This is a genomic window from Pseudomonas sp. SJZ074 (genome assembly GCF_007828215.1).
Classification (GTDB): Bacteria; Pseudomonadota; Gammaproteobacteria; order Pseudomonadales; family Pseudomonadaceae; genus Aquipseudomonas.
Genome location: NZ_VIUE01000034.1, coordinates 1 through 57,671, shown reverse-complemented (window position 1 = coordinate 57,671; position 57,671 = coordinate 1). Strand labels below are relative to the sequence as shown.

At 61.2% G+C, this 57,671-nt stretch carries 46 protein-coding genes (1 of these 46 running past the window's edge); 30 read left to right on the top strand and 16 right to left on the bottom strand.

All coding sequences use genetic code 11. The annotated features are described in order from the left end of the window. The 3 genes in view from mfd to FBX99_RS25475 are tightly spaced (at most 11 nt apart) and all read left to right on the top strand, a layout consistent with a single transcriptional unit that may run on beyond the window. A protein-coding gene (gene mfd, locus FBX99_RS25485) for a transcription-repair coupling factor (RefSeq protein ID WP_145133288.1) crosses the window boundary here: on the top strand, positions 1-1,609 show its end. The gene continues 1,841 nt to the left of window position 1, outside the view; only the last 1,609 of its 3,450 coding nucleotides appear in the window; its start codon lies beyond the left edge, outside the window; the stop codon is at positions 1,607-1,609. A 10-nt stretch (positions 1,610-1,619) separates the two neighbouring features. Then, the gene (locus tag FBX99_RS25480; protein WP_144924144.1) at positions 1,620-2,186 is read left to right on the top strand and encodes a CsiV family protein; all 567 of its coding nucleotides are present in this window, start codon (positions 1,620-1,622) and stop codon (positions 2,184-2,186) included. Positions 2,187-2,197: 11 nt separating this feature from the next. Continuing rightward, the gene (locus FBX99_RS25475; protein ID WP_145133286.1) at positions 2,198-4,888 is read left to right on the top strand and encodes a DEAD/DEAH box helicase; all 2,691 of its coding nucleotides are present in this window, start codon (positions 2,198-2,200) and stop codon (positions 4,886-4,888) included. A gap of 54 nt (positions 4,889-4,942) precedes the next feature. On the opposite strand, the gene FBX99_RS25470 is transcribed toward FBX99_RS25475, so the two are convergent. The 3 genes from FBX99_RS25470 to FBX99_RS25460 form a co-directional block, all read right to left on the bottom strand. Next, positions 4,943-5,677, bottom strand: coding sequence for an S-methyl-5'-thioinosine phosphorylase (locus FBX99_RS25470; RefSeq protein WP_144924150.1), 735 nt, complete (start codon positions 5,675-5,677; stop codon positions 4,943-4,945). A gap of 12 nt (positions 5,678-5,689) precedes the next feature. After that, a complete protein-coding gene (gene nagZ / locus FBX99_RS25465) occupies positions 5,690-6,688 on the bottom strand; it encodes a beta-N-acetylhexosaminidase (protein WP_178112067.1) in 999 nt (332 codons plus the stop codon). Between the two features lie 180 nt (positions 6,689-6,868). Next, complete coding sequence (locus FBX99_RS25460; protein ID WP_047703815.1) at positions 6,869-7,576, bottom strand: TetR/AcrR family transcriptional regulator; 708 nt, start codon at positions 7,574-7,576, stop codon at positions 6,869-6,871. Between the two features lie 239 nt (positions 7,577-7,815). Between FBX99_RS25460 and lexA the strand changes: the two genes are divergently transcribed. After that, positions 7,816-8,424, top strand: coding sequence for a transcriptional repressor LexA (gene lexA / locus FBX99_RS25455; protein WP_024777918.1), 609 nt, complete (start codon positions 7,816-7,818; stop codon positions 8,422-8,424). 10 nt (positions 8,425-8,434) lie between these two features. Then, a complete protein-coding gene (gene sulA, locus FBX99_RS25450) occupies positions 8,435-8,908 on the top strand; it encodes an SOS-induced cell division inhibitor SulA (RefSeq protein WP_047703816.1) in 474 nt (157 codons plus the stop codon). Between the two features lie 73 nt (positions 8,909-8,981). Here the strand turns inward: sulA and FBX99_RS25445 are convergent, their stop codons facing one another. The 7 genes from FBX99_RS25445 to FBX99_RS25415 all read right to left on the bottom strand — a co-directional run bounded on the left by FBX99_RS25445 (position 8,982) and on the right by FBX99_RS25415 (position 17,435). Beyond that, positions 8,982-9,221, bottom strand: a complete 240-nt coding sequence (locus FBX99_RS25445) for a hypothetical protein (RefSeq protein ID WP_024777916.1) — start codon at positions 9,219-9,221, stop codon at positions 8,982-8,984. A gap of 106 nt (positions 9,222-9,327) precedes the next feature. Continuing rightward, positions 9,328-9,852, bottom strand: coding sequence for a DUF6586 family protein (locus tag FBX99_RS25440; RefSeq protein ID WP_144924156.1), 525 nt, complete (start codon positions 9,850-9,852; stop codon positions 9,328-9,330). Between the two features lie 233 nt (positions 9,853-10,085). Next, positions 10,086-12,698 (bottom strand): type I DNA topoisomerase, encoded by a 2,613-nt coding sequence (gene topA, locus FBX99_RS25435; RefSeq protein ID WP_144924159.1) that lies wholly within the window; start codon positions 12,696-12,698, stop codon positions 10,086-10,088. A gap of 115 nt (positions 12,699-12,813) precedes the next feature. Then, on the bottom strand, positions 12,814-13,050 hold the full coding sequence (locus tag FBX99_RS25430; RefSeq protein WP_047703819.1) for a DUF1653 domain-containing protein: 237 nt from the start codon (positions 13,048-13,050) through the stop codon (positions 12,814-12,816). A 106-nt stretch (positions 13,051-13,156) separates the two neighbouring features. Next, positions 13,157-14,332 (bottom strand): acetyl-CoA C-acyltransferase FadA, encoded by a 1,176-nt coding sequence (gene fadA / locus FBX99_RS25425; RefSeq protein WP_144924162.1) that lies wholly within the window; start codon positions 14,330-14,332, stop codon positions 13,157-13,159. Positions 14,333-14,362: 30 nt separating this feature from the next. Next, positions 14,363-16,510: a fatty acid oxidation complex subunit alpha FadB gene (gene fadB / locus FBX99_RS25420; RefSeq protein WP_144924165.1), complete on the bottom strand. Its 2,148-nt coding sequence runs from the start codon at positions 16,508-16,510 to the stop codon at positions 14,363-14,365. Between the two features lie 487 nt (positions 16,511-16,997). After that, positions 16,998-17,435: a hypothetical protein gene (locus FBX99_RS25415; RefSeq protein WP_144924168.1), complete on the bottom strand. Its 438-nt coding sequence runs from the start codon at positions 17,433-17,435 to the stop codon at positions 16,998-17,000. Positions 17,436-17,537: 102 nt separating this feature from the next. Here FBX99_RS25415 and FBX99_RS25410 point away from each other — a divergent pair, with 102 nt between their 5' ends. After that, complete coding sequence (locus FBX99_RS25410; protein WP_145133282.1) at positions 17,538-17,978, top strand: universal stress protein; 441 nt, start codon at positions 17,538-17,540, stop codon at positions 17,976-17,978. A 147-nt stretch (positions 17,979-18,125) separates the two neighbouring features. Here FBX99_RS25410 and FBX99_RS25405 read toward each other — a convergent pair whose 3' ends face one another. Next, positions 18,126-20,042: an ATP-binding cassette domain-containing protein gene (locus FBX99_RS25405; RefSeq protein ID WP_144924171.1), complete on the bottom strand. Its 1,917-nt coding sequence runs from the start codon at positions 20,040-20,042 to the stop codon at positions 18,126-18,128. A gap of 214 nt (positions 20,043-20,256) precedes the next feature. On the opposite strand from FBX99_RS25405, the gene FBX99_RS25400 reads away from it, so the two are divergent. Then, complete coding sequence (locus FBX99_RS25400; RefSeq protein ID WP_144924174.1) at positions 20,257-22,185, top strand: transglycosylase SLT domain-containing protein; 1,929 nt, start codon at positions 20,257-20,259, stop codon at positions 22,183-22,185. Positions 22,186-22,606: 421 nt separating this feature from the next. Here FBX99_RS25400 and FBX99_RS25395 read toward each other — a convergent pair whose 3' ends face one another. Continuing rightward, complete coding sequence (locus FBX99_RS25395; protein ID WP_178112065.1) at positions 22,607-24,385, bottom strand: ABC transporter transmembrane domain-containing protein; 1,779 nt, start codon at positions 24,383-24,385, stop codon at positions 22,607-22,609. Between the two features lie 249 nt (positions 24,386-24,634). Here FBX99_RS25395 and FBX99_RS25390 point away from each other — a divergent pair, with 249 nt between their 5' ends. Next, positions 24,635-24,814, top strand: a complete 180-nt coding sequence (locus FBX99_RS25390) for a PA1571 family protein (protein ID WP_041023262.1) — start codon at positions 24,635-24,637, stop codon at positions 24,812-24,814. A 229-nt stretch (positions 24,815-25,043) separates the two neighbouring features. Here FBX99_RS25390 and pdxB read toward each other — a convergent pair whose 3' ends face one another. Beyond that, positions 25,044-26,186 carry a 4-phosphoerythronate dehydrogenase PdxB gene (pdxB, locus tag FBX99_RS25385; protein WP_145133279.1) on the bottom strand — a complete coding sequence of 381 codons (1,143 nt, stop codon included), beginning with the start codon at positions 26,184-26,186 and terminating at the stop codon, positions 25,044-25,046. 283 nt (positions 26,187-26,469) lie between these two features. On the opposite strand from pdxB, the gene FBX99_RS25380 reads away from it, so the two are divergent. Beyond that, complete coding sequence (locus tag FBX99_RS25380) at positions 26,470-27,873, top strand: MATE family efflux transporter (RefSeq protein ID WP_144924183.1); 1,404 nt, start codon at positions 26,470-26,472, stop codon at positions 27,871-27,873. On the opposite strand, the gene tusA is transcribed toward FBX99_RS25380, so the two are convergent. Next, positions 27,870-28,121, bottom strand: a complete 252-nt coding sequence (tusA, locus tag FBX99_RS25375; protein ID WP_047703829.1) for a sulfurtransferase TusA — start codon at positions 28,119-28,121, stop codon at positions 27,870-27,872. The genes FBX99_RS25380 and tusA overlap by 4 nt on opposite strands. Positions 28,122-28,294: 173 nt before the next feature. After that, positions 28,295-29,368 (bottom strand): 23S rRNA (cytidine(2498)-2'-O)-methyltransferase RlmM, encoded by a 1,074-nt coding sequence (gene rlmM / locus FBX99_RS25370; protein WP_145133277.1) that lies wholly within the window; start codon positions 29,366-29,368, stop codon positions 28,295-28,297. A 172-nt stretch (positions 29,369-29,540) separates the two neighbouring features. Between rlmM and acnA the strand changes: the two genes are divergently transcribed. The 3 genes from acnA to FBX99_RS25355 all read left to right on the top strand — a co-directional run bounded on the left by acnA (position 29,541) and on the right by FBX99_RS25355 (position 35,044). Then, a complete protein-coding gene (gene acnA / locus FBX99_RS25365) occupies positions 29,541-32,282 on the top strand; it encodes an aconitate hydratase AcnA (RefSeq protein WP_145133275.1) in 2,742 nt (913 codons plus the stop codon). Positions 32,283-32,612: 330 nt separating this feature from the next. Then, positions 32,613-33,401, top strand: a complete 789-nt coding sequence (locus tag FBX99_RS25360) for a CPBP family intramembrane glutamic endopeptidase (RefSeq protein WP_144924191.1) — start codon at positions 32,613-32,615, stop codon at positions 33,399-33,401. A 77-nt stretch (positions 33,402-33,478) separates the two neighbouring features. Further along, a complete protein-coding gene (locus tag FBX99_RS25355; protein WP_145133274.1) occupies positions 33,479-35,044 on the top strand; it encodes a PAS domain-containing methyl-accepting chemotaxis protein in 1,566 nt (521 codons plus the stop codon). A gap of 171 nt (positions 35,045-35,215) precedes the next feature. Here the strand turns inward: FBX99_RS25355 and FBX99_RS25350 are convergent, their stop codons facing one another. Next, positions 35,216-35,908, bottom strand: a complete 693-nt coding sequence (locus tag FBX99_RS25350; RefSeq protein WP_145133272.1) for an alpha/beta family hydrolase — start codon at positions 35,906-35,908, stop codon at positions 35,216-35,218. Between the two features lie 95 nt (positions 35,909-36,003). Between FBX99_RS25350 and ccoN (FBX99_RS25345) the strand changes: the two genes are divergently transcribed. The 18 genes from ccoN (FBX99_RS25345) to FBX99_RS25260 all read left to right on the top strand — a co-directional run bounded on the left by ccoN (FBX99_RS25345) (position 36,004) and on the right by FBX99_RS25260 (position 57,480). Beyond that, entirely contained in the window at positions 36,004-37,428 is a 1,425-nt protein-coding gene (gene ccoN, locus FBX99_RS25345; protein WP_047703835.1) for a cytochrome-c oxidase, cbb3-type subunit I, read from the top strand. A gap of 10 nt (positions 37,429-37,438) precedes the next feature. Continuing rightward, positions 37,439-38,047, top strand: coding sequence for a cytochrome-c oxidase, cbb3-type subunit II (gene ccoO, locus FBX99_RS25340; protein ID WP_024777895.1), 609 nt, complete (start codon positions 37,439-37,441; stop codon positions 38,045-38,047). 5 nt (positions 38,048-38,052) lie between these two features. Beyond that, positions 38,053-38,256, top strand: coding sequence for a cbb3-type cytochrome c oxidase subunit 3 (locus FBX99_RS25335; RefSeq protein ID WP_144924200.1), 204 nt, complete (start codon positions 38,053-38,055; stop codon positions 38,254-38,256). Next, entirely contained in the window at positions 38,253-39,209 is a 957-nt protein-coding gene (gene ccoP / locus FBX99_RS25330; protein WP_144924203.1) for a cytochrome-c oxidase, cbb3-type subunit III, read from the top strand. The genes FBX99_RS25335 and ccoP (FBX99_RS25330) overlap by 4 nt, the downstream gene beginning before the upstream one ends. A 480-nt stretch (positions 39,210-39,689) precedes the next feature. Further along, on the top strand, positions 39,690-41,132 hold the full coding sequence (gene ccoN, locus FBX99_RS25325; RefSeq protein ID WP_047703838.1) for a cytochrome-c oxidase, cbb3-type subunit I: 1,443 nt from the start codon (positions 39,690-39,692) through the stop codon (positions 41,130-41,132). Next, positions 41,132-41,740 (top strand): cytochrome-c oxidase, cbb3-type subunit II, encoded by a 609-nt coding sequence (ccoO, locus tag FBX99_RS25320; protein ID WP_003199605.1) that lies wholly within the window; start codon positions 41,132-41,134, stop codon positions 41,738-41,740. Before ccoN (FBX99_RS25325) ends, ccoO (FBX99_RS25320) begins: the two co-directional genes overlap by 1 nt. A 6-nt stretch (positions 41,741-41,746) precedes the next feature. Beyond that, on the top strand, positions 41,747-41,932 hold the full coding sequence (locus FBX99_RS25315; RefSeq protein ID WP_003183474.1) for a CcoQ/FixQ family Cbb3-type cytochrome c oxidase assembly chaperone: 186 nt from the start codon (positions 41,747-41,749) through the stop codon (positions 41,930-41,932). Beyond that, positions 41,929-42,912, top strand: coding sequence for a cytochrome-c oxidase, cbb3-type subunit III (gene ccoP, locus FBX99_RS25310; protein WP_144924206.1), 984 nt, complete (start codon positions 41,929-41,931; stop codon positions 42,910-42,912). The genes FBX99_RS25315 and ccoP (FBX99_RS25310) overlap by 4 nt, the downstream gene beginning before the upstream one ends. 285 nt (positions 42,913-43,197) lie before the next feature. Continuing rightward, positions 43,198-47,583 (top strand): RHS repeat-associated core domain-containing protein, encoded by a 4,386-nt coding sequence (locus tag FBX99_RS25305; RefSeq protein WP_256664125.1) that lies wholly within the window; start codon positions 43,198-43,200, stop codon positions 47,581-47,583. A gap of 6 nt (positions 47,584-47,589) precedes the next feature. Continuing rightward, positions 47,590-48,600, top strand: coding sequence for a hypothetical protein (locus FBX99_RS25300; protein ID WP_144924209.1), 1,011 nt, complete (start codon positions 47,590-47,592; stop codon positions 48,598-48,600). Positions 48,601-48,943: 343 nt separating this feature from the next. Next, positions 48,944-50,359, top strand: a complete 1,416-nt coding sequence (gene ccoG / locus FBX99_RS25295) for a cytochrome c oxidase accessory protein CcoG (RefSeq protein ID WP_144924212.1) — start codon at positions 48,944-48,946, stop codon at positions 50,357-50,359. 11 nt (positions 50,360-50,370) lie between these two features. Further along, the gene (locus tag FBX99_RS25290) at positions 50,371-50,910 is read left to right on the top strand and encodes a FixH family protein (RefSeq protein ID WP_144924215.1); all 540 of its coding nucleotides are present in this window, start codon (positions 50,371-50,373) and stop codon (positions 50,908-50,910) included. A gap of 146 nt (positions 50,911-51,056) precedes the next feature. After that, complete coding sequence (locus tag FBX99_RS25285; protein WP_145133270.1) at positions 51,057-53,507, top strand: heavy metal translocating P-type ATPase; 2,451 nt, start codon at positions 51,057-51,059, stop codon at positions 53,505-53,507. A gap of 25 nt (positions 53,508-53,532) precedes the next feature. Next, a complete protein-coding gene (gene ccoS, locus FBX99_RS25280) occupies positions 53,533-53,751 on the top strand; it encodes a cbb3-type cytochrome oxidase assembly protein CcoS (RefSeq protein WP_041020485.1) in 219 nt (72 codons plus the stop codon). After that, on the top strand, positions 53,744-54,427 hold the full coding sequence (locus FBX99_RS25275) for a sulfite exporter TauE/SafE family protein (RefSeq protein WP_145133268.1): 684 nt from the start codon (positions 53,744-53,746) through the stop codon (positions 54,425-54,427). The genes ccoS and FBX99_RS25275 overlap by 8 nt, the downstream gene beginning before the upstream one ends. 216 nt (positions 54,428-54,643) lie before the next feature. Further along, the gene (hemN, locus tag FBX99_RS25270) at positions 54,644-56,026 is read left to right on the top strand and encodes an oxygen-independent coproporphyrinogen III oxidase (protein ID WP_145133266.1); all 1,383 of its coding nucleotides are present in this window, start codon (positions 54,644-54,646) and stop codon (positions 56,024-56,026) included. Positions 56,027-56,120: 94 nt separating this feature from the next. Then, entirely contained in the window at positions 56,121-56,855 is a 735-nt protein-coding gene (gene fnr, locus FBX99_RS25265; RefSeq protein WP_144924230.1) for a fumarate/nitrate reduction transcriptional regulator Fnr, read from the top strand. Between the two features lie 76 nt (positions 56,856-56,931). After that, positions 56,932-57,480, top strand: a complete 549-nt coding sequence (locus tag FBX99_RS25260) for an adenine phosphoribosyltransferase (RefSeq protein WP_144924233.1) — start codon at positions 56,932-56,934, stop codon at positions 57,478-57,480. Positions 57,481-57,671 lie beyond the last annotated feature (191 nt).

Here is a 57,671-nt window from a genome sequence, read left to right as displayed (position 1 = left end):
GCGCGCCGACATGCTCGCGCCCAAGCCAATGGACCGGCTGGTATGCGGCGATGTCGGCTTCGGCAAGACCGAGGTGGCGATGCGCGCCGCGTTCATTGCCGTGCACAGCGGCAAGCAGGTCGCCATCCTGGTGCCGACCACCCTGCTCGCCCAACAGCACTACAACAGCTTCCGCGACCGCTTCGCCGACTGGCCGGTGACTGTGGAGGTGATGAGCCGCTTCAAGTCCGCCAAAGACGTGAACGCCGCCGTGGCCGACCTGGCCGAGGGCAAGATCGACATCGTCATCGGCACGCACAAGCTGCTGCAGGACGATGTGAAGATCAAGAACCTCGGGCTGGTGATCATCGACGAAGAACACCGCTTCGGTGTGCGCCAGAAAGAACAGCTCAAGGCCCTGCGCAGCGAGGTCGACATCCTGACCCTGACCGCCACGCCGATTCCGCGCACGCTGAACATGGCGGTGTCGGGCATGCGCGACCTGTCGATCATCGCCACGCCGCCGGCCCGTCGCCTGTCGGTGCGCACCTTCGTCATGGAGCAGAACAAGAGCACGGTCAAGGAAGCCCTGCTGCGCGAGCTGCTGCGCGGCGGCCAGGTCTATTACCTGCACAACGACGTCAAGACCATCGAGAAGTGCGCCGCCGACCTGGCCGAACTGGTGCCGGAAGCACGGATCGGCATCGGCCACGGGCAGATGCGCGAACGCGAACTCGAACAGGTAATGAGCGACTTCTACCACAAGCGCTTCAACGTACTGATCGCCTCGACCATCATCGAGACCGGTATCGACGTGCCGAGCGCCAACACCATCATCATCGAGCGCGCCGACAAGTTCGGCCTGGCCCAGTTGCACCAGTTGCGCGGCCGGGTCGGGCGCAGTCATCACCAGGCCTACGCCTACCTGCTGACACCGCCGCGCCAGCAGATCACCCCCGACGCTGAAAAACGCCTGGAGGCCATCGCCAATACCCAGGACCTGGGGGCCGGTTTCGTGCTCGCCACCAACGACCTGGAAATCCGCGGTGCCGGCGAACTGCTGGGGGACGGCCAGAGCGGGCAGATCCAGGCCGTGGGTTTCACTCTCTATATGGAAATGCTGGAACGGGCGGTCAAGTCGATCCGCAAGGGCGAACAGCCGAACCTCGACCAGCCCCTGGGCGGCGGGCCGGAAATCAACCTGCGGGTGCCGGCGTTGATCCCGGAGGATTACCTGCCGGATGTCCATGCACGGCTGATTCTCTACAAGCGCATTGCCTCAGCCAGCAACGAGGAGGACCTCAAGGACCTGCAAGTGGAGATGATCGACCGCTTCGGCCTGCTGCCGGAACCGACCAAGAACCTGGTGCGAATGACGCTGCTCAAGCTCCAGGCCGAACAACTTGGCATCAAGAAAGTCGACGGTGGCCCCAATGGCGGCCGGATCGAGTTCGCAGCCCAGACCCCGGTCGATCCGTTGGTGCTGATCAAGCTGATCCAGGGCCAGCCCAAGCGCTACAAGTTCGAAGGCGCCACGATGTTCAAGTTCATGGTGCCCATGGAGCGCCCGGAAGAACGTTTCAATACCGTAGAAGCGCTGTTCGAGCGCCTCACCCCGACCACTGCTTGAAGGACGCCCCATGCGCCTGTTTCGTTCACTGACCTTGCTGCTGACCCTGGTCGCTCCCCTGGCGTCTGCCGACGACCTGTATCAGGTTGAAATGATTCTGCTGCGCCAGAACGCCGAACCGGTGATTATCAGCCGTGCCGCTCCGGAAGACTGGGACGCCGGCGCGCAACGCCTGCCCGCCGACAGCCAGCGCACCCCGGCGCTGGGGAACATCGTGGATAAACTCAACGCCAGCGGCCAATACACTGTGTTGATGCACAAGGCCTGGCAGCAGAACCTCGGTGAACAGGGCAGCAAAGTCGCCATCAGCGACGGCGTCGAGCAGTTCGGCCAATTTCCCATCGAAGGCACCCTGGGGCTGAAATTGGGGCGCTTCACCGATGTGGATGCCGACTTCTGGATCAACCGGATCGATGCCAATGGCCTGGTCACCGCGAGTGAACGCCTGAAGCAGAACAGCCACACCAAGAACGGCCAACTCAACTACCTCGACAACGGCCAGCTGGCCCTGCTGATCAAGATCACCTCACTGACCGCGCCCGCTCCACGGCAGGCACCTGACGTCATTCCGGACTGATCGGCGCGCCTATGCCCTCGCCCCTGAGCAAACCGCTGGCACCTTCCTGGGTCAATCGATTCAAGGAACAGAGCCTGGAGCGCGGGCGCCGCTACGCACTGGAGAACCGCGTCAGGATCGTCGAGGCCGGAGAAAGCACCATCACCGCCAGTTGTGAAGGCTCTGGCGGCAGTGTTTATCGCCAGACCATACGCCTTAAAGAGTCAGCCAAGGGCACGCTGATCCTGCTCGAAGCCGCGTGCTCCTGTCCGGTGCGTATCAACTGCAAGCATTGCGCGGCGGTGTTGCTGCAAGTTCAGGAAACCCTGGCTTATCCGGCGGCCGAGAAAGACGCCCAGTTGTTGGAGAAACTCCAGGCAGTGCTGGACAATCGCAATCCCAAGGCCCCGCCGCAGGTGCTGGTGGACAACGTTCAACCGCTGCCGCGCCTATGGCTGGCGAGCATTGAGTTCAGCGCTTTCGAGCCGCGTAATGGCAAGATGCAGCGCTACATCCAGCACCGCGCCGCGCTATCGTTCAGCTACCTGGACGAGTACGTCAGCGGCCAACGCAACACCGACGTGCTGATTCGCCAGGAAACCCAAACGCTGCGGATAAAACGCCACACCGATGTGGAGCAGTCCTACCGCGAGCAGCTACGAATCCTCGGTTTCAAGATCGCGACCCGGCAAAGCAAGGCCCTGCCGGAAAGTGCCGGCGAACTGTACGAGATGGTCAACGACAGCGCCTGGCTGACGTTCACCCTCAATGATCTGCCGAAACTGCGCAACCAGGGCTGGGAGCTGCAGATCGACGAGGATTTCGGCTTCGACCTGACCGCCGTGGACGACTGGTATGCCACTGTCGAGGAAACGCCGGAGCGGGACTGGTTCGACCTGGAGCTGGGAATCATCGTCAACGGTGAGCGATTGAGCCTGTTGCCGATCCTGTTGAACCTGATGCGCTCGCACATCGAACTGTTCAACCCGGAACGCCTGGCAAGGCGTCGCGATGACGAACTTATCCTGGTCAACTTACCGAACCGTCCGAATTCGGAGTTCGGCCCGCAACAAGTGGCCCTGCCCTACGGCCGGCTGAAACCGGTGCTGGCCACCCTGGGCGAGTTTTACCTGAACGAACCCGGCACCACCAAGCTGCGCCTGAACAGCGCCGACGCCTTGCGCCTCAATCCGCTGCAAGACGTGCCCCTACGCTGGGAAGGCGGCGAACACATTCGCGGCCTGGCCCAACGCCTGCGGGACATCAAGGACTACACCGCCACCGTGCCGGAGGGCCTGAACGCGACGCTGCGGCCTTATCAACTCGAAGGCTTGAGCTGGATGCAGTCGCTGCGGCAACTGGAAGTCGGCGGCATCCTCGCGGACGACATGGGGCTGGGCAAGACCCTGCAGACCCTGGCGCACATTCTCAGCGAAAAGAACGCCGGTCGCCTCGACCGTCCCTGCATGGTGGTGATGCCCACCAGCCTGATTCCCAACTGGCTCGACGAAGCGGCTCACTTCACGCCGCAATTGAAAGTGCTGGCCCTGTATGGCGCCGGGCGCAAGAAACACTTCGAACGGCTGGCCGACTACGACCTGGTGCTCACCACCTATGCCTTGCTGCCCAAGGACGTCGAACGCCTGAAGATGCAGCCATTGCATGTGCTGATCCTCGATGAAGCCCAGTACATCAAGAACCCTACCAGCAAGGCCGCCCAAGCCGCCCGTGAACTCGATGCCCGGCAACGGTTGTGCCTGTCCGGCACGCCCCTGGAAAATCACCTGGGCGAGCTGTGGTCACTGTTTCACTTTCTCTTGCCCGGATGGCTCGGGGACGTGAAGAGTTTCAATCGCGATTACCGCGTACCCATCGAAAAGCGCGGCAGCGACGCCAGGCTGCAACACCTCAATGGCCGGGTAAAACCCTTCCTGCTGCGCAGGACCAAGGAGCAAGTGGCGACGGAATTGCCACCCAAGACCGAGATCGTCCATTGGGTCGAACTCAGCGATGCCCAGCGGGATGTCTACGAAACCATGCGCCTGGCCATGGACAAGAAAGTGCGCGACGAAATCACCCGCAAGGGCGTCGCCCGCAGCCAGATCATCATTCTTGAAGCGCTGCTCAAGCTGCGCCAGGTGTGTTGTGACCTGCGGCTGATCAGCGACGCCCCGCCCGTTCGAGGCAGCACTTCAGGCAAGCTCGACAGCCTGATGGAGATGTTGGAGGAGCTGTTTGAAGAAGGTCGGCGGGTGCTGCTGTTTTCCCAGTTCACGTCCATGTTGACGCTCATCGAGGATGAGCTGAAAAAACGCGGTGTGGACTACGCCATCCTGACTGGCCAGACCCGGGACCGACGGACTCCCGTCAAGGAATTCCAGAGCGGCAAGCGTAAGATCTTTCTGATCAGCCTGAAGGCGGGTGGTGTAGGCCTGAACCTGACCGAAGCCGACACGGTGATCCACTACGACCCCTGGTGGAATCCGGCAACGGAGAACCAGGCAACCGACCGGGCTTATCGCATCGGCCAGGAGAAGCCGGTGTTCGTCTACAAGCTGATCGCGCGGGGCACCGTGGAAGAAAAAATCCAGCTGCTGCAGAAGGAGAAATCCGATCTCGCCGCCGGCGTGCTCGACGGGCGCGTAACCGGCGACTGGAAACTGCAGAGCGATGATATCGAGGCGTTGTTCGCGCCTTTGCCGGATAAGCTGGCGAAGCGCTGAGGCCCGTTGGTGGCGGCCTGATACCTGTGGGAGCCGAGTTTACTCGCGATGGCGTTACATCAACACCCTCGCCAAGGTCGACTTCACCTTCCCCATCCCGTCATGCAATGCCTGCTCGATCTCCGCCATGGTGATCACCGCAGTGGACTTGCCCGCCGCCGGATTCACCACCAGGGCCAGACACGCGTAGTCCAGCTCCAGTTCGCGAGCCAGCGCCGCCTCCGGCATGCCGGTCATGCCGACGATGTCGCAGCCGTCACGTTCCAGGCGGGCGATTTCGGCCACGGTTTCCAGGCGTGGCCCCTGGGTGCAGGCGTATACGCCATGACTACTGTAGCTGCAGCCTTCGGCCGCGAGGGCGGCGATCAGTTTCTGACGCAGCGATTCGCTGTAGGGGTAGCTGAAATCGATGTGGGTGACCGCTTCCAGATCATCAGCGAAATAGGTGTGCTGGCGACCGCTGGTGTAATCGATCAATTGATGCGGCACGCAGAAGTGCCCGGTGCCCATCGCCGCATGGATCCCACCCACGGCATTGACCGCCAGAATCGCCTCGGCGCCAGCCTGCTTCAGCGCCCAGAGATTGGCGCGATAGTTCACCTGATGGGGGGGCAGCCGGTGGGGATGACCATGGCGAGCCAGGAACAACACTTCGCGTCCGGCGTAGTCGCCGATCTGAATGTCGGCCGACGGTGGGCCATAAGGCGTATCTACCGCCAGGGACCGGCGAATGGTCAGGCCTTCGAGCTGGGTCAGGCCAGTGCCGCCGATAATTGCGTAAACGGTCATGACAAAACGTCCTTAATCAATCAATTGGGCGGCTTTCAGCGCGCCGATTGCCGTCAGCCAGCGTGGATCCTGGCGGTATTCGGTGGTGGCGAAGGCCTGGCCGCGCATGCGTGAGATCCGCGCCGATGGCTTGACCTTCAGGCGCTGGGCGGCGCTCAAGGCCAGCTCCGCGGCAGCACGGTCGTTGCACACCAGCCCCATGTCGCAACCGGCCGACAATGCGGCCTCGATACGGCTGGCGGCATCGCCGACCACGTGGGCGCCCGCCATCGACAGGTCATCACTGAAAATCACGCCATCGAATTGCAGTTCCCCGCGCAGGATGTCCTGCAGCCAGCGTCGGGAAAAACCTGCCGGGTTGGCATCGACCTGGGGATAGATCACATGGGCTGGCATCACCGCGGCCAGTTGCTTGCTCAATCGGGCAAAGGGCATCAGGTCATTGGCGCGGATCTGCTCAAGGCTGCGTTCATCGTTGGGAATCGCCACGTGAGAGTCAGCCTCGGCCCAGCCATGGCCAGGAAAATGCTTGCCGGTCGCGGCCATGCCGGCCGCTCGCATGCCGCGAATGAATGCACCGGCCAACAACACGACGCGCTCCGGATCGCCCTCGAAGGCCCGACTGCCAACCACCGCGCTGCGCTGATAATCGAGATCCAGCACGGGGGCAAAGCTCAGGTCGAGCCCCACCGCCAGCACTTCGGTCGCCATGATCCAGCCGCACTGCTCAGCCAGGTATTCGGCATTCGGGTTATCGGCAATCGCCCGCATCGCCGGCAATCGCACAAACCCCTGGCGCAGACGCTGAACACGCCCGCCCTCCTGATCGACCGCCAGCAACAGGTCAGGACGAACGGCGCGGATCGACGCACTCAGTTCCCGCACCTGGCGTGGATGCTCGATATTACGCGCAAAAATAATCAGCCCACCCACTTCCGGCTGACGCAACAGGTGGCGATCTTCGGCCGTCAGCCAGGTACCGGCGACGTCCACCATCAACGAGCCTTGCAGGCCAGCAGTCATAGCATTTCCTTAGTTACGATGAACCCGCATGGCAGTAACGACACGACCGCGCCACCAAGTACCAGGCCCGGTAGGTCGCGGTCGTGCGATGACCATTTGAAACGGGTTCGAAACGAGAGTCGGCATGGGCGGCTAGCTTAGCGGATGTGGGCAGCCGCGCCCACCCGTTCACGCCTTGGCGAGGGTCGGCGTGGATTTGTTGCGTGGACGCAACTGAGCGGCCGCCATGGCGTCATCGGTGACGCCGCTTTCGGCGCGCATGCCGGCCGCCAGGAAGGGTACCATCAGGCGCATCACCTGCTCGATGGAAGTATTCACACCGAAGTCGGTCTCGGCGATTGCCCTCAGGGCCTTGATGCCGGACATGCTGAACGCGGCGGCGCCAAGCATGAAATGCACGCGCCAAAACAGCTCGATCGGCGGGATCCGGGGCGCAGCTTCGTTGACCAGGAGCATATAGCGGCGGAACACCTTGCCGTACATGTCTTCCAGGTAACGCCGCAGGTGCCCCTGACTCTGACTGAATGCCAGGCCCAACAGGCGCATGAAAATGGACAGATCGTTACCGCTGCGCGGCTGCACGGCGAGCGCCTGCTCGACCAGCATTTCCAGCAGCTCTTCCAGTGAGGGCTTGACGTCGGGCTTGGCCTGGCGACGTTCCAGTTCGCGGTCGAGGCTGAGACAGAAAGGCCCGAGGAACCGCGAGAACACCGCCTGGATCAACGCCTTCTTCGAACCGAAGTGATAGTTCACCGCCGCCAGGTTGACCCCGGCCTTGCTGGTGATCAGGCGCAACGAGGTTTCGGCGAAACCTTTTTCCGCGAACAGCTGTTCCGCAGCATCGAGAATGCGTTCAACGGTTTCCGACTGGGCCATGGTTACTCCGCCTGACAAACACTTGTTTGAAACATACGTTTCGACCTTGGGGTTGTCAAGCCTGGCGGGACGTTTTGCGAACGCCCGGTCAGCTATTTAACCACACCTTTGCAGGCGGTTGCCCAAGTGGCGTGAACCACCCGATCGACCGTCCAGCGGCCCGCGAAAAAAGGAGGATTGCCAAGCGGCGCTCACTGTATATAATCCCAGTCACTGTATAAAAAGACAGAGCGATCAATATGCTAAAGCTGACGCCACGCCAAGCAGAGATTCTGGCCTTCATCAAGCGCTGCCTCGAGGACAACGGCTATCCGCCGACCCGCGCGGAAATCGCTCAGGAACTGGGCTTCAAGTCGCCCAATGCGGCTGAAGAACACCTCAAGGCACTGGCCCGCAAGGGCGCGATTGAAATGACCCCGGGTGCATCCCGCGGCATTCGCATTCCCGGTTTCGAAGCCAAGGCCGACGAAACCACCCTACCGATCATCGGCCGTGTGGCGGCGGGTGCTCCGATCCTCGCCCAGCAGCATGTCGAGGAGTCCTGCAACATCAACCCTGCCTTTTTCCATCCACGAGCCGACTACCTGCTTCGCGTACACGGCATGAGCATGAAGGACATCGGCATCTTCGACGGCGACCTGCTGGCGGTACACACCACTCGCGAAGCTCGCAACGGCCAGATCGTGGTGGCGCGCATCGGCGACGAAGTCACCGTCAAGCGCTTCAAGCGCGATGGCAGCAAGGTCTGGCTGATTGCCGAGAACCCTGAATTCGCGCCCATCGAGGTGGACCTGCAAGAACAGGATCTCGTCATCGAAGGCTTGAGCGTCGGCGTTATCCGCCGCTAAAGGAGGCTTTATGCAGTTCCCCCACACACCACAGCACACACAACTTCCGTTGTTCGAGGCTTTCATGGCCCAGCCGCTGGTTCCAGTCCTGAAAGATGTGATTGAAGCGCCCTGGGGCGTCGAACCCGAGGCCTTCAGTGAACTGTCACTGCGTGGTGCAGCCGGGAACTGCCTGAATCTGCTGGCACCGATCCTGCGGGAACTGAGCCAGGACCAGGAAGCCCGCTGGTTGACGCTGATCGCACCGCCGGCCAGTGTCACACAGGCCTGGTTGCGGGACGCCGGTCTTAATCGCGAGCGAATCCTGCTGCTGCAACCACGGGGCACCCAAAGCGCTCAACAGCTGACATGCGAAGCCTTGCGTCTGGGTCGCAGCCATACAGTGGTCAGCTGGCTCAACCCGTTGAGCTCAACGGCACGACAACAGTTGATCAGCGCCGCTCGTACCGGGGACGCACAGAGCCTGAACATTCGGTTGGGCTAAGACAAACCCAGGGGCTTCTCCAGGACAGGGAAGCCAGGCAACAACACTACTTCAGGGAAACCGACAAACGGGATCAATGCAGAACCCGCGGTCCCTCTTCTTCCTTGTTGTTGAATTCGCCCTCAACCAGGCGGCCGGCCATCTGGACACCTACGCTCAGCATCGCCTTGGCGACTTCGACGTGTTGGCCTTGCAGGAATGCCTTGGCATCTTCGGAGAAGCTCAGAGTCACCAGGGAACCCTCGTCCTCAGCCCTGCGCAGCTCGATACGGCCATCAGGAAGTTCGACAATTTCTAGAAAGGACGTTGGCATAAAAGTCTGTTCTCCACGAAAGGCGAGGATTATATAGTCATCGGCCAGGCTTCGCTCGGGATCTTGACCAAGCGTTATCAATGAGGGGCTTGGGCTGAAAGAAAACTCAGCACTCGTTCAACCCTTCACGGAAGCGCAATGCCAGGCTCTTGAGGTTCTGACGCCAGCTCTCCAACTCTTCCCGGTTGAGCTCTTGCTCGGGCTCTTCTTCATCCAGATTGACCGCTACGATCAACGGCTGGGTCACGTCACCCTTGGGCTTGCGAGGGGCTCGTGGCGGCTGGAACAACGCCGCATAGGCTGCCAGCAACTTGGCCAGCCAGGTTTGCGGGTTCTGAGCCAATTCGATCATTTCAGCCAGCTCCGGGATGGCAATATCCTGAAGCACTTCCCGGGTCAGAAGCAGTTCGGCCCGCGGGGTGCTCGCCAGGGGCAGTCGATAGAAGCCGGCAATTTCATGGCACAAGCCCAGTAACGCACCGTACAGGTGAAACAGGGCCGACTCCCGTCCGGCCTGGAGCAGCGCCGGGGAGTTCATCGCGCGCCCATCCTCGGTCCTGGCGAGCGCTTCGAGCGACAGGCCCGCGAAGTAGATTTTCTGATTGGTGCGGGTATAGAGCTCGTGAGCCATGACGGCATTCTCCCAACGACATGAAAGCTTCAAGCAAGGGCGACAGTGTCGTGGATCAACCAAGGCACCGCAACCAAAAACAAAAAGGGCCGCATGAAAACCTGCGAGGTTGTCATGCGGCCCTTTGTCATTTGGCGTAGCGGGGGACGGCTGCGCCGTCCAGCGGGAGCAAGCTCCCTCATCCCAGCAAGCCCCTCGTCAAAACTGCTCCCCTGCCAGGAAGGCACTACCAATCAGCGCTTGTCTTCCACCGTCCATTTACCGCCGTCGTAGTACGCCTTCCAGCCCGTAGGCTTGCCGTCGACCTCGGTCTGCACGTACTGCTCCTTGGTCTTGCGGCTGTAGCGAATCACCGCCGGGCGACCGTCCGGATCCTTCTGCGGTGCTTCGCAGAGGAAATGGTACTTCGGATCGATCTCGTCCTTGTGCGGCAAGAGTTCCATCACCAAGGGTGCGCGGGTCTCGCGGTTTTTCGGAAACTGACTGGCCGCAAGGAACAGGCCGGACGCACCATCACGCAGGATGTAGGTGTCGTTGACCTTCTCGCACTTGAGCTCCGGCATTTTCACCGGGTCCATCTTCGGCGGCGCGGCGTCACCACTCCTGAGCAGCTTGCGCGTGTTCTTGCAGGTCGGGTTGGTACAACCGAAGAATTTGCCGAAACGGCCGGTCTTGAGCTGCATCTCGCTGCCACACTTGTCGCATTCAAGGCTCGGCCCTTCATAGCCCTTGATGCGATAGGTGCCCTCTTCGATTTCGTAACCCGCGCAATCCGGGTTGTTACCGCAGATGTGCAGCTTGCGCTTTTCATCCAGCAGATAGGCATCCATCGCCGTGCTGCAGATCGGGCAGCGATGCTTGCCACGCAGCACCAGGGATTCGGACTCGCCCTCGTCGTCCGCGGCGATTTCATCGCCGGGCACCAGGTTGACCGTCGCCTTGCAGCGTTCCTTGGGAGGCAGGCTGTAGCCCGAGCAACCCAGAAAGACGCCGGTGGAAGCCGTACGGATCTGCATCGGCCGACCGCAGGTCAGGCAAGGAATATCGGTCATCACCGGTTGGTTCGCCCGCATGCCACTGTCAGGGCTTTCGGCCACTTCGAGTTTTTTCTTGAAGTCGCCATAGAACTCATCGAGGACGTTCTTCCAGTCCCGCTCACCCTGGGCCACATCGTCGAGATGCTCTTCCATACCGGCGGTGAAGCCGTAGTCCATCAGATTCGAGAAGCTTTCGGACAACCGCTCGGTCACGATGTCGCCCATCTTTTCCGAATAGAAGCGACGGTTGTGCAGCGCCACGTAGCCGCGATCCTGGATGGTCGAAATGATCGCCGCATAGGTCGAAGGACGACCGATGCCGCGTTTTTCCATTTCCTTGACCAGGCTGGCTTCCGAGTAACGAGCCGGCGGCTTGGTGAAATGCTGGGTCGGATCGAGCTTGATCAGCTTCATCACATCGCCCTGGGCCATGTCCGGCAAGACATCATCGTCCCCAGGCTTGGTGATCTGCGGCATGACGCGGGTGTAACCGTCAAACTTGAGAATGCGGCCCTTGGCGCGCAGCTCGAAATCCCCAGCACCGACACTGACGGTGGTGGACAGATACTGCGCCGGCAGCATCTGGCAAGCCAGGAACTGGCGCCAGATCAGCTCGTAAAGGCGCTCGGCATCGCGTTCCATGCCCGACAACTTGCTCGGCTCGGTGTTGGCATCGGAAGGACGGATCGCTTCGTGAGCCTCTTGTGCGCCTTCCTTGCTGCTATAGACATTCGGCGTGTCCGGCAGGTACTTCTTGCCGAACTCGCTTTCTATATAAGTGCGCGCCATCGCCACGGCATCGGCCGAGAGGTTGGTCGAGTCGGTACGCATATAGGTGATGTAGCCAGCTTCATAAAGACGCTGGGCCATCATCATGGTTTTCTTCACACCGAAGCCCAGGCGGTTGCTCGCGGCCTGCTGCAGTGTGGACGTGATGAACGGTGCCGATGGCTTGCTGCTGGTCGGCTTGTCTTCACGCTTGACGATGCTGTATGTGGAGGCCTTGAGTTTCTCCAGGGCCGCCATGGCCTGGGCTTCGTTCAGCGGCTTGAAGGCTTCGCCTTTTTCCCGAGCCACTTCGAAGCGCACGCTGGCGCCTTTGGCGGTGCCAAGGTCTGCATGGACTTCCCAGTATTCTTCAGGGATGAACGCGCGGATCTCCCGCTCGCGCTCCACCACCAGCTTCACCGCCACCGACTGCACCCGTCCGGCGGACAGGCCACGGGCAATCTTGGCCCACAGCAATGGCGAAACCATGTAGCCAACCACGCGATCGAGGAAACGACGCGCCTGCTGTGCATTGACCCGGTCGATGTCCAGTTCACCCGGCTCGGAGAACGCTTCCTGGATGGCCTTCTTGGTGATTTCGTTGAACACCACCCGCTTGTAGCGGCTGTCATCGCCACCAATGGCTTCGCGCAGGTGCCAGGCAATGGCTTCCCCTTCGCGGTCCAAGTCCGTCGCGAGATAGATGGTGTCGGCATCCTTGGCGAGCCGACGCAGTTCTTCGATGACCTTTTCCTTGCCCGGGAGGATCTCGTACTTGGCTTTCCAGCCGTGTTCCGGATCGACCCCCATGCGTGAGACCAGCTGCTTGCGCGCCTTTTCCTTTGCCGACAGCGCCGGCGCTTCACCAGCAGCCGCCTTGCCGCGCTTGGCGGCTGGCTCCTTGCTGGCGCTAGCCGAACCGCTGGTGGGCAGGTCTCGGATATGGCCGATACTCGACTTCACCACGTATTGGTTGCCCAGATACTTGTTGATGGTCTTGGCCTTAGCCGGGGATTCCACAATGACCAGCGATTTGCCCATGGATCAGAAAATTCCTGAATTCTAAAAAGTGAAAGGCGGTTGGCGCCTGACGCGGCACCGCTATATATAGTGGCTGCAAGGTGAGGTCAAGCGCAGGGTTGCCCGCAAGTCGGCCTCAAGGCTTAGCGAAAATGCTCTCTTCGGCCTGCACCAAAGCAAAGCGCGGCACTTGTTCGCCGTCAACCTCGACGGACTCCTGGAACATGCTCAAGGGACGCACCCAAAAGCCGTAATCGCCATACAGGGCTTGATAGAAGACCACTTCTTCCTCGGTTTCGGAATGCCGCGCAATGCTGAACACGCGGTACTGCGGACCTTTGTAATGCTGGTAGAGCCCAGGTTGTATCGGCATGCTTCGGCCCTCACTGAAATCTTTTCAAAATAAAAACAAAATTTTCTTTTAAACCCGGAAAAACAAAAACCGGGGCACTTGGCCCCGGCTTCCATCGACGCAACGCTTAGACGCGTTCGAAGACAGTGGCGATGCCCTGGCCGAGGCCAATGCACATGGTGGACACGCCAAAAGTGCCGCCGTTCTGTTTCATGACGTTCAGCAACGTGCCGGAGATACGCGCACCGGAGCAACCGAACGGGTGACCCAGGGCGATCGCACCGCCGTGCAGGTTAACCTTCTCGTTCATCTTGTCGAGCACTTTCAGATCTTTCAGCACGGGCAGGGCCTGCGCGGCGAACGCTTCGTTGAGCTCGAAGAAGTCGATATCGGCAATACTCAGGCCGGCACGCTTCAAGGCTTTCTGCGTAGCTGGTACTGGACCATAGCCCATGATCGCCGGGTCCACACCCGCCACGGCCATGGAACGGATCACCGCCATCGGCTGGATGCCCAGGTCCTGGGCACGCTGGGCCGACATCACGATCATGCACGAGGCCCCGTCGGTGATCTGCGACGAAGTACCAGCCGTCACGGTGCCACCCTTCGGATTGAAGGCCGGCTTGAGGGTCGCCAGGCTTTCGAGGGTGGTTTCCGGACGAATGGTTTCGTCGTAGTCGAACAGTTTCAGGAAACCGTTCTCGTCGTAACCCTGCATCGGGATGATCTCATCCTTGAACTTGCCTTCCACGGTCGCCTTGTGGGCCAGTTGATGGGAACGCACGCCAAAGGCGTCCTGCTGTTCACGGGAGATGCCGTGCATCTTGCCAAGCATCTCTGCGGTCAGGCCCATCATGCCCGAGGCTTTTGCCGCGTACAGCGACATGTGCGGGTTCGGGTCGACGCCATGCATCATGCTCACGTGGCCCATGTGTTCGACACCGCCGACGACGAATACATCGCCGTTACCGGTCATGATCGCCTGGGCAGCGGTGTGCAGCGCGCTCATGGACGAACCGCACAGGCGGCTGACGGTCTGACCCGCCGCGGTATGAGGGATCTGGGTCATCAGCGAGGCCATGCGGGCGATGTTCCAGCCCTGCTCCAGGGTCTGGTTCACACAGCCCCAGATCACGTCCTCGACTTCGTTCGGGTCGACCTTGACGTTGCGTTCCAGCAGTTTGCTGATCAGGTGCGCCGACATATCCTCGGCGCGGGTATTGCGGTGCATGCCGCCCTTGGAGCGGCCCATCGGCGTACGACCGAAGTCGACAATCACGACGTCTCTAGGATTCAAGCTCATAAATGTTCTCTCGCTCTAGTCGTTGGGCGCTTAACCGAAGAAGCTCTGGCCATTTTTGGCCATCTCACGCAGCTTCGCGGTGGGGTGGTACAGCGCGCCCAGATCAGCGTACTGGTCAGCCAGGGCAACGAACTCGGCCACACCGATCGAATCGATGTAGCGCAGCGCACCGCCACGGAATGGAGGGAAGCCGATACCGTAGACCAGACCCATGTCGGCTTCGGCGGCGGTCTCGACAATACCATCTTCCAGGCAACGCACGGTTTCGAGGCACAGCGGGATCATCATCCAGTTGATGATGTCTTCGTCAGTGACTTCGCGTTGCTCGTAGACGATCGGCTTGAGCACTTCCAGCACCGACGGATCGGCCACTTTCTTCTGCTTGCCGCGCTTGTCGGTCTCGTAGGCGTAGAAGCCCTTGCCGTTCTTCTGGCCCAGGCGCTTGGCTTCGTAGAGCACATCGACAGCCGAACGACGGTCGTCCTTCATGCGGTCCGGGAAGCCCTCAGCCATGACATCGCGGCCGTGATGGCCAGTGTCGATACCAACCACGTCCATCAGGTAGGCCGGGCCCATCGGCCAGCCGAACTTTTCCATGATCTTGTCGATGCGCACGAAATCCACGCCAGCGCTGACCAACTTGGCGAAACCGCCGAAGTACGGGAACAGCACGCGGTTGACCAAAAAGCCCGGGCAATCGTTGACGACGATCGGGTTCTTGCCCATTTTCTTGGCGTAGGCCACGGTAGTGGCAATCGCCTGTTCGCTGGACTTCTCGCCACGGATCACTTCCACCAGCGGCATCATGTGCACCGGGTTGAAGAAGTGCATGCCGACGAAGTTTTCCGGACGTTTGAGGGCCTTGGCCAGCAGCGAAATGGAGATGGTCGAGGTGTTCGAGGCGAGGATGGTGTCCTCTTTGACTTTGTCTTCGACTTCAGCCAGGACCGCCTGCTTGACCTTCGGGTTCTCGACGACCGCTTCGACCACCAGGTCGACATGGCCGAAATCGCCATAGGACAGGGTCGGACGAATGCCGTTGAGCACTTCGGCCATCTTCGCCGCGGTCATGCGACCTTTGTCGACGCGCCCCACCAGCAGCTTGGCGGCTTCGCCCAGGCCCTGTTCGATGCCATGTTCGTTGATGTCCTTCATCAGGATCGGCGTGCCTTTGGACGCCGACTGGTAGGCGATACCGCCCCCCATGATGCCGGCGCCGAGCACGGCGGCCTGCTTCACGTCACGGGCGATTTCGTCGTAGGCCTTGGCCTTTTTCTTCAGTTCCTGGTCATTGAGGAACAGACCGATCAGGCTTTGTGCAGCAGAGGTCTTGGCCAGCTTGACGAAGCCTGCGGCCTCGGCTTCCAGGGCCTTGTCGCGACCGAAGTTCGCGGCTTTCTGGATGGTCTTGATCGCTTCGACCGGCGCCGGGTAGTTCGGGCCCGCCTGGCCGGCCACGAAACCCTTGGCGGTTTCGAAAGCCATCATCTGCTCGATGGCGTTGAGCTTGAGTTTTTCCAGCTTCGGCTGACGCTTGGCCTTGTAGTCGAACTCGCCGCTGATGGCGCGCTTGATCAACTCAAGAGCTGCTTCCTGGAGCTTGGCAGGTTCGACCACCGCATCCACGGCGCCGACTTTCAGCGCGTCTTCGGCACGGTTTTCCTTGCCGGCGGCAATCCACTCGATGGCGTTGTCGACACCGATCAGGCGCGGCAGGCGCACGGTACCGCCGAAACCCGGGTAGATGCCCAGTTTGACTTCCGGCAGGCCGATCTTGGCGGCGGAAGACATGACGCGATAATCCGCTGCCAGGCACATTTCCAGGCCGCCACCCAGGGCGATGCCGTTGATGGCCGCGACGGTTGGTACGTTGAGATCTTCGAAGTCGCTGAAAATACGGTTGGCTTCGAGGTTGCCAGCGATCAGTTCGGCATCGGGCAGCTTGAAGTTGTCGACGAATTCGGTGATGTCGGCACCGACAATGAAGACGTCCTTGCCGCTGCTGACGATCACACCCTTGATCGAAGCGTCTGCCTTGATAGTGTCCACGGCCTGACGCAATTCATTCAGGGTTAGACGGTTGAACTTGTTGACGGACTCACCCTTGAGATCGAACTTCAGTTCGACGATGCCACTTTCAAGAGCCTTAACCGTGATGGCTTTACCTTCGTAAATCATCAACTGATCTCCACGATATGGAAGCTGAACAGTACACGTTGAACGCTGACCACTGGTTCGGCATTGACGTTACCGTCGATGCTACGCCAATCCGCCAGGCACACCCGTCAACGCGATAGTCGGGGTTCTGTAGGAACGTTCGGAAAATACAAACGCTCAATTCATACGCCCGTTTGATTTGGGTACGTCACCTTCACGGAATTTCCGACAATTGTCAATCGCCCTAAACAAGGCCCTGGAAGCGACTTGACGGTCATTTCCGTAACCCTGCAGATCCGCAATACAACGCTGCATGTGCAGACATTCATAAGATCAATAATTAGAAAAGTCGCCCTAATTCCGGGCGCGATGGTTACAACCGGCTATGCTGGCGGATACGTTACTGAAGGGCTTGGCGCGAGGGCGTTACGAACGAACGCCCGGATTGAACTGGTTTGCGGCCTGCCTGGCCAACCCGCCCGACGCGACTGTCGGGCTTTTTTATGGGTCAGGCCAGGGCCTTGAGCACCGCTGCAATATCCTGCAAAACAGCGGTTTCGCCCTTCTCGCCCCAGTACAGGGTGATCATCTGCCGGTCGGCTTCGACCTTGTAGACGTTGGCGGGCAGCTTCCGGAAATGCTCGAGCAACGACTCGTCCTGGCAAACTTCCCGCCACTGATTGACCCAGACGCCCGGTGCGCTTTGCCAGTAACTCCAACAGACCGGCTGCTTGCCGCGCCGGGGCCGATGGTACTGCGCGCAGGGGTTTGGAGGCTGGGGATCGAGCCAGTGCGGCCATTGCTGGGGCACCAATTGCATGGCCAGGCCGAGGCGACGGGCCTCCATGCGCAGGGCCATGCGACCGCTCTGTACACGGGACGGCCGCAACCATGCCAGGGGGCTAAATACCACCAGCAGGATTGACACCACTATCCAGACCGTCATATCTGTACTCCCGAATTCTGATGAGCCATTGACCCATGTCGCCGTCAATGCGCTTGAAACCAGCCATACTTAACCGTATCGCCATTCTCTGGAGTGCTTTTCATGTACTACAAACACATCCTGGTCGCCGTCGACCTCACTGAAGAATGCGATCCCGTCATCAAACGCGCTCGCGCCCTGTGCGATGGCCGAGAGACCAAATTGTCACTTGTGCATATCGTCGAACCGATGGCCATGGCCTTTGGCGGCGATGTACCCATGGACCTTTCCCAACTGCAGCAACAGCAATTCGACCAGGCCAAGGAGCGCCTTGACCGCCTGATCGTGAAATACCCGGACTTGAAACGGGAAAACAGCCACCTGACCTACGGCCAGCCGCGTCAGGAGATCCACCACCTGGCCAAGGAACAGGGTTGTGACCTGATCGTGGTGGGCAGCCATGGACGCCATGGACTGGCGTTGCTGCTGGGTTCCACCGCCAACGACGTGTTGCATGGCGCGCCTTGCGATGTGCTGGCGGTGCACCTGGTCAAGCGTGCGTAACCATTGTGGGAGCGGGCTTGCTCGCGAAAGCGGCATTACAGTCACCTACTAATCGACTGCCACACCGCCTTCGCGAGCAAGCCCGCTCCCACATTAGACTTCATTTCAATTCAAGCCCTCTGGTGCCCTGGGATCTTGAACATCTGATCAGGCATCCAGCTCGGCCCAACGCTCCACCAGTGCATCCAACTCAGCCTGCAACTGCTCCAGGTGCGCTATCACCTTGGCGGTTTCCGCAGCCGGTCGCTGGTAGAAATCGGCATCGGCCATCTCGGCCTGCACTGCGGCGATCTGCGCTTCCTTGGCATCGATATCACCCGGCAACGCTTCCAGTTCACGCTGTAGCTTGTAGCTGAGCTTCTTCTTGGCCGGGGCCGGGGCCGGGGCCGCTACCGGAGCAGGCTCGGCCTTGACCACAGCCGAATTCAAGTCGGCCTTGCCGGACTTGCTCTCGGTCACGCCCAAGAGGCGTGGCGAGCCGCCCTGGCGCAGCCAGTCCTGATACCCGCCGACGTATTCGCGAACCCGACCTTCGCCTTCGAATACCAGGGTGCTGGTGACCACGTTGTCGAGGAATGCCCGGTCGTGGCTGACCATCAGCACGGTGCCGTTGAAGGTCAGCAGCACTTCCTCCAGCAGTTCGAGGGTTTCCACGTCCAGGTCGTTGGTCGGCTCGTCGAGCACCAGCAGGTTGGCCGGTTTGCTGAACAGCTTCGCCAGCAGCAGACGGGCGCGCTCACCACCGGACAACGCCTTGACCGGGGTACGGGCACGTTGAGGGCTGAACAGGAAATCGCCGAGGTAGCTCAATACATGGCGGCTCTGGCCATCGATCTCGATGAAGTCGCGGCCTTCGGCTACGTTGTCGATCACGGTCTTTTCCAGGTCCAGTTGGTGACGCAACTGGTCAAAGTAGGCGACGTCGATCTTCGTCCCCTCTTCCACCTTGCCGCTGGACGGCACCAGGCCGCCGAGCATCAGCTTGAGCAAGGTGGTCTTGCCGGTGCCATTGGCACCCAGCAGGCCAATGCGGTCGCCGCGCTGCAGGACCATGGAGAAGTCCTTGACCAGGAATGGCCCGCCGGGATGGGCGAAGCTGACGTTTTCCAGGACCATCACCTGCTTGCCGGATTTTTCAGCGGTTTCCAGCTGGATATTAGCCTTGCCAGTACGCTCGCGACGCTCGCTGCGCTCCACACGCAGGGCCTTGAGGGCGCGTACACGACCTTCGTTACGGGTACGACGGGCCTTGATGCCCTGGCGGATCCAGACCTCTTCCTGGGCCAGGCGCTTGTCGAACAAAGCGTTGGCGGTTTCTTCCGCCGCCAGGACCGCTTCCTTGTGCACCAGGAAACTGGCGTAGTCGCCGTTCCAGTCGATCAGGCCGCCACGATCCAGCTCAAGGATGCGGGTCGCCAGGTTCTGCAGAAAGGAACGGTCGTGGGTGATGAACAGCACCGCCCCCTGGAAATCCCTCAAGGCTTCTTCAAGCCAGGCGATGGCGCCGATGTCCAGGTGGTTGGTCGGTTCGTCGAGCAGCAGCAGGTCCGGTTCGGAAACCAGTGCCTGGGCCAGCAGGACGCGACGACGCCAGCCGCCGGACAGCTCCGCGAGGGTCTTGTCGGCCGGCAGTTGCAGGCGGCTCAGGGTGCTGTCGACCAATTGCTGCAGACGCCAGCCATCGCGGGCTTCGAGGTCGTGCTGCACATGCATCAGTTTTTCCAGGTCGGCGTCGGTGACGATGTTCTGGCTCAGGTGGTGATATTCGGCCAAGAGCGCGCCGACACCGTCCAGCCCCTCGGCAACCACATCGAACACCGTCCGCTCGTCGGCCAGCGGCAGTTCCTGGGGCAACTCACCGATTTTCAGGCCGGGGGCACGCCAGACCGAGCCGTCGTCGGGCTTCTGGTCGCCCTTGACCAGCTTCATCATGCTGGACTTGCCGGTGCCGTTGCGGCCGATGATGCACACCCGCTCACCACGGGCGATCTGCCAGGACACCTTGTCCAACAACGGCATCGCGCCGAAAGCAAGGGACACATCGCTGAATTTGAGCAGGGTCATGAGCTTCTCCAAAAACCGGGCGCGCATTCTACCTGAGATGAGACTTCAGGGGTCCGCCATTTTCTTCGTTGAAGCACTCTGCATAATAAATGTTGCGAACTTGCGCCGACGCCCCCGCAAAGCTTTCGCCGGTTGCTGGCAAAAGGCTAAGCTACAGGCAGTTACCCTGGGTTACCCCTTGGGCTTTTCATGTTTTTTTCTGCCCGGATGTCTCATGCGCAGTCGCCTTATTACTGTTTTGTCTTGTTTTTTCGTGTGTGCCACTGCCGTTCAAACCGCTCAAGCGGTGGATATCTCCACCCAGCGCCAGTATTACGATGAAGCCAAGCGAGCCTTGGCCAAAGGTGATTCCGGTCCTTATTTCCGCTATAGCCAGGCCCTGCGCGATTATCCGCTGGAACCGTACCTGGCCTACGACGAACTGACCGCTCGCCTCAAGAGCGCGAGCAACGCCGAAATCGAGAAATTCCTCGCTGAACACGGTGACCTGCCCCAGGCCAACTGGATGAAGCTGCGCTGGTTGCGCTGGCTGGCCGAGCGCGGCGACTGGGCGACCTTCGTCAAATACTACGACCCCAAGCTCAACTTCACCGAGCTGGACTGCCTCAACGCCCAGTATCAGCTCAGCCATGGCCTCAAGGCCGAGGGCTACGCCAACACCGAAAAACTCTGGCTCACCGGTAAATCCCAACCAGAGGCCTGCGACGCGCTGTTCGGTCTGTGGGCCTCCCAAGGCCAGTTGACCGAGCACAAACGCTGGGAGCGCGCCAAACTGGCGGCCCAGGCTCGCAACTATCCACTGGCCAACAGCCTGGTCAGCGGCCTGGTCACCCTCGCCCCTCGCGGCAAGTTGCTGGTGGACGTGGCGCAAAAACCCGAACTGCTCAACCAGCCCTCGCGCTTCGTCCCGGCCGATGAGCCGATGTCGGATATCGTCAGCCTCGGCCTGCGTCGCCTTGCCCGCCAGGATCCGGACAAAGCCATGGCATTGCTGGACGGCTACGCCAGCACCATGCATTTTTCCCGCGACGAAAAAGTCGCCATCGCCCGGGAGATCGGCCTGACCCTGGCCAAGCGCTTCGACAGTCGCGCCCTCGACGTGATGACCCAATATGACCCGGAATTGCGGGACGACACCGTTTCGGAATGGCGCCTGCGCCTGCTGCTGCGCCTGGGTCGCTGGGACGACGCCTATCAGCTGACCCGTCGCCTGCCCGAGTCGCTGGCCACCACCAACCGCTGGCGCTACTGGCAGGCCCGCAGCCTGGAGCTGGCTCAACCGCAGAACCCCGAGGCCTTGACGCTCTACAAGCACCTGGCCCGCGAGCGGGATTTCTATGGCTTCCTGGCCGCCGACCGCTCACAATCGCCCTACTCGCTCGCCAACAAGCCCCTGGTGCTGAGTCAGGCACTGATCAATAAAGTGCGTAACACACCGGGCATTCGCCGGGCCCTGGAGTTCCATGCCCGCGGGCAGATCGTCGACGGTCGCCGCGAGTGGTATCACGTCAGCCGGCACTTCAACCGCGACGAAATGGTCGCCCAGGCGAAGCTGGCCTACGACCTGAAGTGGTATTTCCCGGCCATCCGCACCATCAGCCAGGCCAAGTACTGGGATGACCTGGACATCCGTTTCCCGATGGCGCATCGCGATACCCTGGTGCGCCAAGCCAAGGTCCGTGGCCTGCATTCGAGCTGGGTGTTCGCGATCACCCGCCAGGAGAGCGCCTTCATGGATGACGCCCGCTCCGGCGTGGGTGCCGCCGGCCTGATGCAATTGATGCCCGGTACCGCCAAGGAAACCGCGCGCAAGTTCAGCATTCCCCTGGCTTCGCCCCAACAAGTGCTGGATCCGGACAAGAACATCGAGCTCGGCGCAGCGTACCTGAGCCAGGTCCACAGCCAGTTCAACGGCAACCGCGTCCTGGCCTCGGCCGCCTACAACGCCGGCCCCGGCCGCGTACGCCAGTGGCTGCGCGGCGCCGACCACCTGAGCTTCGACGTCTGGGTTGAAAGCATCCCCTTCGACGAAACCCGCCAATACGTACAGAACGTCTTGTCGTACTCGGTGATCTACGGCCAGAAACTCAACTCGCCGCAACCGCTGGTGGACTGGCATGAGCGGTATTTTGATGATCAGTGAGTGCAGCAGCGACGAGTATTGAGCTTCAAGCGGCAAGCTGTACCTGAGAAATTGCCCGTATCGAAAGATGCGGGCATTTTTGTCGGTGACTTGATCCTGTGGGAGCGGGCTTGCTCGCGAAGACGGCAGCACATCCAACATTACCCGGTCTGACCCACCGCGTTCGCGAGCAAGCCACACATTGGATGTGTATGCACCGACAAGCCTCAGCCAAGCAGTGCCAAGGCCGCTTGCCTAGCAAAGTAAAACGATACCATTGCGTCGGACTGCTGGGTGACTCTGGTTGGATCGGCTCACTGATCTTCAGTGAAGCGTCGCTGCTCAATATTTGAAACAGTCTGGCTACTGGGTCGGTTACCAGATCGGTCACGGCTCATTACCCCCTTCTCAAGCACCGCGCTCAGCAACTACAGCACAGCACTCATTGAGCCACCCCCCCTTGCTGGTTGAACTGCAACGCCGCCAACCGCGCATACAGCTCATTGCTGGCAACCAGCTCCTGATGCGTACCTACCGCCACCACCCTGCCCTGATCCATCACCGCGATCCGGTCGGCGTTTTTCACCGTGGCCAGGCGGTGGGCGATGACCAGGGTGGTGCGGTTTTTCATCAGATCGGGCAGGGCTTGCTGGATCAGGTGCTCGCTTTGCGCGTCGAGGGCGCTGGTGGCTTCGTCCAGCAACAGGATCGGCGCGTCCACCAACAGCGCCCGGGCGATGGCCAGGCGTTGGCGTTGGCCGCCGGATAACCCCAGGCCACCGTCGCCCAGGTGGGTCTGATAGCCCTCGGGCATCTTTTCGATGAAGTCGTGGGCATGGGCGATCCGGGCCGCTTCGCGCACTTGCTCGGCGGTCGCGTCAGGATTGCCGTAGCGGATATTTTCTTCCACGGTGCCGAAAAACAGCGCCGGGTTCTGTGAAACCAGGGCGAAATGACGGCGCAGGTCCAGGGGATCGAGTAGGCTCAACGGCACATCGTCTATGAGGATCCGGCCTTGGGCCGGGTCGTAGAAACGCAATAGCAAGTCATACACCGTCGACTTACCCGCACCGGACGGTCCGACCAGGGCGAGGGTTTCGCCGGCGTTGACCGTCAAGTCCAGGCCATCGAGCGCAAAGCTTTCCGGCCGGGACGGATAGGAGAACCGCACGCCTTCAAGACGCAGATCGCCCCGGACCCGCTCCGGCAACGTCACCAGGCCCGAGGTCGGTGGTTGGATGATGTTCTGCGAGCGCAACAGCTCGGCGATACGCTCGGCAGCGCCGGCGGCCCGCTGCAGTTCGCCGATCACCTCGCTCAGCGTACCGAAGGCGCTACCGACGATCAGACTGTAGAACACGAACGCCGCCAGCTCGCCGCCGGAGATCCGCCCGGCGATCACGTCCATGCCCCCGACCCAGAGCATCACGCCCACCGCTCCCAGCACCAGCATGATCACCAGGGTGATCAGCCAGGCGCGTTGGGCGATACGTTTGCGGGCGGTCTCGAACGCCCGCTCCACCGTGACGGCAAAGCGTTGTTCATCCTGGACCTGATGGTTGTAGGCCTGCACGGTCTTGATCTGGCCCAGGGTTTCGGAAACGTAGCTGCCGACATCGGCGATGCGGTCCTGGCTCTGACGGGACAGGCTGCGTACCCGACGCCCGAACACCAGGATCGGCGCCAACACCAGCGGCAGGGCAATCACCACGATGCTGGTGAGCTTGGGGTTGGTGACGAACAACAGCACGATGCCGCCGATCACCATCAGGGCGTTGCGCAGAAACAGCGACAAGGACGAACCGATCACCGATTGCAGCAACGTGGTGTCGGCGGTCAGGCGTGACTGGATCTCCGAGCTGCGGTTGTTCTCGTAGAACCCCGGGTGCAGATACACAAGATGGTTGAAAACCTGTCGCCGGATATCGGCCACCACGCGCTCGCCAATCCACGACACCAGGTAGAACCGGGAGAAGGTCCCGATCGCCAGGCCTATCACCAGCACCATGAACAAGCCGATGGACTGGTTCAACAACTGAGGAGAACGGGTCATGAACCCCTGGTCCACCAGCAGCCGGATGCCCTGGCCCATGGACAGGGTGATACCTGCCGTGACGATGAGCGCCAGCAATGCACCGGCGACCTGCTTGCGGTAAGGAGCGATAAAACCACTGGCCAGGCCAATGACGCGGCGATGTCGGGAAGAAAGCATCAGTAACATCCGATAGTGCAACAGGAAAAGGACGGGGCGACAGTACCGAAGCGCGGCGCAACCTCTTTGAATCAGAATGAGTCAGGTTAAATATGACCGCAACGACTACGGACTAGAGAGTATCGGTCTAAAGTCTGACTGGAAACGTACAAGTATTTCTGTTTGAGTAGAGCTGTCGTCATGACCGACAAGGAGTGTCATTTCTCAGTCACCTGACGACAGTACGGTAGACATTAAAACCTGATGAGGAGACAGGCCATGTCCTTGCAACACAGCAGCGACGACAAGATTCAAGTGATCCGCACGCAACCGGACCAGTCCCTGGGCTGCTCGTTCATCGACGCCCAAGGGCGCGAAGTACCGATCACCGAAGAGATGATCCAGAAAGCCTGCAGCGAACTGGAACAACGACTGGTCAAGCCTGCCGAACAAAAGTGATACAGCCCGTCTTCGATTGAACCCGACCTTGATGTCGGGTTTTTTGTGCCTGTCTGGATAGGCAACTTACCCGTCATCCCAGGCCCACCGCGCGCCCGTGGCGAGGGGATTTATCCCCGCTGGGCTGCATAGCAGCCCCTGCATGTAAAGTCTTCCACCGCCAGCGTCTGTTCAAAGGGCCGCTACGCGCCCCAGCGGGGATGAGTCCCCTCGCCACAAAAAAACGGGGCTATACAACCTCTGCACCCAGCGCGGTCACGATCTGCTGCAACGCCGGTGACTGCCCTTCAATGCGCACCTTCAGGCTGTCGATCTCCCGGCGCGGCGGGTAATGTTTGCGCAGGGCATCGAAGGCACTGCGCTGCTCGCTGACCGTCCCCACCAGGCTACGGCGAAAGTCCGCATCGTCACGACGCGGGTCGTATACGCCACGGCACAGCGCGGCCAGCGCCCAGGCGGGATCGGTGGCAGCGTCCAGGGTGATGCCGCCCAACCAGGGACGAGGCAGCAGATCGCCGAGGCTGACTGCAACCGGTACCTGCAGGAACGCGCACAAGGCTTCATAGATCTGCGCCGTGCCGCGTTGGCGACCATCGAGGCTGTAGCCGGCAATGTGCGGCGTGGCGATCACGCACAGGTCGGCCAGGTCCACGTCCACCGTAGGCTCCTGCTCCCAGACATCCAGCACCGCTTGCAGGTCTTCGCGCTCCAGCAACACATTGCGCAACGCGATGTTATCGACCACCGGTCCGCGGGCCGCATTGATCAGCCAGGTACCAGGCTTGAGACTGCTCAGACGCTGCTCGTCGAAGAGATGCCAGGTTGGATGCTCGCCGTCGCGCGTCAGGGGGGTGTGCAGGCTGATCACGTCGCACTGCTCGATGATCTGTTCCAGGCTTACATAATCACCACCCTCGATCGCCCGACGGGGTGGATCGCAGACCTTCACGTCCCAGCCCAGGCCCTTGAACACTGCGATCAAACGCCCGCCCACCTGGCCCGCGCCGACCACGCCGAAGGTGCGTTGCGGCAGCTCCGCGCCCTCGATTTCAGCCAGGGCCATCAGGCTGCCCAGCACGTAATCCACCACGCCACGGGCATTGCAGCCCGGCGCACTGGCCCAGCGGATGCCGGCCTCGGCGAAGTAATCCAGGTCCAGGTGATCGGTGCCGATGGTGCAAGTGCCGACGAAACGCACGTTGCTGCCTTCCAGCAAGGCACGATTGACCCGGCTGACGGAGCGCACCAGCAACACATCGGCCTGCGCGACCATGTCCCGGTCGATGCCGCGCCCCGGTACCCGGCGGATCTCACCGAAGTCCTTGAAAAAGGCATCGAGCAGGGGAATGTTTTCGTCGGCGACGATCAGCATGGCAAAGCTCCTTTGGCGGGGTGGGCAGTGTAGGCGTTCCGGTGTGTCTGCGCATTAGTGGTGAAGCATGATGTTGTGGCGAGGGGGTTTACCCCCGCCGGGTGCGCAGCGCCCCCATGATTTTCGCGACTGCTACGCAGTCGAGCGGGGATAAATCCCCTCGCCACAACAACATTCACAAGTTGAGCACGCGTTTACAAATCCCCAACACAGCTTTTTTCCTGACCACTGCGTCAACGCGTAGAATCCGCCGCCTTGCGCTAATTTTTCGGACGCTTCGCCTGTGAATCCCGTAATCGACAACCCTGCCCTTCTCTCTCGCCCGGCCCGGGTACGCCTGGAGGTCAAGACGCTGCTGGCCCTGGCACTGCCGATCATGGTGGCGCAACTGGCGACCACCGCCATGGGCTTCGTCGATGCGGTGATGGCCGGTCGCGTCGGCCCCCGGGATCTGGCGGCGGTAGCGTTGGGCAACTCGATCTGGGTGCCGGTGTTTCTGTTGATGACTGGCACGCTGCTGGCGACTACGCCGAAAGTCGCCCAGCGCTTCGGCGCTGGAACCTTCGATGAGATCGGCCCGTTGGTGCGCCAGGCCCTATGGCTGGCGCTGGCGGTCGGGTTGATCGCGACACTGGCGCTGTTCAGTGCCGAGCCGATTCTGCACATCATGAAGGTGGACCCGGAGCTGATCGGCCCCTGCATGGAATACCTGCGAGGGATTGGCACCGGCCTGCCGGCCGTGGCGCTGTACCACGTACTGCGCTGCTTCAGCGACGGCCTGGGCCGTACGCGACCGGCCATGGTTCTGGGGTTGTGCGGGTTGGCGCTGAACGTTCCGCTCAATTACATCTTCATCTACGGGCACCTGGGCGTGCCGGCCATGGGCGGCGTCGGTTGTGGCTGGGCCACCGCTATCGTAATGTGGGTCATGGCCCTGGGCATGGCCGGCTGGACGCGCTGGGCGCCGGCCTATCGGTCGAGTCAATTGTTCAGCCGCTTCGATTGGCCGCAGTGGGCAGTCCTCCAACGCCTGCTGGGCATCGGCCTGCCGATAGGCATCGCGGTATTTGCCGAGTCGAGTATTTTTGCGGTGATTGCACTGCTGATCGGCAGCCTCGGCGCCACGGTCGTGGCCGGGCATCAGATCGCGCTGAACTTCAGTTCCCTGGTGTTCATGATTCCTTACTCCCTGGCCATGGCCGTAACGGTGCGGGTCGGCCAGACACTGGGACGTGGCCAGCCTCGCGAGGCGCGCTTCGCCGCTGGCGTGGGTATGGGCGCGGCCCTGGCATATGCCTGCCTGTCGGCGAGCCTGATGCTGGCGCTGCGCGGGCCCATCGCCGCGATCTACACCGCCGACCCGGTGGTGATCGACGTCGCCTCGATGTTGATCGTATACGCGGCACTGTTCCAGTTTTCCGATGCGATCCAGGTCACCGCGGCGGGCGCCTTGCGCGGCTACCAGGACACCCGGGTGACAATGATCCTGACCCTGTTCGCCTACTGGGGGATCGGTTTGCCGGTGGGTTACGCCTTGGGACTGACCGATTGGTTCGGCGCGGCCAACGGCCCGAGCGGACTGTGGCAGGGCCTGATCGTGGGCCTGAGCTGCGCGGCGCTGATGCTGTCGATCCGCCTGACCCGCAGCGCGCGCAAGCCGATCCGCATCAATCGCTCGAAGGGTTAAGCGAGCTTCTTGCGGATCCAGTAGCGGTACGTACCGTCCACCTCGTCCTGGGCCACCAGTTCGTGGTCGAGAAACACACAGAACTTGGGAATGTCGCGACGGGTCGAGGGGTCGGTGGCAATCACCTTCAACAGCCCGCCCGGTACCAGGTCGCGGATGTGCTGGTGCAGCATCATCACCGGCTCAGGGCAATTGAGGCCGGAGGCATCCAGCGTGCCGTCGACCGGCGTATCGTTCATTTCACTCATGTTCTACTCCTGAAACTGGCCGGCATTGTCGCGCAATGTCGCCGGGTGGTCACCCTCGACTTAACGCCACATTCCATGTGGGAGCGAGCCTGCTCGCGAAGGCGCAAGGCCCGTCAGCATTGATGTTGAATGACACATCGCTATCGCGAGCAGGCTCGCTCCCACAGGCACAATCAGCGGGATTTGGGCTTCTTACTGTCCAACCGCCGCAAATGGCACGTCACCTCTTCACGGTCGTGGTACAACTGCTTGCATCCGATCTCCACCTTGATCCCCCGGGCCTTGAAGCCATCGGCAATGCGTTCGAGCAAGCGCTTCACTTCGGCATAGCGCTGCTTCATCGGCAGTTTGAGGTTGACCACGGCCTCGCGACAATGGCCCTCGCCGATCCACTCTTCCAGCATCGCCGCATTGCGCGCCGGCTTCTCGACGATGTCGCAGACCATCCAGTCCACCGGCTGCCTGGGCTTGAAGGTAAAGCCATCCGCCATCAAGTGTTGCACCAGACCGGTTTCCATCAGGCTTTCGGCCATCGGGCCGTTGTCGATGGCGGTCACCAGCATGCCGCGATTAACCAGTTGCCAGGTCCAACCGCCGGGCGCGGCCCCCAGGTCGACGCCGGTCATGTCACTGTGCAAGCGCTCGTCCCACTCCTCCCGTGGAATGAAGTGGTGCCAGGCCTCTTCGAGCTTGAGGGTCGAGCGGCTCGGGGCCTCCCGAGGGAATTTCAGGCGGGGTATTCCCATTGGCCACATCGCCGAGTTGTTCGCCTCCGCCAGCCCCAGGAACACTTCGCGGCCACTTTTGAACGTCAGCAGCAGGCGCGGCTTGTGCGGATCGTCCACCAGCTTGCCGGCGCCAGTCAGCGCCTTGCGCAGCGGGCCTTCGAATTTCTTGCAGAAGTTCGACAATTCCTTGCCATCGTTGGTATCGACCACTTCCAGCCACAGGCTGCCGCAGAGCGGAAACTGTGCCATCAGGGACAGAATGACGCTGATACGGTCGCTTTCCGGCAAGTCAATGAAAGTGCCGCGGGCCCATTGGCGCGGAAAAATCAGCCCGGCGAAACGCTGGCCGTGCATCAGCCGCTCGGCGCCGTCCGCTTCGGTGCAGACGAACTCGGCGCAGGCGCTGGCCGGTTTGGCCTTGGCATAGCCGGCCACGTTGAGCCGGGCCGCATGTTCGGCGATCTCGGAACAGACCTCGCCCTCGAAGCCGGGCCGGCAGTGCATGAAAAGCGTGTTCATTGAAACTCCGTAGCAAAGCCTGTCACGAAAACCGGCGCATGATAGCGGACTTCGGAACCCCGAACCTGCCCATAGAGTCCAGTGATTAGTCATCCGCGCAAAACAGGGCTAGGTTAAAGGCTCTGTCCGTCCCGTCAGTCCGTAGCCGTGCGGACTCAAAGGAGTGATTTCAATGCCATCCCTCGATAGCCTGAAAACCCTTAAAACGCTGCAGGTCGACGCCAAGGCCTACCACTATTTCAGCCTGCCGGAGGCTGCTCGCAGCCTCGGCGACCTGGACAAGCTGCCCATGTCGTTGAAAGTGCTGCTGGAAAACCTGCTGCGCTGGGAAGATGAAAAAACCGTCACCGGTGCCGACCTCAAGGCGCTGGCCGGGTGGTTGAAAGAACGTCGTTCCGACCGCGAGATTCAATACCGACCGGCACGGGTATTGATGCAGGACTTCACCGGCGTCCCGGCCGTGGTCGACCTGGCCGCCATGCGCGCCGCCGTGGAAAAGGCCGGCGGCGATCCTCAGCGGATCAACCCGCTGTCGCCAGTGGACCTGGTGATCGACCACTCGGTGATGGTGGACCGGTTCGCCAGTCGCCAGGCGTTCGCGCAAAACGTCGACATCGAGATGCAGCGCAACGGCGAACGCTACGCCTTCCTGCGCTGGGGCCAGAGTGCCTTCGCCAACTTCAGCGTGGTACCGCCGGGTACCGGGATCTGCCACCAGGTCAACCTCGAATACCTGGGCCGCACCGTCTGGACCAAGGAAGAAGACGGCCGCACCTATGCCTTCCCGGATACGCTGGTGGGCACCGATTCCCACACCACCATGATCAACGGCCTCGGTGTGCTGGGCTGGGGCGTCGGTGGGATCGAGGCCGAAGCCGCCATGCTCGGCCAGCCGGTGTCGATGCTGATTCCCGAGGTCATCGGTTTCAAACTCACCGGCAAGCTGCGCGAAGGCATCACCGCCACCGACCTGGTCCTCACCGTCACACAGATGCTGCGCAAGAAAGGCGTGGTGGGCAAGTTCGTCGAGTTCTATGGCGATGGCCTCGCCGACCTGCCCCTGGCCGACCGCGCCACCATCGCCAACATGGCCCCGGAGTACGGCGCCACGTGCGGCTTCTTCCCGGTGGACGAGGTCACCCTGGATTACCTGCGCCTGTCCGGGCGCCCGGCGGAAACGGTGAAACTGGTAGAGGCATATTGCAAGGCCCAGGGCTTGTGGCGCTTGCCTGGCAAGGAACCGGTGTTCACCGACACCCTGGAACTGGACATGGGCAGCGTCGAAGCCAGCCTGGCCGGGCCGAAACGCCCCCAGGACCGGGTTTCGCTGCCCAACGTCGGCCAGGCATTCAGCGATTTCCTGGGGCTGCAGGTCAAACCCACCAGCAAGGAAGAAGGTCGCCTGGAAAGCGAAGGCGGCGGTGGCGTGGCGGTGGGCAATGCCGATCAGGTAGGCGAGGCCGAGTACGAGTTCGAAGGCCATACGCATCGCCTGAAAAACGGTGCGGTGGTGATCGCAGCCATTACCTCCTGCACCAACACCTCCAACCCCAGTGTGATGATGGCCGCCGGGCTGCTGGCGAAAAAAGCCGTGGAAAAAGGTTTGACCCGCAAACCCTGGGTCAAGAGTTCCCTGGCACCGGGCTCCAAGGTGGTCACCGATTACTACCAGGCCGCCGGCCTGACCGAATACCTGGATCAACTGGGCTTTGCCCTGGTGGGCTACGGCTGCACCACCTGCATCGGCAACTCCGGCCCCTTGCCGGACCCGATCGAAAAAGCCATCCAGAAAGCCGACCTGACCGTGGCCTCGGTGCTGTCGGGCAACCGCAACTTCGAGGGCCGCGTGCATCCGCTGGTCAAGACCAACTGGCTGGCCTCACCGCCCCTGGTGGTGGCCTACGCCCTGGCCGGCACGGTGCGTATCGATATCAGCAGCGAACCGTTGGGCAATGACCGCGACGGCAATCCGGTGTATCTGCGGGACATCTGGCCCAGCAGCAAGGAAGTCGCCGACGCCGTGGCCCAGGTGGACACCGGGATGTTCCACAAGGAGTATGCCGCTGTGTTTGCCGGTGACGAGCAATGGCAGGCCATCGAGGTGCCGCAAGCAGCGACGTACGTCTGGCAGTCGGACTCGACCTACATCCAGCATCCGCCCTTCTTCGACGGCATCGACGGGCCGCCACCGGCCATCCGCAACATCGAAGGCGCCCGGGTACTGGCCCTGCTCGGCGATTCGGTCACCACCGACCACATCTCCCCGGCCGGCAATATCAAGGCCGACAGCCCGGCGGGGCGGTACCTGCGCGAACAGGGCGTGGAGCCCCGGGATTTCAACTCCTATGGCTCGAGACGCGGTAATCATCAAGTGATGATGCGTGGCACGTTCGCCAATATCCGGATCCGCAACGAGATGCTCGGCGGCGAGGAAGGCGGCAACACGATCTATATTCCCAGCGGCGAAAGAATGCCGATCTACGACGCCGCCATGTTGTACCAGGCCAAGGGCACGCCGCTGGTGGTGATCGCGGGGCAGGAATACGGCACCGGCTCCAGTCGGGACTGGGCGGCCAAGGGTACGAACCTGCTGGGGGTCAAGGCGGTGATCGCCGAAAGCTTCGAGCGCATCCATCGTTCCAACCTGGTGGGCATGGGCGTGCTGCCGTTGCAGTTCAAGCTCGATCAGAACCGCAAGAGCCTGAACCTGACCGGCAAGGAGACCCTGGACATTCTCGGCCTGGACGACGTCGAACTGACGCCACGGATGAATCTGCCACTGGTGATCACCCGCGAGGACGGCAGCCAGGAGCGGATCGAGGTGTTGTGTCGGATCGATACCCTGAATGAAGTGGAATACTTCAAGGCAGGCGGGATCCTGCACTATGTCCTGCGGCAATTGATTGCCAGTTAAAGCTCAATCCCTTGTGGGAGCGGGCTTGCTCACGAAGACGGTCGGTCTGTTATTGAAATATTGACTGACACACCGCTTTCGCGAGCAAGCCCGCTCCCACAGGTCCGCTTCCTGGCTGAACGGTATCAATCGCTTGATCAGTCGCCGTTTTCATATCGTGCCCCTATAATCCCTCCCCCCTGGCGCTCACGGAACAGAGTCAGCCAATCGTTCTTCACCTCCTACGCATGAATCTGCACGGATACAAATTGTGCTCTTTGCGCGACATCGCATCGTCGTAGACGCGGCGGCCACTTTCGCCCGAAGCTCCACAGCCTAAAAGGATGTTATATGCCTGCTTTACCCTGGCCCTACCTGGCCTTCCTGTCTGTTGGCTATTGCCTGGCCCTGGCCAACGGAAAGCTGGCCTGGACCGCCGCCATCTCAATCGCACTGTTGCTACTGGCCGGCTATGCAGTCCGCCAGCGGCAGATACCGGTCGGCCGCTTTCTCGGTCACGCCCTTTTCCTCGTCCTGGCCCTGGCGCTGGCGCTGCACTGGATGCCGGGCTTTTTCAACGGGCGGGCAATCCCGGCTCATCGCCTGACCGATGACGCCGTACCGTTTGCCATGTACCTCAACCAGGATAAGCCGCTGATCGGTTTCTGGTTGCTGTTGGCGTGTCCATGGATCGTCGGCCGGCGCACGCTTGGCCTGTCGTTCCTGGCCACGGCCCTGGGCCTGGTGCTGAGCGCGATATTGGCCTTGGGCGGAGCGATCGTGCTGGGCATGATCCACTGGGCACCGAAGTGGCCGGACCTGGCCTGGATCTGGGTCGCCAACAATCTTCTACTGGTGACGGTGGTGGAGGAAGCACTCTTTCGTGGCTACATTCAAGGCAGCTTGAGTCGGCGCTTCAGCCATCTGGCCCACGGCGACAACCTGGCGCTGCTCCTGGCCTCGCTGCTGTTCGGCCTGGTACACGCCGGCGCCGGTTGGCAATGGGTGCTGCTGTCGGGCCTGGCGGGAATCGGCTACGGACTTGCCTATCGCTTTGGCGGCCTCGGCGCGGCAATTGCCACCCACTTCGGCCTTAATCTGCTTCATTTCGCCCTATTTACCTACCCGATGCTGGCGTGATACCGACGGGGAAAATAACTTCAATAAAAGCCTGACGTTGCCGACAACCTTTCAAAGCCTTGCGGATTATTCACACCATGCGTAACAACCAACCCGTCACACAACGCGAAAGGACCTTTGCGGCCCAGCAACGATTGATCTCCACCACCAATGCCAAGGGCGTGATCACCTACTGCAATGATGCATTCGTTGAAATCAGCGGGTTTTCCAAGGAAGAACTGATTGGTTCGCCCCACAACCTGGTGCGCCACCCCGACGTCCCGTCGGCCGTGTTCGCCCATATGTGGAACATCCTGAAACAAGGCTTGCCATGGATGGGCATCGTCAAGAATCGCTGCAAGAGCGGCGATCACTACTGGGTCAACGCCTACGTCACCCCTGTGTTCGAAGGTAACCAGGTGGTCGGCTACGAATCGGTCCGGGTCAAGCCCAGCGCCGAACAGATCGCCCGGGCCGAAGCCCTCTACCAACGCATCAACCAGGGCAAGTCGGCGATCCCGCACAGCGACAAGTGGGTGCCTGTGCTTCAGGACTGGCTGCCCTTCATCCTGGTCAGCCAGTTGAGCTTCGTCGTCGGGGCCTTCCTCAATTCTTCCTGGGGGTTTGCCCTCGCCGCTCTGCTGTCGGTGCCCCTGGGGCTGATGGGCCTGCAATGGCAGCAACGCGGGATCAAGCGCCTGCTGCGCCTGGCCGAGCAGACCACGTCCGACCCACTAATCGCCCGGATGTACACCGACAGCCGAGGCGTCCAGGCGCGCCTGGAGATGTCGATCCTCAGCCAGGAGGCTCGCCTGAAAACCTGCCTGACCCGTCTGCAGGACACCGCCGAGCATCTCAACGATCAGGCGCAGCAGTCCAACACCCTGGCCCACAACAGCTCCAGCGGCCTGGAACGCCAGCGCGTGGAAACCGAACAGGTGGCCACGGCGGTCAACCAGATGGCCGCCACCACCCAGGAAGTTGCCAGCCACGTGCAACGCACCGCCGACGCCACCCAGGAAGCCAACCGCCTGACCGGTCGCGGACGCGACATCGCCGGGGAAACCCGCGAGGCCATCGAACGCTTGTCCGTGGTGGTCGGCGAAACCGGCCAGACCGTGACCCAACTGGCCAAGGACAGCGACGAGATCGGCGGTGTGGTGGATGTAATCAAAGGCATCGCCGACCAGACCAACCTGCTGGCCCTCAACGCCGCCATCGAAGCGGCCCGTGCCGGCGAGATGGGTCGCGGCTTTGCCGTGGTGGCCGATGAAGTCCGGCAACTGGCGCAACGCACCAGCGAATCCACCGGGCAGATCCACGCCCTGATCGCCAAGCTCCAGCAAACCGCCACCAATGCCGTGCAGACCATGGACGCCGGCCACCGTCAGGCCGAAGAAGGCGTGGCGCGGGTGATGGAAGCGGACGAAGCGCTGGTGGGCATCAGCGAAGCGGTGGCCAACATCACCGACATGACCACCCAGATCGCTGCCGCCACAGAGGAACAAAGCTCGGTGGCCGAGGAAATCAGCCGCAGCATCAGCAACATCTCGGAACTGGCCGATCAGACCTCGGGGCAGGCCCACAGCTCGGCGCTATTGAGCGAAGAACTGACCCGCACGGCCAATACCCAGTACTCGTTGGTGGAGCGGTTCAACCGCTGACAGGGGTTCACTGAATAAAAGGCCGGGAAGACAGTGCTTCCCGGTTTTTTTTGCCAATTCAAAAATGGCGTTGCGTTATAAACCGCCTTCGCGAGCAAGCCCGCTCCCACATTTGGAACGCATTCCCCTGTGGGAGCGGGCTTGCTCGCGAAGAGGCCCGGCCAGACACTATCAATTACGAAGAAGAAACCCAGCCACTGCCCGCGCCGCAGCCTCCAAATGCTGCTCATGACTGAACCCCGAGGCCTTCAACGGTTTCAGATCATGATCCCCCGCCACCAACCACAGCACCTCAATGCTCGGTGATAAGGTGTAGCCCTGCACCGCCTCACGATTGCCCAACGCATCCCGCTCGCCCTGGACGATCAACGTCCGGGTCTTCAACCCGGCCAAATGTTCGACCCGCGGCTTTTCCGGCTTGCCTACCGCATAAAACGGATACCCCAGACACACCAAAGCGTCACATCCCAGCTCATTGGCCAGCAGGCTCGCCATCCGCCCGCCCATGGACTTGCCACCGATGGCCAGACGCCCAGCGACATAAGGCCGCACCAACGCGTACACCTCTCGCCAGCATTCCAGCAACCTGGGGGCGGGATTGGGTGGGCGTTTGCCACCGTCCAGGCGCCGTTGGGCCATGTAGGGAAACTCGAAGCGCAGCACGTTGACCCCATGAACAGCAAGGCGCGCAACCATTTCGTTCATGAAACCGCTGTCCATCGGCGCACCGGCACCGTGGGCAAGAATCAGAGTGGGCGCCCCGCCGCCCGCGCTCGATTGCGCGGCCGTCCACAGCCAGCCGTGTTGTGCCACGCACCGCGCCCATTGATCCCCGTCAATACTGGCCTTGTGCTGTTTGTCCATGCTTGCCTCGCTTTCAGTCTGCCTATAACTCCAGGCGAAGATGCCGCGCTGCCTTGCGCAGGCACGTTCTTCGGCTGAACCGTGGATGGGGAACCATGAACACTTCTATCAGTACCGCCTACAACTACAAGGTGGTCCGCCAATTCGCCATTATGACGGTGGTGTGGGGCATCGTCGGCATGGGGCTCGGGGTTTTTCTCGCCGCCCAATTGGTCTGGCCGCAGCTCAACTTCGATTTGCCCTGGACCAGCTTCGGTCGCCTGCGCCCGCTGCACACCAACGCGGTGATTTTCGCCTTCGGTGGCTGCGCCCTGTTCGCCAGTTCGTTCTACTCGGTACAGCGCACCTGCCAGACGCAGTTGTTTGCACCGAAAATCGCTGCGTTCTGCTTCTGGGGCTGGCAACTGGTGATTCTGCTGGCGGCCATCAGCCTGCCGCTGGGCTACACCAGCTCCAAGGAATACGCCGAGCTGGAATGGCCGATCGACATTTTGATCACCATCGTCTGGGTCGCCTACGCCATCGTGTTCTTCGGCACCGTGGCCAAGCGCAACACCAAGCACATCTACGTGGGTAACTGGTTCTTCGGCGGGTTCATCCTGACCGTGGCGATCCTGCACATCGTCAACAACCTGGAACTGCCGGTGAGCTTCACCAAGTCCTACTCGGTGTATGCCGGGGCCACGGACGCGATGGTGCAATGGTGGTACGGGCACAACGCCGTGGGCTTTTTCCTCACCGCGGGCTTTTTGGGGATGATGTACTACTTCGTGCCCAAACAAGCCGAGCGTCCGGTGTATTCCTATCGCTTGTCCATCGTGCATTTCTGGGCACTGATCACCCTGTACATCTGGGCCGGCCCTCACCACCTGCACTACACCGCATTGCCGGATTGGGCGCAGTCCCTGGGCATGGTGATGTCGCTGATCCTGCTGGCTCCCAGCTGGGGCGGCATGATCAACGGCATGATGACGCTCTCGGGCGCCTGGCACAAATTGCGCAGCGATCCGATCCTGCGGTTCCTGGTGGTGTCCCTGGCGTTCTACGGCATGTCAACCTTCGAAGGTCCGATGATGGCCATCAAGACTGTCAACGCCCTCTCCCACTACACCGACTGGACCATCGGCCACGTCCACGCCGGCGCGCTCGGCTGGGTGGCGATGATTTCCATCGGCGCGCTGTATCACATGATCCCGAAAGTCTTCGGCCGGCCGCAGATGCACAGCATCGGTTTGATCAACGCGCACTTCTGGCTCGCGACCATCGGTACCGTGCTCTACATCGCCTCGATGTGGGTCAACGGCATCGCCCAGGGCCTGATGTGGCGCGCGGTGAACGAGGACGGCACGCTCACCTACTCCTTCGTCGAAACCCTGGTGGCCAGCCACCCCGGCTTCATCGTGCGGCTGGTGGGCGGGGCGGTCTTCCTCAGCGGCATGCTGCTGATGGCCTACAACACCTGGCGCACCGTGCGGGCCTATCAGCCTGCCGAAGCCGCCGCTGCCGCGCAGATGGCTTGAGGAGTCCGCCATGAAACACGAAACAATCGAAAAAAACGTCGGTCTGCTGATGCTGCTGATGGTCCTCGCCGTGAGCATCGGCGGCCTGACCCAGATCGTACCGTTGTTCTTCCAGGACGTGACCAACAAACCGGTGGACGGCATGAAGCCCTACACCGCCCTGCAGCTGGAAGGCCGGGACATCTACATCCGCGAAGGTTGCGTCGGCTGCCATTCACAGATGATCCGCCCCTTCCGCGCCGAGACCGAGCGCTACGGCCACTACTCGGTGGCGGGCGAAAGCGTCTGGGACCACCCGTTCCTGTGGGGTTCCAAGCGCACCGGGCCGGACCTGGCCCGGGTCGGCGCGCGCTACTCCGACGACTGGCACCGCGCGCACTTGTACAACCCGCGCAACGTCGTGCCCGAGTCGAAGATGCCGGCCTACCCGTGGCTGGTGACCCAGGCGGTGGACAGCAGCCACACCGAAACCAAGCTGCGCGCCATGCGCACCCTCGGCGTGCCTTACACCGATGACGACATCGCCGGCAGCGTGGCCTCGCTCAAGGGCAAGACCGAAATGGACGCACTGGTGGCCTACCTGCAAGTGCTCGGCACTGCCATCAAGAGCAAGAGGTGAGTCCCATGTTTCTTGAAATGAGCACTGGAATGATCCGCGGCCTGGGCACGGTCGTGGTGTTCGTAGCCTTCATCGGCCTGCTCCTGTGGGCGTTCAACAGCAAGCGCGGTCCGGAATTCGCCGAGGCGCGCCTGCTGCCGTTCGCCGACGAACCACCCGCCGACATCGCCCATCCCCAAGACCCTGCAACAAGGAGTACCCGGCCATGACCACCTTCTGGAGTACGTGGATCTGCGTACTGACCCTCGGCAGCCTGATCGGCCTGACCTGGCTGTTGATCGGTACTCGCAAAGGCGAGACCAAGGGCAGCGTCGACCAGACCATGGGCCACAGCTTCGACGGCATCGAGGAGTACGACAACCCGCTGCCGCAGTGGTGGTTCCTGTTGTTCGCCGGCACCCTGGTGTTTTCCGTCGGTTACCTGGTCCTGTACCCGGGCCTGGGCAACTGGAAAGGCATCCTGCCTGGCTATGAAAACGGCTGGACCGGCGCCCATGAATGGGAAAAGGAGATGGCCAGGGCCGACGCCCGGTTCGGACCGATCTTCGCCAAATTCGCGGCGATGCCCGTGGAGGAAGTCGCCAAAGACCCACAAGCCCTGAAAATGGGCGGTCGCCTGTTCGCCTCCAACTGCTCGGTCTGCCACGGCTCGGATGCCAAGGGTGCCTTCGGCTTTCCGAACCTGACCGACAATAATTGGCGCTGGGGCGGCGCGGCCGACACCATCAAGACCACCATTATGGGGGGGCGCATGGCGGCGATGCCGGCCTGGGGTGAAATGCTGGGGGATGCCGGGGTCAAGAATGTAGCAGCGTATGTACGGCATGACTTGGCCGGCCTGCCGCTGCCAGCGGATAGCGGCGCCGACCTGGAAGCCGGCAAACAGGCATTCAGCACCACCTGCGTCGCTTGCCACGGCACCAACGGCCAAGGCACCGAAGCCATGGGCGCGCCGAACCTGACACAACCGGCGGGCTTCATCTACGGCACCAGCCTGGCCCAACTGCAACAGACCATCCGCCACGGCCGCCAAGGTCATATGCCGGCGCAGAACGAAATGCTCGGCAATGACAAGGTGCAACTGCTCGCTGCTTACGTCTATAGCCTCTCGAAAGGGAATGAGCAGTTGAGCGGCGAGCCGCAAGCTTCAAGCGTCAAGTAAAGGCAAAAGCAAGAGCTGCGAGCGACGAACACTCGCTTGCAGCTTGCAGCTCGAAACTCATAGCTGCTTCTATTTGTCGCACCCTCCCAAGGTCTTCCTTTCGGATCCCCGGAATCGGGTCTAAGCTTGCCTCTGCGTGTACTGGCGACTGCCGGTTTCAGGTCGACCCGACCCGATGTGTTCGACAAAAACGCCGTAAAGACAGGCAGATACCGGCTGTGACGACAATGGCCCGGTGTCACCCGAACGCCGTGTTTGAACACACCCCGTTACAACCGATCTGACCCCCTCGCCTCTTTCCTTCGGTGCGACACTTTGCCGAGGGCCCATTTTTGTCCCTACGCGGCGCATGGAAAGGCCGCAGAATCAGCTTTTGAAAGCATTGACCCAGGTCATGGCGCGTTGCAATGACCCCCCGCTTTCTCCATACTTGCGGCCGATTTTTATCCTAATAAAACACCCAAACCGTGGAACCTTAGAATGAGCACAGCAATCAGTCCGACTGCTTATAACTATAAGGTAGTCCGCCAGTTCGCCATCATGACGGTGGTCTGGGGGATCCTTGGCATGGGGCTCGGTGTCTTCATCGCCTCGCAACTGGTCTGGCCGGAGTTGAACTTCGATCTGCCATGGACGACGTTTGGACGCCTGCGCCCGCTGCACACCAACCTGGTGATCTTCGCCTTTGGTGGTTGTGCATTGTTTGCCACTTCCTACTACGTCGTGCAGCGAACCTGCCAGACGCGACTGATCTCCGACAGTCTCGCGGCCTTCACCTTCTGGGGTTGGCAAGCGGTCATCGTCGGCGCGATCGTGACCTTGCCAATGGGTTTGACCACCACCAAGGAATACGCGGAACTGGAGTGGCCCCTGGCTATTCTGCTGGCCATCGTCTGGGTGACCTACGGTCTGGTGTTCTTCGGCACCATCGTCAAGCGCAAGACCAAGCACATCTACGTCGGCAACTGGTTCTACGGTGCCTTCATCGTCGTGACGGCGATGCTGCACATCGTCAACCACATGTCGCTGCCGGTCAGCCTGTTCAAGTCGTACTCTGCCTATTCGGGCGCGACCGACGCGATGATCCAGTGGTGGTACGGCCACAACGCCGTGGGTTTCTTCCTGACCACCGGCTTCCTGGGCATGATGTACTACTTCGTGCCGAAACAGGCCGAGCGTCCGATCTACTCCTATCGCCTGTCCATCGTCCACTTCTGGGCGCTGATCACCCTGTACATCTGGGCCGGTCCGCACCACCTGCATTACACCGCGCTGCCGGATTGGGCGCAGTCCCTGGGCATGGCGATGTCGATCATCCTGCTGGCGCCGAGCTGGGGCGGCATGATCAACGGCATGATGACCCTGTCGGGCGCCTGGCATAAGCTGCGCACCGACCCGATCCTGCGCTTTTTAGTGGTGTCCCTGGCGTTCTACGGCATGTCGACCTTCGAAGGTCCGATGATGGCCATCAAGACCGTCAACTCCCTGAGCCACTACACAGACTGGACCATCGGTCACGTCCACGCCGGCGCGCTCGGCTGGGTGGCGATGATTTCCATCGGCGCCATCTACCACATGATCCCGAAACTGTTCGGTCGTGCGCAGATGCACAGCACCCCGCTGATCAACGCGCACTTCTGGCTCGCGACCATCGGCACCGTGCTCTACATCGCCTCGATGTGGGTCAACGGCATTACCCAGGGCCTGATGTGGCGCGCAATCAACGACGACGGCACCCTGACCTACTCGTTCGTCGAAGCGCTGCAAGCCAGCCACCCTGGCTACATCGTCCGTGCCCTGGGCGGCGCGTTCTTCGCCAGCGGCATGCTGTTCATGGCCTACAACGTGTACCGCACCGTTCGTGCTTCTGACCCGGCTGAAGCTGAAGCCGCCGCCAAGATCGCCGTAGTTGGAGCTCACTGATGAAGCACGAAGCAGTAGAGAAGAATATCGGCCTGCTGGCCTTCTTCATGGTCATCGCCGTGAGCATCGGCGGCCTGACCCAGATCGTTCCGCTGTTTTTCCAGGACGTGACCAACAAGCCGGTCGAAGGCATGAAGCCGCGTACCGCCCTTGAACTGGAAGGCCGCGACATCTACATCGCCAACGGCTGTGTCGGCTGCCACTCGCAGATGATCCGTCCGTTCCGCGCCGAGACCGAACGCTACGGCCACTACTCGGTCGCCGGCGAAAGCGTCTGGGACCACCCGTTCCTGTGGGGCTCCAAGCGTACCGGTCCGGACCTGGCCCGCGTTGGCGGTCGTTACTCCGATGACTGGCACCGTGCGCACCTGTACAACCCGCGCAACGTGGTGCCCGAGTCGAAAATGCCGGCCTACCCGTTCCTCGTGGAAAACAAGCTCGACGGCAAAGACACCGCGAAAAAAATGGAAGTCCTGCGCACCCTGGGCGTGCCTTACACCGATGAAGACATCGCCGGTGCCAAGGATGCCGTGAAGGGCAAGACCGAAATGGACGCGCTGGTGGCCTATCTGCAAGGCCTGGGCACCATCATCAAAAGCAAACGGTGATTCTTAATGGATATCGGGATGATTCGCGGCCTGGGCACCGTCGTCGTGATGGTGGCCTTTATCGGTCTGGCCCTGTGGGTGTTCAGCCCCAAGCGCAAGTCGGAGTTTGACGACGCGACCTTGCTGCCGTTCGCGGATGATCCCGAAGCCATCAAGCACGTCGAGCAAGCTTCTAGGAGTAACAAAGAATGACAACGTTCTGGAGTCTGTACGTCACAGTCCTCAGCCTGGGAACGATCTTCTCCCTGACCTGGCTGCTGCTGTCGACCCGCAAGGGCCAGCGCAGCGAGGCCACCGAAGAGACGGTTGGCCATTCCTTCGACGGTATCGAGGAATACGACAACCCGCTGCCGAAATGGTGGTTCATGCTGTTCGTGGGCACCATCGTGTTCGCCCTCGGCTACCTGGCGCTCTACCCGGGCCTGGGCAACTGGAAAGGCCTGCTGCCAGGCTATAACTACCTGGACACCGAAAAGCAGACCGCTTTCGCCAACGGCCAGACCGGCTGGACCGGCGTGCATGAGTGGGAAAAGGAAATGGCGCGCTCGGATGCCAAGTTCGGTCCGATCTTCGCCAAGTTCGCTTCCATGCCGATCGAAGAGGTTGCCAAGGATCCGCAAGCCTTGAAGATGGGCGGCCGTCTGTTCGCCTCCAACTGCTCGGTCTGCCACGGTTCCGACGCCAAGGGTGCCTACGGTTTCCCTAACCTGACCGACGCCGACTGGCGCTGGGGCGGTGAGCCGGAAACCATCAAGACCACCATCATGGGCGGTCGTCATGCCGTGATGCCGGGCTGGGCTGCCGTGGTCGGTGAGCAAGGCGTCGCCGACGTGGCGTCTTACCTGGTGACCAGTCTGCATGGTCGCAAACTGCCGGAAGGCGCCAAGGCCGATCCGGCCAATGGCCAGAAAATCTTCGCTGCCAACTGCGTGGCCTGCCACGGTCCGACAGGCCAGGGTACTCCAGCCATGGGCGCACCTAACCTGACGCACCCGGCCGCGTTCATCTACGGTTCGAGCTTCGCTCAACTGCAGCAGACCATCCGTTACGGTCGCCAGGGCCAGATGCCTGCCCAGGCCGACCTGCAAGGCAACGACAAGGTCCACCTGCTGGCCGCCTATGTCTACAGCCTGTCCCACGGCGAAAAGGCTCCGGCCGCTGACGCCCAGTAAGACAAGCGCCTGATACACCGAAGGCCCCGCCGATGATATTGGTGGGGCCTTTTTGTTTGGCCCGAAGGCTGGCCCACCTGTTGCCCTTGCATGCCCTCCATAAGGTAGTAACGTGCCTACATTCGAATTCAGCGAGGGCACTGACATGTGGCGTAGCGCTGCTCAACCCGTGGTCAAGCTGAAATAACGTTACAACGGACTCTCAATTCATCGCCAAGGAGACAGGCGCAGTGGTAGGTATCGACCCCTTCAAGCAGATGGCCGTCAAACGTCCGGGTATCCGACATGTCTGACGCGCTCTGGGCTGCCCGCCTGGGCGACGCGCTGGATCACACCTCGATGATGGCCGACATTCTCGGCGGTGTGTTGGAGGTGGCAGCCAACATCGCGATCACCGCCGTCGCCACCGCTGCCGTGGTGGCGGCCACCGGTATCACGGTCGCCACCGGCGGCCTGGGTTGCTTCCTGCTCGGCGCCGTGGTCGGCGCGGTCGTCGGCATCGCCATGAGCAAGACCGGCGCCGACAAGGGTCTGAGCAATATCTGCGAGGGCATCGGCAACGCCCTCTTTCCGCCCACGGTGCAGGCCAACATCCTCACCGGTTCCACCGACACCCTGACCAACAACATTCCCGCCGCTCGCGCCGCCGGGGCCATCGAGTCCCATGTCGCGCCGGCCGGCACCGAGCTGGAAGCGCCCGAACCCAGCTACCTGGACATGGCCGAGAGCTTCTTCTCGCAGATGTGGCGCCCCACCGTCGCCACGCCCGCCCCCGGCGCCGTGCCCAAGCCGCTGGACATGATCACCTGTATGAAGCACCCGCCGATGCCGCCGCAGTTCCTGGCCGAAGGCTCGGACAAGGTCACCATCAACGGCCAGCCCGCCGTGCGCAGCGGCGACCGCAGCACCTGCGATGGCAAGGTAGTCTCGTCCGGGCTGATTTCCCCCGACGTGACCATCGGCGGCGGCACCGTGGTGGTACGGGAGATTCGCAGCGGCAAGATGCCGGGGGTGGGGCTGGCGGTGACCGCGCTGCTGATGCTCAAGGGTGGCAAGGGCAAGTTCTTCAGCAAGCTGCCGTGCATGCTGGCCGGCGCGGCGGCATCGATGGCCGTCAGCAGCGCCATGAGTGCGGCGGCCAATGCGGCCATGGGCTCGTCGAACCCGGTGCATGCGGCCACCGGCGCTAAAGTGCTGGGCGATGTCGAGGAGATGGACTTCGTCCTGCCCGGCATCCTGCCGATCGATTGGCAACGCTTCTACAACAGCCGCGACGAGCGCCGGGACGGCCTGTTCGGCGTCGGTTGGAGCGTGCCCTACGAGGTGTGCGTCGAGATCCGGCCTCATCCCGAGGGCGGCGAGACCCTGGTCTACACCGACGAACAGGGCCGGCCCATCGACATGGGCTCGATTCCCCTGGGTGGCGCGGTGTTCAGCGCCGGCGAAGGCCTCGCCGTGCGCCGACACGTCAACGGCCAGTTACTGATCGAAAGCGACGACGGCCTGTATCGTCTGTTCGAACCAGCACCGGGGAACGCGGCTTTGCTGCGCCTGGAACAGCTCGGCGACCGCAACGACAACCGCATTCACCTCGACTACGACGAGGCCGGGCGTCTGGTACGCCTGCGCGATACCTTCGATCAGGTGCAAGTGGAGCTGACTCACGAGCGCGAGCGCGTCACCCGGATCGAACGCCTCTACCCCGATCAACAGCGCGAAGTGCTGGTCAGCTACGCCTACGACGTCGCCAACAACCTCGCCGAAGTGCGCGACGCCACCGGCCAGGTGCAACGGCGCTTCAGCTACGACGCCGGCCGGCGCATGGTGGAACATCAGTTACCCACCGGACTGCGCTGCTTCTATGACTGGGCCTTGGTCGAAAATCAGGAATGGCGCGTGGTCCGTCACTGGACCGACGAGGGCGACGCCTACCAGTTCGACTACGACCTGGCGGCCGGGACGACGCGCATCACCGACAGTTTGAATCGCACCAGCACCCGGCACTGGAACGCCCAGTATCAGATCACCCGCGCCAGCGACAACCTCGGCCAGACCTGGCTGTTCGAGTGGAACGACGAACGCCAGCTACTCGGCGCCACCGACCCGCAAGGCGGCAGCTATGCCTTCAGCTACGACGAAGCCGGCAACCTGATCAGCGAAACCGATCCATTGGGCCGCAGCAACTTCACCCTGTGGCTTGAACACTGGGCCCTGCCGCTGGTGAACACCGACGCAGCCGGCAATAGCTGGCAGTATCGCTACGACCCACGGGGCAATTGCATCGCCGAAACCGATCCGCTAGGCCACATTACCCGCTACCGCTACGACGTCCACGGCCAAGTCGTCGAGATCATCGACGCCACCGGCAAGAGCAGGAAGCTGCGCTGGAACCCGTTCGGGCAGCTCGCTGAGCACATTGACTGCTCGGGTTACCCCACCCGCTTCAGCTATGACTCGCGCGGCTATTTGCAGACCATCACCGATGCCCTCGGCGAGCGTACCCAGTTCAGCTATGACGCCCAAGGCCGGCTGCTCAGCAGCCAACTGCCGGACGGCCGTACCGAGCATTACCAGCGCGACGCCGCCGGCCAGTTGACCGGCTATACGGATCCGGCCGGACACGTCACCCTCTACCAGCACAACCGCCGCGGCCAGGTCCGCCAACGCACCGACGCCCTGGGCCGGCAGGTGCAGTTTGCGTATGACAGCTATGGACGGCTGCAGGCACTGGTCAATGAGAATGGCGAGAGCTATCGGTTTGCCTGGGATGCCGGGGATCGGTTGGTTGAACAGCGCAATCTCGACGGCAGCGTCAAGCGTTACACCTACGACGCTCTCGACCACGTAACAAGAGTCGAAACCGTCGCAGCGCTGCGAAATGATCATCAGCCCCTCGAAGAACCCATCGTCCAGCATTTGGAACGCGATGCGGTAGGTCGACTGATCACCCGATTCACACCTGACGGACAGTCGCGGTACAGCTACAGCCCGCTGAACCAATTGATCGAAGCCGTCACTGCCAATAATGATGGCGATGAACAGCGATTGGGCTTCGCTTATGACGCGTTGGGATATTTGATTGAAGAACAGAGTTCGACAGGGCTTGTGCAACACCATTACGACGAACTCGGCAATCTCACCCAGACCCTCCTCCCTGAGGGTCGCTGGATCAACCGCCTTTACTACGGCAGTGGCCACCTGCATCAGATCAATCTTGACGGCCAGGTCATCAGTGATTTCGAACGTGACCGGCTGCATCGTGAGGTGATGCGCACGCAAGGCCAAATCCACACGCATAGCGACTACGACCGTAGTGGGCGCCTACGCAGTCGCCAACGCCGCCTCGGCAGCCCTCCTTCGCCGATGGCAGCTGCCGAACAGATGCATTTTGACTTCGACCCCAGCGATCATCTTGTAGGCCGCCTCGAACGACTGCCACAAGGTCAGCAACGTCAACTGCTGCACTACGACGTGACGGGGCGAATCATTTCGAGCCAGGGAAGTCGCCAAGGACAGAATGAAACATTCTCCTTCGATGCCGCTGCCAATCTCCTCGACAGCCCCTCTGGCGCAATCGGACGGGTTGTGCACAACCAATTGCTAACTTATCAGGATAAGCGTTATCGATACGACGGCTTCGGACGAATGATAGAGAAACGCAGCCGACGGCACGGGTTGCAGCGATTCAGCTATGACTCGGATCATCGTCTGATTGAAGTTCGAACACAGAAAATCGAGGGAGAAAGCGTCGTCAGGATGCGCTATGACCCCTTAGGCCGAAGGATTGAGAAAACTGAACATGACAGCAAAGGTCAACTCATCGCTTCCACGCGCTTCGACTGGGATGGCCTGCAGTTACTAAAGGAGCAAAAAAATGGCCTGACCAGCCTGTACCTCTACGCTGATAACGGTCATGAGCCCTTGGCCAGGGTCGACGGCATCGAAGAGAGCCAACGCATTCGCCATTATCACAACGATCCCAATGGCCTGCCACACGCCTTGACGGAAAGTGACGGCCACCCGCTGTGGCATGCCCGCTATCAAGTATGGGGCAACGCTTTTGAGGAAGTGCGTGAACCGTATTACGTCGAAGAACAGAACCTTCGATTCCAGGGGCAATATCTGGATCGGGAAACTGGCCTGCACTACAACACCTTTCGCTTTTACGACCCAGACATCGGACGCTTTACCACGCCCGACCCTCTAGGGCTGACCGGCAGCCTTAATCTCTATCGCTACTCACCGAATCCATTCACCTGGATCGACCCATTGGGGTTGAAAGAAAACGAGATTATTCGCTACATGGGCGAAAGCGAAACGGTTTCCTCGAAGGCCGCCAATGGCGGTAAAGGGGGCTTGGTACCGAATATCAGGGGAGAGAAGGCGGTTTGGGTCAACCAGGACAGCAATCCAGGATTCAACCCAGGCAATGAAAAGTATCGAGTCGTCGCTACCGTCAACAATGAAGGGGTCAGCATGCTCAATAACCACAAAGACATCTCTACTGTTGACTATAAGGAGACGGGTCTGAAAGATGGCGTGCTTTCCAAAACGAATGAACCCAAAGCCAGAGGAATCGGTTTCCGGCTGTTGGACAAATTCAATAAAACCATCACGTCATTTCGTGTCGAGAAAAAAGGCCCGAATGGAAAGTGGAAGACATGCGGGTAAGGCTAAATGGACATATTCAACCTCCTCTCCTATAAGCTTGAAAACTTCCTGAACGCCCGCCCCTACCCGAAGGCGCTGGGCACCATTTTCCATGAAGAAGACGAGCCTTCACTGCTCCGGGTCATGGCCAGGAAAAGCAACGGCTCATCCTTCAGCGTGAGCCGCTGGCACGATTTGTTTTCCATAGCTGCCTTCGAAAAAGCCATGGCGAAAATCGGCTTCACTGAACCGGACTGCCATGCCCTGCTCCTGGTCCTGTCGCGCCTTGGTTATCTGCTCGAGATCGACAACCGCCAACGAACCAACAAAGACTATTTTATTTTCTTCTACTTGATCCAGTTGATCCGCTTGAAGAACAGCCCAATCGATTCCAATACGCAACTCAGAAACCACATGCTCAGGTTCCTGCTCTTCGAGTTGAGTATCGACGACGAGGTGTATCGTCGGTTCAGCATCGAGGGTCATCAATTGATGATGGGGACCGATACCTCGGGACCTGTGCCTTTTCTGGAGATCATCGACCTGGTTTACAGGACCATCAACGCGGATGCCAGGAAAGAGCATGAGCTGCTGAGTCATTTGAAAAGCTATCAGATAGCCGTTATCCGATTACTGACCGAACCTGATGCAGACGCTTGCCGCTTCAATCTCAATGATCGCCACAGCGAGCTCATGTATCCCGACCTTTTCCTGAACACCTATGCCCAGGACAGGCAGTGGATATTCAACGCTCTCATCGATACGCTCAATCCGCTCCAATCAACGGAAAACCTGTTCGTCTCGAACATGATTCTGATGAACTACTCCTTCCACATCCTGAAAAACCGGCCCCGTGAACTCCTGAAATTGAAGAAATACATCAATGATGAGGTGCTATTCGGTAAATTGCTGGAGGCCATCATCCTGCGTCGCATGAGTGTCACCAAAGCGCTGTTCGAAAAAATCCCCACGGGCCATGACCTGTCCTTGATAAATGACGGCCCAACTTCGTTCTACAACATCCTATACAGGCAGTAAAATTGCGGCGAATTTCCACTACGCCAGAATCCGCCCGCTTGTGCGCCTTAGTCATGCCGCCTATCGTAATCCCGTCCCTTCGGGGAACTGTTTCGTACACAGCCTAATAATCAATACTACAAATCGTCCGCTACGGCTGGAGGACTATACTCAACAAGTCAATTGATCTAAGTCATGACTTGTTACATCCGCTACACCATTCGCCCCTTTCGCCCAACGCGACCAAAGGTCGCACCCGTGAGCTAGAGCGACAGGCGTATCATTGCGCCATTGCAGCACCCTTTCTGACCGTGGTCGGCACGCACTGGCCCCGGCACTTTTCCACTGCCGTGGGATGCATTTGATGAGCAATCAGATTCCGGTACATGACGTCACCCCGCCTGCCAAGGACGCCAACAAGAGCGTCGACCTGTATGCCTCTCGGGAAAAAATCTACACCCGCGCCTTCACCGGTCTGTTCCGTAATCTGCGGATGGTGGGCGGAGCCTTTTTGTTCCTGCTGTACTTCGGTACCGTCTGGTTGAACTGGGGCGGTCACCAGGCCGTCTGGTGGAACCTGCCGGAACGCAAATTCTTTATTTTCGGTGCGACCTTCTGGCCCCAGGATTTCATCCTGTTGTCCGGGCTGCTGATCATCGCGGCCTTTGGCCTGTTTTTCATTACGGTCTACGCCGGACGGGTATGGTGTGGTTACACCTGCCCACAGAGCGTGTGGACCTGGATCTTCATGTGGTGCGAAAAAATCACCGAAGGCGACCGCAACCAGCGCATCAAGCTGGACAAGGCGCCCATGGGGGCGAACAAGTTCCTGCGCAAATTCGCCAAGCACAGCCTCTGGCTGCTGATCGGCTTTGTCACCGGCATGACCTTCGTCGGCTACTTCACACCAATCCGCGAGCTGGTGTTCGAGTTCTTTACCGGCGAGGCCGATGGCTGGTCGTATTTCTGGGTCGGTTTCTTCACCCTCGCCACCTATGGCAACGCCGGCTGGCTGCGTGAGCAAGTGTGTATCTACATGTGCCCTTATGCCCGCTTCCAGAGCGTGATGTTCGACAAGGACACGCTGATCGTGTCCTATGACCCACGTCGTGGCGAAGGCCGTGGCCCGCGCAAGAAAGGCATCGACTACAAGGCCTTGGGCCTGGGGGATTGCATCGATTGCACCATGTGCGTCCAGGTCTGCCCCACCGGCATCGACATCCGCGACGGCCTGCAGATCGAGTGCATCGGTTGCGCCGCCTGCATCGATGCCTGCGACAACATCATGGACAAGATGGATTATCCGCGCGGCCTGATCAGCTACACCACCGAACACAACCTGTCGGGGCAAAAAACCCATAAACTGCGCCCGCGCCTGATCGGCTATGCCCTGGTGCTGCTGGCAATGATCAGCCTGCTGGTGACGGCGTTCCTCATGCGTTCGCTGGTGGGCTTCGACGTCAGCAAGGACCGCGTGCTGTTCCGCGAAAACGCCGAAGGCCGGATCGAGAACGTCTACAGCCTGAAGATCATGAACAAGGACCAGCGCGATCACACCTATGTGCTGGAGGCCACTGGCCTGCCGGACTTGAAGCTGCAAGGCCGACGGGAGATCAAGGTCGCGGCCGGCGATATCTTCAGCCAGCCGGTGGAGTTGTCCAGTGCGCCGGACCAACTGCCGTCGAGCACCAACGAGGTGACCTTCATCCTCAAGGATGCCGATGACGACAGCGTTCATGTCGAAGCCAAGAGCCGGTTCATCGGCCCACAAATTCGTTGAGAGAACTGAACATGCCTGCAGCAACCGCCACCAGCCCCTGGTACAAACACCTCTGGCCGTGGATCATTATCGGGATCCTGGCCTGTTCGGTGACCTTGAGCCTGACGATGGTGACCATTGCGGTGAAGAACCCGGACAACCTGGTCAACGACAACTACTACGAAGCCGGCAAGGGCATCAACCGCTCGCTGGAGCGCGAACTGCTGGCCCAGACCCTGCAGTTGCATGCCAACGTGCAGATGGATGATGTCACTGGCGAGGTGAACCTGCGCCTGAGCGGCAAGAGCCGGCCCCAGACCCTGGAGCTGAGTCTGATTTCGCCGACCCAGCCAGAGAAGGACCGCAAGATCGTCCTGACCCGCAACGACAGCGAGCCGGGGCGGTACATCGGCCAGTTGACGGACAAGATCGAAGGCCGGCGCTTTGTCGAATTGCTGGGCGTGGAAAACGACAAGATATGGCGTCTGTTCGAGGAAGAGCAGATAAACCATGACCAAGCCATCTTGCTCGGCGATGAGCCGCTGCAAGGTGCCGAAGACCTGAAAAAGTAAAAAGTCGCGCTTCGCGCAATCGCGAGCAAGCTCGCTCCCACAGGGGATTGCGGTGTATGACCGTCCGCGATCAACTGTGGGAGCGAGCCTGCTCGCGATGAGGCCCTCCCTGACAATACGGATTCAGCGGTACCAGTGAATACCTGATGAACACTCCCCAGCCCTGCTACCACTGCACCCTGCCCGTCCCTCCCGGCAGCCGCTTCACCGCCGTTGTCCTGGGTGAAACCCGCGAACTGTGCTGCCCGGGTTGCCAGGCGGTGGCCGAAGCGATTGTCGCCGGCGGCCTGGAGAGTTATTACCAGCATCGCAGCGAAGCATCGGCCAACCCCGAGACCCTGCCCGTCCAACTGACCGATGAGCTGGCGTTGTACGACCGCCCCGACGTGCAGCAGTCGTTCGTGCGTCACGAAGGCGAGCTGGCCGAGACCACCCTGTTGATGGAAGGCATCAGTTGCGCCGCCTGTGGCTGGTTGATCGAAAAACAATTGCGCAACCTGCCTGCCGTGGCCGAAGCGCGGTTGAACCTGTCCAACCATCGCCTGCAAGTGCGCTGGGCCGACGCTGAACTGCCACTGAGCACCCTGCTCGCCGAATTGCGCCAGATCGGCTACGTCGCCCACCCGTACCAGGCCGACCAGGCCAGCGAGCAACTGGCGGCGCAAAACCGCCTGGCTCTGCGCCAACTGGGCGTGGCCGGGCTGCTGTGGTTCCAGGCAATGATGGCGACCATGGCGACGTGGCCGGAATTCAATATCGACCTGAGCCCGGAGATGCACACCATCCTGCGCTGGGTTGCGCTGTTTCTCACCACCCCCATCGTCTTCTACAGCTGCGCACCCTTCTTCAAAGGCGCGATGCGCGACCTGCGCACCCACCACCTGACTATGGACGTTTCCGTGTCCCTGGCGATCGGCAGCGCCTATATCGCCGGGATCTGGACCTCTGTCACCGGCGTGGGCGAGCTGTATTTCGATGCCGTGGGCATGTTCGCGCTGTTCCTGCTGGCCGGCCGCTATCTGGAGCGACGTGCCAGGGAGCGCACCGCTGCGGCCACGGCGCAACTGGTCAATCTGTTGCCGGCCTCGTGCCTGCGCCTGGCAAGCGACGGCCAGAGCGAACGTATCCTGCTCAGCGAATTGCGGACCGGCGACCGGGTCCTGGTGCATCCGGGGTCGGTGCTGCCGGCCGACGGCAGGATCCTCGACGGCCAGTCCAGCATCGACGAATCCCTGTTGACCGGTGAATACCTGCCGCAACCCCGCCAGGCGGGCGATGCGGTTACCGCGGGCACATTGAACGTCGAAGGTGCCTTGACCGTCGAAGTGCAGGCGTTGGGCCAGGACACCCGATTGTCCGCCATCGTGCGATTGCTGGAGAGGGCCCAGGCCGAAAAGCCGCGACTGGCGGAAGTCGCCGACCGGGCAGCCCAATGGTTCCTGTTGTTTTCCCTGGTCGCCGTTGCTGCCATCGGCCTGTTGTGGTGGCAGCTGGATGCGTCCCGCGCCTTCTGGATTGTCCTGTCGATGCTGGTCGCCACCTGTCCTTGCGCGTTGTCCCTCGCCACGCCGACCGCGCTCACTGCCGCCACTGGCACCCTGCACAAGCTCGGTCTGCTGCTGACTCGGGGTCACGTGCTCGAAGGCCTGAACCAGATCGATACGGTGATTTTCGACAAGACCGGCACCCTCACCGAAGGTCGCCTGGCCTTGCGCGCCATTCGTCCCCTGGCAGGCCTCGACAGCGATCGGTGCCTGGCGCTGGCCGCGGCTTTGGAAAACCGCTCCGAACACCCCATCGCGCGGGCCTTTGGCCGCGCACCGCTGGCCGCTGAACAGGTACAGAGCACACCCGGACTGGGGCTGGAAGGCCAGGTGGGCGAACAGCGCCTGCGCATCGGCCAACCCGGTTTCGTCTGTGAGTTGAGCCGTGCGGCCACACCGCCAATGCCGGACGAGCCCGGCCAATGGCTGCTGCTGGGCGATACCCGCGGGCCCTTGGCCTGGTTCGTCCTCGACGACCGCCTGCGCGCCGACGCCCCGGCCTTGCTGGCGGCCTGCAAGGCGCGCGGCTGGCGAACAGTCCTGCTGTCAGGCGACAGTTCGCCAATGGTTGCCAGCGTCGCCGCCGAACTGGGCATCGACGAGGCCCGGGGCGGTCTGCGCCCGGATGACAAACTGGCGGTGCTGCAGCAGCTGCATCAGCAAGGCCGCAAGGTGCTGATGCTCGGCGACGGGGTCAACGATGTGCCGGTGCTGGCAGCAGCGGACATCAGCGTTGCCATGGGCTCGGCCACCGACCTGGCCAAAACCAGCGCCGACGCAGTATTGCTGTCCAACCGCCTCGATGCCTTGATCCATGCTTTTGACCTGGCCCGGCGCACCCGTCGGGTGATCATCGAGAACCTGGTGTGGGCGGCGCTGTACAATGGCCTCATGTTGCCGTTCGCCGCCCTCGGCTGGATTACCCCGGTGTGGGCCGCGGTCGGCATGTCCATCAGTTCGTTGACCGTGGTGTTGAATGCGCTGAGGCTGACTCGCCAGCCCAAGCTGCAGGTTTTCGACGCCACGCCCGATATCCGCCCGCTGCCGGCCTGAGCCGCGCGGGCCTGGAGTTTCGAAAATGCCAGCTCTCTACGTGATGATCCCGGCCGCGCTGCTGATCGTGGCCATCGCCGTGTACATTTTCTTCTGGGCCGTGGACAGCGGCCAGTACGATGACCTCGACGGCCCGGCCCACAGCATCCTGTTCGACGATCAGGACCCCAATCACAAGGCCGCCGTGGACGAAGCCGACGGCCAAACCCAGCGACCGGACGACAAGGCCCCGCCCCATGCTTGAACTCGCGCCATTACTGGTTTCGGCGGTGATCCTTGGTCTGTTGGGCGGCGGCCATTGCCTGGGCATGTGCGGCGGCCTGATGGGCGCCCTCACCCTGGCGATCCCCAAGGAACAACGCAGCCGGCGCTTGCGACTGTTGCTGGCGTACAACCTGGGGCGAATCCTGAGCTATGCCACCGCCGGGCTGTTGATCGGTCTGGCTGGCTGGGCGGTCGCCAACAGCCCGGCGGCGATGATCGTGCGGGTACTGGCCGGGTTGCTGCTGATCGCCATGGGTCTCTACCTGGCAGGATGGTGGAGCGGCCTGACCCGCATTGAAGGCGTCGGCCGGGGCTTGTGGCGACATATCCAACCGGTCGCCAACCGTTTGCTGCCCGTGTCAAGCCTGCCCCGGGCCTTGCTGCTTGGCGCACTGTGGGGCTGGTTGCCCTGCGGCCTGGTCTACAGCACCCTGCTGTGGTCCGCCAGCCAGGGCAACGCACTGGACAGCGCGTTGCTGATGTTGGCGTTCGGCCTCGGCACCTGGCCGGTGCTGCTTGCCACCGGCCTGGCGGCCGAACGCGTCACCGCTCTGCTGCGCAAGCGCAGCGTGCGCATGGCCGGCGGCCTGCTGGTGATTGTTTTCGGCATCTGGACCCTGCCGGGGCCGCATCAACATTGGCTCATGGGGCATTGACCATCTCCTTCTGTGGGCATACCCCTTTTGTGGGAGCGGGCTTGCTCGCGAAGGCGGCGGTACATCCAACATCATCGACACAGGCAGACCGCTTTCGCGAGCAAGCCCGCTCCCACAAAGACTGCCTGTTCTTTGCCCCGTTGATGCAAATCAACACGCCCTAGCGTCCACCCCCCTAAACTCACGCTCATGCCAGCCTTTTCGGGGAACGCCCGCATGCTCGACGCCATTCGTTGGAACTCTGACCTGATCCGCCGCTACGACATAGCGGGACCTCGCTACACCTCGTACCCGACTGCGGCGCAGTTTGCCAGCCAAGTCGGCACTTTCGACCTGCTCCACGCCCTGCGTGACAGCCGCAAGGCCATGCGACCGCTGTCGCTGTATGTGCACGTGCCGTTCTGCGCGAACATCTGCTACTACTGCGCCTGCAACAAGGTCATCACCAAGGACCGTGGTCGCGCCCACGCCTACCTGCAACGCCTGGAGCAGGAAATCCAGCTGATCGGCTGCCACCTGGACCCGACCCAGCGCGTGGAACAGTTGCACCTGGGGGGCGGCACCCCGACCTTCCTCAGCCATGACGAGTTGCGCCAGTTGATGGCCAAGCTGCGCAAGCATTTCAACCTGCTGGATGACGACTCCGCTGACTACAGCATCGAAATCGATCCCCGGGAAGCCGACTGGTCGACCATGGGTCTGCTGCGGGAACTGGGCTTCAACCGGGTCAGCATCGGCGTGCAAGACCTCGATCCAGCCGTGCAGCGCGCCGTCAACCGCCTGCAAAGCCTGGACGAAACCCGTGCAGTGATCGAAGCCGCCCGGACCCTGCAGTTCCGTTCGATCAACATCGACCTGATCTACGGCCTGCCCAAGCAGACTCCGGACAACTTCGCCCGCACCGTCGAAGAGGTCATCGACCTGCAGCCAGACCGCCTGTCGGTGTTCAACTACGCCCACCTGCCGGAGCGTTTCATGGCTCAGCGGCGCATCAACAGCCAGGACCTGCCGAATCCGGAGCAAAAACTGGCGATGCTGCAAGGCACCATCGAACAACTGACCGCCGCCGGTTATCGCTACATCGGCATGGATCACTTCGCCCTGCCCGATGACGACCTGGCCATCGCCCAGGAAGAGGCTACCCTGCAACGCAACTTCCAAGGCTATACCACCCATGGGCATTGCGATCTGATCGGCCTTGGCGTGTCGGCCATCAGCCAGGTCGGCGACCTGTACTGCCAGAACAGCAGCGATCTGAACCAGTACCAGAACATCCTTGCAGACGGGCAACTGGCGATCAGTCGCGGACTGCTGTGCAACGCCGACGACCGACTCCGGCGGGCGGTGATCCAGCAATTGATCTGCCATTTCAACCTGGCCTTCGCCGAGATCGAGCAGACCTTCAATATCGATTTCCAGGGTTATTTCGCGGCGTTGTGGCCCCAATTGCAGGCCATGGCCGAGGACGGACTGATCGAGCTGGTGAATACCCATATAAAAGTATTGCCTGCCGGGCGCCTGCTGGTGCGTTCGGTATGCATGGTGTTCGATGCCTATCTGGAGCAGCAAAACCGGCAACGCTTCTCCCGCGTCATCTGAGCGCGACAATTTGACGACGAGCGCGCACTGGCCGGGGCTCCGGAGCTAGGTTACCCTTACGTCTTATGTGTGTTTTCCCACAAGGATTAAAGAAATGTCCGAGCCAGTCAAACTGCGCGCCCACAGCCAGGCCCATTGCAAGGATTGCAGCCTGGCCCCTCTCTGCCTGCCATTGTCACTGAACCTGGAGGACATGGACGCGCTGGATGAAATCGTCAAACGGGGCCGTCCGTTGAAAAAAGGCGAATTCCTGTTTCGCCAGGGCGACACCTTCGATTCCGTTTATGCGGTGCGCTCGGGTGCGTTGAAAACCTTCAACCTGAGCGACAGTGGCGAGGAACAACTCACCGGTTTCCACCTGCCCAGCGAGCTGGTGGGACTGTCCGGCATGGACACCGAGAGTCATCCGGTCTCGGCCCAGGCACTGGAGACCACGTCGGTGTGCGAGATTCCCTTCGACCGTCTCGATGAGCTCGCGCTGCAACTCCCGCAGTTGCGCCGCCAACTGATGCGAGTGATGAGCCGGGAGATCCGTGACGATCAGCAGATGATGCTGCTGCTCTCGAAAAAAACCGCCGACGAACGCATCGCGACCTTTCTGGTCAACCTCTCCGCCCGCTTCCGTGCCCGTGGATTCTCGGCCAACCAGTTCCGCCTGAGCATGTCACGCAATGAAATCGGCAACTACCTGGGCCTGGCCGTGGAGACCGTATCCCGGGTGTTCACCCGTTTCCAGCAAAATGAGTTGATCGCCGCCGAAGGCAAGGAGATCCACATCCTCGACCCGATCCAGCTCTGCGCCCTGGCCGGCGGCTCGATCGAAGGCTGATGAACGCGCGCGGCTGAGGGATTCTCCTGGCCGCGCTATACTGCCGCGTTTGCAGCCCTGCCAGGACACTTCGACGATGGTCTTCGACTCCTTCGACATCAAATCCCTGATCCGCCCCGTAATCGACTTCCCCAAACCCGGCGTGATCTTCCGCGACATTACGCCGCTGTTCCAATCTCCTACGGCCCTGCGGTTGGTGATGGACAGCTTTGCCCACCGCTATGTCGAGGCCGAGTTCACCCACATCGGCGCGATGGACGCCCGGGGTTTCCTGATCGGCTCGATTCTCGCTTACCAGCTGAACAAGCCACTGGTGTTGTTCCGCAAACAAGGCAAGCTGCCGGCCGATGTATTGGCCGAGGGTTACCAGACCGAATACGGCGAAGCCTTCCTGGAAGTGCATGCCGACAGCCTGTGCGAGGGAGATTCGGTGGTGATGTTCGATGACCTGATCGCCACCGGCGGCACGCTGATCGCCGCCGCCAACCTGATCCACCGCATGGGCGCCAAGGTCCACGAAGCCGCGGCGATCATCGACTTGCCGGAATTGCTGGGCTCCCAGCGATTGGAGGACATGGGGATTCCAACGTTCTGCCTGACACAGTTTTCCCTGAGCGAACGATAACGCCCCAGTGGCAGCGGGCTTGCTCCGGGCGGCGATCCGACGAAAGCGGCGTATCAGTCACATTATCGCTGACTGACTTACCGCCATCGCGAGCAGGCTGAACTGGCCTAATGATTTTGGACACTTCAATCGGGCGCTATGATGGCGCCCAAATCTGAGGTGTTTGGATATGCGTAAATCTTATTCGAGTG

Coding starts and splice junctions, on each gene's coding strand:
- hemN (WP_145133266.1), top strand. CDS start 54,644: ATGCTCGACGCCATTCGTTGGAACTCTGACCTGATCCGCCGCTACGAC.
- FBX99_RS25305 (WP_256664125.1), top strand. CDS start 43,198: ATGTCTGACGCGCTCTGGGCTGCCCGCCTGGGCGACGCGCTGGATCAC.
- pdxB (WP_145133279.1), bottom strand. CDS start 26,186: ATGCTGATCGTCGCCGACGAAAACATTCCCCTGCTCGATGCCTTTTTC.
- ccoN (WP_047703838.1), top strand. CDS start 39,690: ATGAGCACAGCAATCAGTCCGACTGCTTATAACTATAAGGTAGTCCGC.
- lexA (WP_024777918.1), top strand. CDS start 7,816: ATGCTAAAGCTGACGCCACGCCAAGCAGAGATTCTGGCCTTCATCAAG.
- ccoG (WP_144924212.1), top strand. CDS start 48,944: ATGAGCAATCAGATTCCGGTACATGACGTCACCCCGCCTGCCAAGGAC.
- FBX99_RS25260 (WP_144924233.1), top strand. CDS start 56,932: ATGGTCTTCGACTCCTTCGACATCAAATCCCTGATCCGCCCCGTAATC.
- FBX99_RS25430 (WP_047703819.1), bottom strand. CDS start 13,050: ATGCCGATACAACCTGGGCTCTACCAGCATTACAAAGGTCCGCAGTAC.
- acnA (WP_145133275.1), top strand. CDS start 29,541: ATGCCATCCCTCGATAGCCTGAAAACCCTTAAAACGCTGCAGGTCGAC.
- FBX99_RS25415 (WP_144924168.1), bottom strand. CDS start 17,435: ATGACGGTCTGGATAGTGGTGTCAATCCTGCTGGTGGTATTTAGCCCC.
- FBX99_RS25460 (WP_047703815.1), bottom strand. CDS start 7,576: ATGGCCCAGTCGGAAACCGTTGAACGCATTCTCGATGCTGCGGAACAG.
- rlmM (WP_145133277.1), bottom strand. CDS start 29,368: ATGAACACGCTTTTCATGCACTGCCGGCCCGGCTTCGAGGGCGAGGTC.
- FBX99_RS25315 (WP_003183474.1), top strand. CDS start 41,747: ATGGATATCGGGATGATTCGCGGCCTGGGCACCGTCGTCGTGATGGTG.
- FBX99_RS25350 (WP_145133272.1), bottom strand. CDS start 35,908: ATGGACAAACAGCACAAGGCCAGTATTGACGGGGATCAATGGGCGCGG.
- FBX99_RS25400 (WP_144924174.1), top strand. CDS start 20,257: ATGCGCAGTCGCCTTATTACTGTTTTGTCTTGTTTTTTCGTGTGTGCC.
- fadB (WP_144924165.1), bottom strand. CDS start 16,510: ATGATTTACGAAGGTAAAGCCATCACGGTTAAGGCTCTTGAAAGTGGC.
- FBX99_RS25475 (WP_145133286.1), top strand. CDS start 2,198: ATGCCCTCGCCCCTGAGCAAACCGCTGGCACCTTCCTGGGTCAATCGA.
- ccoN (WP_047703835.1), top strand. CDS start 36,004: ATGAACACTTCTATCAGTACCGCCTACAACTACAAGGTGGTCCGCCAA.
- FBX99_RS25360 (WP_144924191.1), top strand. CDS start 32,613: ATGCCTGCTTTACCCTGGCCCTACCTGGCCTTCCTGTCTGTTGGCTAT.
- FBX99_RS25285 (WP_145133270.1), top strand. CDS start 51,057: ATGAACACTCCCCAGCCCTGCTACCACTGCACCCTGCCCGTCCCTCCC.
- FBX99_RS25440 (WP_144924156.1), bottom strand. CDS start 9,852: ATGGCTCACGAGCTCTATACCCGCACCAATCAGAAAATCTACTTCGCG.
- FBX99_RS25300 (WP_144924209.1), top strand. CDS start 47,590: ATGGACATATTCAACCTCCTCTCCTATAAGCTTGAAAACTTCCTGAAC.
- FBX99_RS25275 (WP_145133268.1), top strand. CDS start 53,744: ATGCTTGAACTCGCGCCATTACTGGTTTCGGCGGTGATCCTTGGTCTG.
- FBX99_RS25395 (WP_178112065.1), bottom strand. CDS start 24,385: ATGTTACTGATGCTTTCTTCCCGACATCGCCGCGTCATTGGCCTGGCC.
- FBX99_RS25405 (WP_144924171.1), bottom strand. CDS start 20,042: ATGACCCTGCTCAAATTCAGCGATGTGTCCCTTGCTTTCGGCGCGATG.
- ccoO (WP_003199605.1), top strand. CDS start 41,132: ATGAAGCACGAAGCAGTAGAGAAGAATATCGGCCTGCTGGCCTTCTTC.
- ccoS (WP_041020485.1), top strand. CDS start 53,533: ATGCCAGCTCTCTACGTGATGATCCCGGCCGCGCTGCTGATCGTGGCC.
- sulA (WP_047703816.1), top strand. CDS start 8,435: ATGCAGTTCCCCCACACACCACAGCACACACAACTTCCGTTGTTCGAG.
- topA (WP_144924159.1), bottom strand. CDS start 12,698: ATGGGCAAATCGCTGGTCATTGTGGAATCCCCGGCTAAGGCCAAGACC.
- FBX99_RS25410 (WP_145133282.1), top strand. CDS start 17,538: ATGTACTACAAACACATCCTGGTCGCCGTCGACCTCACTGAAGAATGC.
- FBX99_RS25480 (WP_144924144.1), top strand. CDS start 1,620: ATGCGCCTGTTTCGTTCACTGACCTTGCTGCTGACCCTGGTCGCTCCC.
- fnr (WP_144924230.1), top strand. CDS start 56,121: ATGTCCGAGCCAGTCAAACTGCGCGCCCACAGCCAGGCCCATTGCAAG.
- FBX99_RS25335 (WP_144924200.1), top strand. CDS start 38,053: ATGTTTCTTGAAATGAGCACTGGAATGATCCGCGGCCTGGGCACGGTC.
- fadA (WP_144924162.1), bottom strand. CDS start 14,332: ATGAGCTTGAATCCTAGAGACGTCGTGATTGTCGACTTCGGTCGTACG.
- FBX99_RS25470 (WP_144924150.1), bottom strand. CDS start 5,677: ATGACCGTTTACGCAATTATCGGCGGCACTGGCCTGACCCAGCTCGAA.
- ccoP (WP_144924206.1), top strand. CDS start 41,929: ATGACAACGTTCTGGAGTCTGTACGTCACAGTCCTCAGCCTGGGAACG.
- ccoO (WP_024777895.1), top strand. CDS start 37,439: ATGAAACACGAAACAATCGAAAAAAACGTCGGTCTGCTGATGCTGCTG.
- ccoP (WP_144924203.1), top strand. CDS start 38,253: ATGACCACCTTCTGGAGTACGTGGATCTGCGTACTGACCCTCGGCAGC.
- FBX99_RS25355 (WP_145133274.1), top strand. CDS start 33,479: ATGCGTAACAACCAACCCGTCACACAACGCGAAAGGACCTTTGCGGCC.
- tusA (WP_047703829.1), bottom strand. CDS start 28,121: ATGAGTGAAATGAACGATACGCCGGTCGACGGCACGCTGGATGCCTCC.
- FBX99_RS25290 (WP_144924215.1), top strand. CDS start 50,371: ATGCCTGCAGCAACCGCCACCAGCCCCTGGTACAAACACCTCTGGCCG.
- FBX99_RS25390 (WP_041023262.1), top strand. CDS start 24,635: ATGTCCTTGCAACACAGCAGCGACGACAAGATTCAAGTGATCCGCACG.
- FBX99_RS25445 (WP_024777916.1), bottom strand. CDS start 9,221: ATGCCAACGTCCTTTCTAGAAATTGTCGAACTTCCTGATGGCCGTATC.